Annotated in this window: 46 protein-coding genes, 1 tRNA gene and 5 pseudogenes (1 of these 52 cut by a window edge); 22 read left to right on the forward strand and 30 right to left on the reverse strand. The window is 47.3% G+C overall.

Annotation, left to right across the window (positions count from 1 at the left end; genetic code table 11):
• Window positions 1-201, forward strand: a 201-nt coding sequence (locus JJL52_RS21420) for a hypothetical protein (protein WP_236994278.1), incomplete at its 5' end; no start/stop codon positions are given.
• On the opposite strand, the gene JJL52_RS14770 is transcribed toward JJL52_RS21420, so the two are convergent.
• From JJL52_RS14770 to JJL52_RS14780, 3 genes are read right to left on the reverse strand one after another with little or no spacing between them, the layout of a single operon-like run.
• On the reverse strand, window positions 182-2,044 hold the full coding sequence (locus JJL52_RS14770) for an Hsp70 family protein (RefSeq protein WP_202053261.1): 1,863 nt from the start codon (window positions 2,042-2,044) through the stop codon (window positions 182-184). The genes JJL52_RS21420 and JJL52_RS14770 overlap by 20 nt on opposite strands.
• A complete protein-coding gene (locus JJL52_RS14775) occupies window positions 2,041-2,706 on the reverse strand; it encodes a DUF2760 domain-containing protein (RefSeq protein ID WP_202053262.1) in 666 nt (221 codons plus the stop codon). The genes JJL52_RS14770 and JJL52_RS14775 overlap by 4 nt, the downstream gene beginning before the upstream one ends.
• 9 nt (window positions 2,707-2,715) lie before the next feature.
• The gene (locus JJL52_RS14780; protein WP_202053263.1) at window positions 2,716-3,099 is read right to left on the reverse strand and encodes a hypothetical protein; all 384 of its coding nucleotides are present in this window, start codon (window positions 3,097-3,099) and stop codon (window positions 2,716-2,718) included.
• A 185-nt stretch (window positions 3,100-3,284) separates the two neighbouring features.
• Here JJL52_RS14780 and JJL52_RS14785 point away from each other — a divergent pair, with 185 nt between their 5' ends.
• From JJL52_RS14785 to JJL52_RS14800, 4 genes are all read left to right on the forward strand, one after another.
• On the forward strand, window positions 3,285-4,109 hold the full coding sequence (locus JJL52_RS14785) for a spermine/spermidine synthase domain-containing protein (RefSeq protein WP_202053264.1): 825 nt from the start codon (window positions 3,285-3,287) through the stop codon (window positions 4,107-4,109).
• Window positions 4,106-6,274: a YgiQ family radical SAM protein gene (locus JJL52_RS14790; RefSeq protein ID WP_202053265.1), complete on the forward strand. Its 2,169-nt coding sequence runs from the start codon at window positions 4,106-4,108 to the stop codon at window positions 6,272-6,274. The genes JJL52_RS14785 and JJL52_RS14790 overlap by 4 nt, the downstream gene beginning before the upstream one ends.
• A 133-nt stretch (window positions 6,275-6,407) precedes the next feature.
• Window positions 6,408-6,483 (forward strand) — tRNA-Thr (locus tag JJL52_RS14795).
• 399 nt (window positions 6,484-6,882) lie between these two features.
• On the forward strand, window positions 6,883-7,131 hold the full coding sequence (locus tag JJL52_RS14800) for a hypothetical protein (protein ID WP_202053266.1): 249 nt from the start codon (window positions 6,883-6,885) through the stop codon (window positions 7,129-7,131).
• Window positions 7,132-7,613: 482 nt separating this feature from the next.
• On the opposite strand, the gene JJL52_RS14805 is transcribed toward JJL52_RS14800, so the two are convergent.
• Complete coding sequence (locus tag JJL52_RS14805) at window positions 7,614-7,994, reverse strand: hypothetical protein (protein ID WP_202053267.1); 381 nt, start codon at window positions 7,992-7,994, stop codon at window positions 7,614-7,616.
• A gap of 145 nt (window positions 7,995-8,139) precedes the next feature.
• On the opposite strand from JJL52_RS14805, the gene JJL52_RS14810 reads away from it, so the two are divergent.
• Window positions 8,140-8,334, forward strand: coding sequence for a hypothetical protein (locus tag JJL52_RS14810; RefSeq protein WP_202053268.1), 195 nt, complete (start codon window positions 8,140-8,142; stop codon window positions 8,332-8,334).
• Window positions 8,335-9,213: 879 nt separating this feature from the next.
• Here JJL52_RS14810 and JJL52_RS14815 read toward each other — a convergent pair.
• The 6 genes from JJL52_RS14815 to JJL52_RS14840 all read right to left on the reverse strand — a co-directional run bounded on the left by JJL52_RS14815 (window position 9,214) and on the right by JJL52_RS14840 (window position 15,672).
• Complete coding sequence (locus JJL52_RS14815) at window positions 9,214-11,193, reverse strand: AAA family ATPase (RefSeq protein ID WP_202053269.1); 1,980 nt, start codon at window positions 11,191-11,193, stop codon at window positions 9,214-9,216.
• A 12-nt stretch (window positions 11,194-11,205) separates the two neighbouring features.
• Complete coding sequence (locus JJL52_RS14820) at window positions 11,206-11,427, reverse strand: helix-turn-helix domain-containing protein (protein ID WP_202053270.1); 222 nt, start codon at window positions 11,425-11,427, stop codon at window positions 11,206-11,208.
• A 628-nt stretch (window positions 11,428-12,055) separates the two neighbouring features.
• Complete coding sequence (locus JJL52_RS14825) at window positions 12,056-12,970, reverse strand: zeta toxin family protein (protein WP_202053271.1); 915 nt, start codon at window positions 12,968-12,970, stop codon at window positions 12,056-12,058.
• Window positions 12,971-13,251: 281 nt separating this feature from the next.
• A complete protein-coding gene (locus JJL52_RS14830) occupies window positions 13,252-13,977 on the reverse strand; it encodes a hypothetical protein (protein WP_202053272.1) in 726 nt (241 codons plus the stop codon).
• Window positions 13,978-14,103: 126 nt separating this feature from the next.
• Window positions 14,104-15,315, reverse strand: a complete 1,212-nt coding sequence (locus JJL52_RS14835) for a tyrosine-type recombinase/integrase (RefSeq protein ID WP_202053273.1) — start codon at window positions 15,313-15,315, stop codon at window positions 14,104-14,106.
• A gap of 174 nt (window positions 15,316-15,489) precedes the next feature.
• Window positions 15,490-15,672, reverse strand: coding sequence for a hypothetical protein (locus JJL52_RS14840; RefSeq protein WP_202053274.1), 183 nt, complete (start codon window positions 15,670-15,672; stop codon window positions 15,490-15,492).
• On the opposite strand from JJL52_RS14840, the gene JJL52_RS21425 reads away from it, so the two are divergent.
• From JJL52_RS21425 to JJL52_RS14855, 3 genes are all read left to right on the forward strand, one after another.
• The gene (locus JJL52_RS21425) at window positions 15,643-15,795 is read left to right on the forward strand and encodes a hypothetical protein (protein WP_336885080.1); all 153 of its coding nucleotides are present in this window, start codon (window positions 15,643-15,645) and stop codon (window positions 15,793-15,795) included. The two genes, JJL52_RS14840 and JJL52_RS21425, sit on opposite strands and share 30 nt — an antisense overlap.
• A 109-nt stretch (window positions 15,796-15,904) precedes the next feature.
• Window positions 15,905-16,597 (forward strand): glycine-rich domain-containing protein, encoded by a 693-nt coding sequence (locus JJL52_RS14850; protein ID WP_202053275.1) that lies wholly within the window; start codon window positions 15,905-15,907, stop codon window positions 16,595-16,597.
• Between the two features lie 29 nt (window positions 16,598-16,626).
• Entirely contained in the window at window positions 16,627-17,349 is a 723-nt protein-coding gene (locus JJL52_RS14855) for a hypothetical protein (RefSeq protein ID WP_202053276.1), read from the forward strand.
• 141 nt (window positions 17,350-17,490) lie between these two features.
• Here the strand turns inward: JJL52_RS14855 and JJL52_RS14860 are convergent, their stop codons facing one another.
• From JJL52_RS14860 to JJL52_RS14870, 3 genes are all read right to left on the reverse strand, one after another.
• Complete coding sequence (locus tag JJL52_RS14860) at window positions 17,491-19,005, reverse strand: SpoVR family protein (RefSeq protein WP_202053277.1); 1,515 nt, start codon at window positions 19,003-19,005, stop codon at window positions 17,491-17,493.
• Window positions 19,002-20,267, reverse strand: a complete 1,266-nt coding sequence (locus tag JJL52_RS14865; protein ID WP_202053278.1) for a YeaH/YhbH family protein — start codon at window positions 20,265-20,267, stop codon at window positions 19,002-19,004. The genes JJL52_RS14860 and JJL52_RS14865 overlap by 4 nt, the downstream gene beginning before the upstream one ends.
• 141 nt (window positions 20,268-20,408) lie before the next feature.
• Window positions 20,409-22,328, reverse strand: a complete 1,920-nt coding sequence (locus JJL52_RS14870; protein ID WP_202053279.1) for a PrkA family serine protein kinase — start codon at window positions 22,326-22,328, stop codon at window positions 20,409-20,411.
• Window positions 22,329-22,556: 228 nt separating this feature from the next.
• On the opposite strand from JJL52_RS14870, the gene JJL52_RS14875 reads away from it, so the two are divergent.
• From JJL52_RS14875 to JJL52_RS14905, 9 genes and pseudogenes are all read left to right on the forward strand, one after another.
• Window positions 22,557-22,733, forward strand: coding sequence for a hypothetical protein (locus tag JJL52_RS14875; protein WP_202053280.1), 177 nt, complete (start codon window positions 22,557-22,559; stop codon window positions 22,731-22,733).
• A 689-nt stretch (window positions 22,734-23,422) separates the two neighbouring features.
• A pseudogene (locus JJL52_RS21810) lies at window positions 23,423-25,476 on the forward strand (diguanylate cyclase domain-containing protein).
• Window positions 25,382-26,500: pseudogene (locus tag JJL52_RS21815) on the forward strand (putative bifunctional diguanylate cyclase/phosphodiesterase); the annotation flags it as partial. The pseudogenes JJL52_RS21810 and JJL52_RS21815, both read left to right, overlap by 95 nt.
• Window positions 26,501-27,174: 674 nt before the next feature.
• Window positions 27,175-28,833 (forward strand): transglycosylase SLT domain-containing protein, encoded by a 1,659-nt coding sequence (locus tag JJL52_RS14885; RefSeq protein WP_202053282.1) that lies wholly within the window; start codon window positions 27,175-27,177, stop codon window positions 28,831-28,833.
• Between the two features lie 234 nt (window positions 28,834-29,067).
• Window positions 29,068-30,747 (forward strand): tetratricopeptide repeat protein, encoded by a 1,680-nt coding sequence (locus tag JJL52_RS14890; protein ID WP_202053283.1) that lies wholly within the window; start codon window positions 29,068-29,070, stop codon window positions 30,745-30,747.
• Window positions 30,748-30,876: 129 nt separating this feature from the next.
• Window positions 30,877-31,505 (forward strand): annotated as a pseudogene (locus tag JJL52_RS14895) (IS5 family transposase).
• Window positions 31,506-31,541: 36 nt separating this feature from the next.
• Entirely contained in the window at window positions 31,542-31,727 is a 186-nt protein-coding gene (locus JJL52_RS21820; RefSeq protein ID WP_436231526.1) for a hypothetical protein, read from the forward strand.
• A gap of 228 nt (window positions 31,728-31,955) precedes the next feature.
• Window positions 31,956-32,443, forward strand: a pseudogene (locus tag JJL52_RS21825) (transposase); the annotation flags it as partial.
• 422 nt (window positions 32,444-32,865) lie between these two features.
• Window positions 32,866-33,606 (forward strand): PEP-CTERM/exosortase system-associated acyltransferase, encoded by a 741-nt coding sequence (locus JJL52_RS14905; protein ID WP_202053284.1) that lies wholly within the window; start codon window positions 32,866-32,868, stop codon window positions 33,604-33,606.
• 520 nt (window positions 33,607-34,126) lie between these two features.
• Here the strand turns inward: JJL52_RS14905 and JJL52_RS21830 are convergent.
• Window positions 34,127-34,393 (reverse strand): annotated as a pseudogene (locus tag JJL52_RS21830) (transposase); the annotation flags it as partial.
• A 104-nt stretch (window positions 34,394-34,497) separates the two neighbouring features.
• Window positions 34,498-35,223 (reverse strand): PEP-CTERM/exosortase system-associated acyltransferase, encoded by a 726-nt coding sequence (locus JJL52_RS14915; protein ID WP_202053285.1) that lies wholly within the window; start codon window positions 35,221-35,223, stop codon window positions 34,498-34,500.
• Between the two features lie 265 nt (window positions 35,224-35,488).
• Between JJL52_RS14915 and JJL52_RS14920 the strand changes: the two genes are divergently transcribed.
• A complete protein-coding gene (locus tag JJL52_RS14920; protein ID WP_202053286.1) occupies window positions 35,489-36,352 on the forward strand; it encodes a ThiF family adenylyltransferase in 864 nt (287 codons plus the stop codon).
• 48 nt (window positions 36,353-36,400) lie between these two features.
• Window positions 36,401-37,474 (forward strand): nitroreductase family protein, encoded by a 1,074-nt coding sequence (locus JJL52_RS14925; RefSeq protein WP_202053287.1) that lies wholly within the window; start codon window positions 36,401-36,403, stop codon window positions 37,472-37,474.
• Between the two features lie 25 nt (window positions 37,475-37,499).
• Here the strand turns inward: JJL52_RS14925 and JJL52_RS14930 are convergent, their stop codons facing one another.
• The 3 genes from JJL52_RS14930 to JJL52_RS21600 form a co-directional block, all read right to left on the reverse strand.
• On the reverse strand, window positions 37,500-38,378 hold the full coding sequence (locus tag JJL52_RS14930) for a class I SAM-dependent methyltransferase (RefSeq protein ID WP_202053288.1): 879 nt from the start codon (window positions 38,376-38,378) through the stop codon (window positions 37,500-37,502).
• A 112-nt stretch (window positions 38,379-38,490) separates the two neighbouring features.
• On the reverse strand, window positions 38,491-39,405 hold the full coding sequence (locus tag JJL52_RS14935; RefSeq protein WP_202053289.1) for a PEP-CTERM sorting domain-containing protein: 915 nt from the start codon (window positions 39,403-39,405) through the stop codon (window positions 38,491-38,493).
• Window positions 39,406-40,000: 595 nt separating this feature from the next.
• Window positions 40,001-40,222, reverse strand: a complete 222-nt coding sequence (locus JJL52_RS21600) for a transposase (protein WP_202053290.1) — start codon at window positions 40,220-40,222, stop codon at window positions 40,001-40,003.
• A gap of 977 nt (window positions 40,223-41,199) precedes the next feature.
• Here JJL52_RS21600 and JJL52_RS14945 point away from each other — a divergent pair.
• Window positions 41,200-43,479, forward strand: a complete 2,280-nt coding sequence (locus tag JJL52_RS14945; RefSeq protein WP_202053291.1) for an efflux RND transporter permease subunit — start codon at window positions 41,200-41,202, stop codon at window positions 43,477-43,479.
• The gene (locus JJL52_RS14950; RefSeq protein WP_202053292.1) at window positions 43,476-44,258 is read left to right on the forward strand and encodes an outer membrane lipoprotein-sorting protein; all 783 of its coding nucleotides are present in this window, start codon (window positions 43,476-43,478) and stop codon (window positions 44,256-44,258) included. The genes JJL52_RS14945 and JJL52_RS14950 overlap by 4 nt, the downstream gene beginning before the upstream one ends.
• Before the next feature lie 328 nt (window positions 44,259-44,586).
• Here JJL52_RS14950 and JJL52_RS14955 read toward each other — a convergent pair whose 3' ends face one another.
• From JJL52_RS14955 to JJL52_RS15010, 12 genes are all read right to left on the reverse strand, one after another.
• Window positions 44,587-45,849: a hypothetical protein gene (locus JJL52_RS14955; protein WP_202053293.1), complete on the reverse strand. Its 1,263-nt coding sequence runs from the start codon at window positions 45,847-45,849 to the stop codon at window positions 44,587-44,589.
• Window positions 45,850-46,133: 284 nt separating this feature from the next.
• Complete coding sequence (locus JJL52_RS14960) at window positions 46,134-47,297, reverse strand: TIGR03088 family PEP-CTERM/XrtA system glycosyltransferase (protein ID WP_202053294.1); 1,164 nt, start codon at window positions 47,295-47,297, stop codon at window positions 46,134-46,136.
• Window positions 47,298-47,314: 17 nt separating this feature from the next.
• Window positions 47,315-48,520 carry a TIGR03087 family PEP-CTERM/XrtA system glycosyltransferase gene (locus JJL52_RS14965; protein ID WP_202053295.1) on the reverse strand — a complete coding sequence of 402 codons (1,206 nt, stop codon included), beginning with the start codon at window positions 48,518-48,520 and terminating at the stop codon, window positions 47,315-47,317.
• 51 nt (window positions 48,521-48,571) lie between these two features.
• Window positions 48,572-49,591: a FemAB family XrtA/PEP-CTERM system-associated protein gene (locus tag JJL52_RS14970; protein ID WP_202053296.1), complete on the reverse strand. Its 1,020-nt coding sequence runs from the start codon at window positions 49,589-49,591 to the stop codon at window positions 48,572-48,574.
• Window positions 49,588-50,418: an XrtA system polysaccharide deacetylase gene (locus tag JJL52_RS14975; RefSeq protein WP_236994279.1), complete on the reverse strand. Its 831-nt coding sequence runs from the start codon at window positions 50,416-50,418 to the stop codon at window positions 49,588-49,590. Before JJL52_RS14975 ends, JJL52_RS14970 begins: the two co-directional genes overlap by 4 nt.
• A gap of 48 nt (window positions 50,419-50,466) precedes the next feature.
• The gene (gene wecB / locus JJL52_RS14980) at window positions 50,467-51,588 is read right to left on the reverse strand and encodes a non-hydrolyzing UDP-N-acetylglucosamine 2-epimerase (protein ID WP_202053378.1); all 1,122 of its coding nucleotides are present in this window, start codon (window positions 51,586-51,588) and stop codon (window positions 50,467-50,469) included.
• A 21-nt stretch (window positions 51,589-51,609) separates the two neighbouring features.
• Window positions 51,610-52,626 (reverse strand): XrtA/PEP-CTERM system-associated ATPase, encoded by a 1,017-nt coding sequence (locus tag JJL52_RS14985; RefSeq protein WP_202053298.1) that lies wholly within the window; start codon window positions 52,624-52,626, stop codon window positions 51,610-51,612.
• A 2-nt stretch (window positions 52,627-52,628) separates the two neighbouring features.
• On the reverse strand, window positions 52,629-54,212 hold the full coding sequence (locus JJL52_RS14990) for a TIGR03016 family PEP-CTERM system-associated outer membrane protein (RefSeq protein ID WP_336885079.1): 1,584 nt from the start codon (window positions 54,210-54,212) through the stop codon (window positions 52,629-52,631).
• A gap of 11 nt (window positions 54,213-54,223) precedes the next feature.
• Window positions 54,224-55,147 (reverse strand): XrtA-associated tyrosine autokinase, encoded by a 924-nt coding sequence (locus tag JJL52_RS14995; protein WP_202053300.1) that lies wholly within the window; start codon window positions 55,145-55,147, stop codon window positions 54,224-54,226.
• A 24-nt stretch (window positions 55,148-55,171) separates the two neighbouring features.
• The gene (locus JJL52_RS15000) at window positions 55,172-56,743 is read right to left on the reverse strand and encodes an XrtA system polysaccharide chain length determinant (RefSeq protein WP_202053301.1); all 1,572 of its coding nucleotides are present in this window, start codon (window positions 56,741-56,743) and stop codon (window positions 55,172-55,174) included.
• A gap of 49 nt (window positions 56,744-56,792) precedes the next feature.
• Entirely contained in the window at window positions 56,793-57,548 is a 756-nt protein-coding gene (locus JJL52_RS15005) for a polysaccharide biosynthesis/export family protein (protein WP_202053302.1), read from the reverse strand.
• Between the two features lie 44 nt (window positions 57,549-57,592).
• Window positions 57,593-57,671 carry the final stretch of a nucleotide sugar dehydrogenase gene (locus JJL52_RS15010; protein WP_202053303.1) on the reverse strand. The gene runs 1,214 nt beyond the window's last position, so 79 of the gene's 1,293 nt are visible here — the last part of the coding sequence; its start codon lies off the right edge, out of view; it ends in the stop codon at window positions 57,593-57,595.

Consider the following 57,671-nt stretch of genomic DNA (forward strand, 5'->3'; position numbering starts at 1 on the left):
TTGCCGACGACTGCAGGGATGCAGGAGGTAGGGCAACGCAAGGAGCAGTTGCCGACGACTGCAGGGATGCAGGAGGTAGGGCAACGCAAGGAGCAGTTGCCGAGCGTACCGTTTTCAAAAAATTCGCTTGAATCGAATCCTTCAAAAAGGTACGCGCAGCGTACCCTACGCTTTGAATGGCTCAGCCTTCGCCGGCCCTGACGTCGAACTCGATTTTCCAGCGGCCGTTGTCTTTCTGCGAAACGGCGTGCAGTTCGAGCGTGCCGACCTCGGTGACCGCCGAGGCGAGATGCACCGGCACGACCTCCCCGGGACGCCGGTTTTCCGGCGGCAGCGTGACTTCGATCTCGTCCAGCTCGGTCAACTCCTCGTCGGTCCAATAGGTCAGACGGTCGCCGACCTGGTCGTCGCGGCGCGAGTTCGAGGCGAAGAAGCGGAAGCGCACCGGTTCGCCGATGACCAGCCCGAATTCGTCCTCAGGCAGCTCTTCCTGGGTGCCTTCTTCCATTCCGAACGGGGCGATGCACAAGGCCTGCAGTTCCGGCGGCAGGCCGGGCACGGCAGGCATTGCGCTTTCGACGCCGACATAATACGAGGCTGCGGTGCCGCCCTTGATCCGGACGCCTTTACCTTTGCGAACCACGCCGTAGTACGAGGCGCCGCGGGCGACGGCCAGATCCAGATCGGCGCCGGGCAACAGCACCGCGTCGGGCGCGCCTTCCGCCTGCAGCCACGAATTCAGTACCTCGACCAGGCGCTCGGCCAACGGCTCGGCCTTCAGCACGCCGCCGTTGAACAGCACTGCGGTCGGATGCAGAAAAGTCGCATGTTCGGGCAGATTGACGTCTTTCAGGTCGCTCGTCGCGCCCTGCTGTTTGGCGAGGAAAGCGGCCAGGTGGCGCGTAATCGCCGCATCCTGCGCATACGGCAGGCCGACGGTCCGAAGACCGGTGCGCGGACGCGCGATCGGCCGGTCGGAAGCGTTGACTTTCGGCATGAAGCCTTCGACCAGCACCTGGTTGACCTCGGCGCGCGTCAGTTCGGTACGCAGAGCGCCGCCGATCAAGGACGAGCCGCGGTTCGCGACCACGATCGGCAGTTCCTCTAACGACGGATCGTTGAAGATTTTTTCCTTCGCCTCGCGGCAGCTGTGCGTCAGCGACTGGATTTGCCAGGGTTCGAGCCGGCGCCCGTCTTTTTCGAGTTTGGCCTTGACCGTGTAGGCGAGCGCCAAGTCCATGTTGTCGCCGCCGAGCAGGATATGATCGCCGACCGCGACGCGGGTCAGCTCGAGGTTGCCTTCGTTGTCGGTCACCGCGATCAGCGACAGGTCGGTGGTGCCGCCGCCGATGTCGACGACCAGGATGATGTCGCCCGCTTTCGCATGATTGCGCCAGTCGCCGCGGCTTTGTTCGATCCAGCTGTACAGTGCCGCCTGCGGTTCTTCGAGCAGGATCGCCTGACCGAGTCCGACCGCCCGGGCCGCCTCGACGGTCAGTTCGCGCGCGGCCGGATCGAACGAGGCCGGCACCGTAATCACCAGATCCTGCCGTTCGAGCGGCGCATCGGGATGGAGGTTGCGCCAGGCGTCGTGCAGGTGCCGCAGGTAGGCGGTGGTCGCATCGAACGGCGACACGCGCTCGACTTCCTCGGGGGAGTCGCTCGGCAGAATCGGTGATTTGCAGTCGACGCCCGCGTGGCAGAGCCAGCTCTTTGCGCTCGCGACCAGACGGATCGGGGTCTTGCTGCCGAGGGTCCGGGCGATCTCGCCGACCAGGTAGTCCGGTTTTGCCGACCAGGGCAGGGCGGTCGAGCCTTCGGCCAGTTCCGCTTCATGCGCCTGGTACAGAAACGAAGGGAGCTGCGGCTTGTCTTCGACCGCGCCGGGCGAAACCAGTTGGGGAATGTCGAGGACCTCCGGCGAAAAGTCGTCTTCTTCGGCTCTGTTCAAATCGGCATAGGACAGCACGCAATGGGTCGTGCCGAGGTCGATGCCGACGGAGAAACGGGAGCCTGCTTCAACGGACGGATTGGCTTCGCTCATAATTCCACCTCCGCCGGGGCGATGATCGCGGCATTATAGCCTTGCGTCAGTTTCGGCAGCCGGATCTGGGTGACCTGCCAGCCTTTGTGCACCAGCGTGCCGGTGAACGGCGCCTCGCCCGTCACCTTGCCGGTCAGCCGCACGCCGGCCGCGTCGAAGCCTTTCGGCAGGGTGACCTTGCCGCCTTCCTGTTCGCTGCGCACCGGCGCCAGCGAGAAGTGCTCGTTGATCACCTTGTTGCAGCCTTCGTGTACGACGCGGGCTGCGACGCCGATGTCCGCATCGTTGAAGGCGGACAGGTCTTCCCTGATGAAGTCGATGAAGCGCGCCTGCTGTTGCAAAAGGCCCAGCAGCTGCAGCGCCGCGTCGGGCGTCGCTTCCTTCAGGATTACCGGTTCCGGAGCGGGGCCGGGCACGATTTTTTCGACTTCGACGATTTTCTCGACGACCTTTACGACCGGTTCCGGCGCAGGTGCAGGCGCGGCTGGCACTACAGCAGCGGCCGCATGCTTCTTCCGGCAGCGGGACATGCCGATCACCATCGACAGCAGCACAAAGATCAGAATCAGCGCCAGCACGAGCACCGCACTGGCCAGGCACACATGCCAGAAGTCGAACGTGGTCGGTCTAAGCGATAAATCGATCGCATATTGCATATTCATGAATACTCCTTATTTCTTTTGGCCGGCTTCGCGGGCGGCCGCCGCAAACATCAGATTTTGAATGACTGTTCGAGTCGTTTGCAACCGCAGTTGTTTCATGTGGCGGTCGATGATTGCATCGGGCACTTTCTCTTCCGCATAGACGGTGCGCATCTTGCCCAGGACCGGTTCGCACTGCTTGACGACCTGTTCGGCGCCGGTGCGCACATCGGCGGACCGGTACTCGGGCTTCTGTATTTCGCTATCCACGCATTTTTTGTATTCGAAGCGGGATTCCTGGATTTTCTTGATCGTGGCGTCCGACAAGGTGGTGTTGTGCCATTCGTTTTTCGGATCGTTGGCAAAGACGGTAAATGAGGATGACAATAAAACGAGAAGAAGGAGCGGTTTCATGATCGACTCTCGGGTAGTTAAAAGAAAAAATAATCGCTTGTTGACGCGCGGCGCAATCGGCTCGTTCCAGGCCGATATTAGGGCAGTGCGCGTATTTTCAAGCGGGGGCGCGGCGGTAGTTTTGCCGGCGAGAACAATAAATTCAATAGGTTAAAAAGCATCTTAAGGTATAATGAGCCCCACTTATGTTGGAAACTTGCAGCAAAGACATCTACAGGGTCAAAGGCCGGCTGATTTATCAAAGCCACGATGATGACGGCGTCATCGAAGTGGTCGAACACAACGGCGTCAGGTCGCTGCACTTCGGTTCCTCTGCGACACAAAGCAGCCTGCGCATCGACGATCCGGAAAAACTGGAACTGGCCTATCTGCGCGCGATGAATAGCTGGATGCTGTTTAAAGATGCGCCGGAGCAGGGTTTACTTTTGGGCTTGGGGGGCGGCTCGCTCGCCCGGCATTTATTATATCATTTTCCCGATTGCCGGTTAGTCGCGGTCGAATACCGGAAAGACGTAGTCAGAGTCGCACGCAGCCATTTCGGGTTGCCGCTCGATTCGCGGCTGAAGGTGATTCTCGGTGACGGCGGCGATTATGTGCGCCGCCGAGCCGAAACTTTAAACGGCCATTTCGATCTTTTGTTCGTCGATATTTTCGATCACGACGGCATGTCGCCATCGCTGTCGAGCATCGCGTTTTTCGATGCCTGCCGGACCTTGTTGAAGGACGACGGCCTGCTGGTCGTGAACCTGTGGAATACCGACAAGGACCTGTTCGAGGCGTATTGCGACTGGCTGAACGAAGCGTTCGAGGCGCGCGTGCTGTTTCTGCCGGTCAACGCGCATGACAATATCATCGGTCTGGCTTTCAACAACGGTGCGCCCGCGTATTCCGTGAAGGCGCTGCGCAGCCGGGCCGAAGCGCTCGAACCGGTTTACCGTATCGAATTTTCGAACTTCCTAAGAACGCTCGTCAAATCCAACCCTCGCGTCATCAACCGAGTTATCAAATGATCCATTCCGTCTTACCCGCCGAGCCTTATCTGTTCGGTTACCGCAAATTTTGGGCGCACCGTTTCGGTCCGGCGCCGATGCTGCCGATGAGCCGCCAGGAAATGGAAGCGCTCGGCTGGGACAGCTGCGACATCATCCTGGTGACCGGCGACGCCTATATCGATCATCCGAGTTTCGGGATGGCGCTGATCGGGCGGGTGCTTGAAGCGCAGGGGTTCAGGGTCGGAATCATTTCGCAGCCCGACTGGACTTCGGTTGAAGACTTTCGGAAACTCGGCCGTCCGAACCTGTTTTTCGGCGTGACCGGCGGCAACATGGATTCGATGGTGAACCGTTACACTTCCGACAAAAAAATCCGTTCGAACGACGCCTACACGCCGGACGGCGCGGCAGACAAGCGGCCCGACCGCGCGGTCAGCGTCTATTCGCACCGCTGCCGCGAGGCCTTTAAGGAGGTGCCGATCATCATCGGCGGAATCGAAGCGAGCCTGCGCCGGATCGCGCATTACGATTACTGGTCCGATACGGTCAAGCGTTCGATCTTGCTCGACTCGAAAGCCGATTTGCTCGTCTACGGCAACGCCGAACGCCAGATCGTCGAAATCGCGCACCGGCTGGCGCGCGGCGAGCCCATCTCCGAAATCACCGGCATTCGCGGCACAGCGCATTTTGTGAAAGAGATTCCGGAAGGCTTCGCGGTGAAAGACTCGACTGAAGTCGACAAGCCGGGTGCAGTCATGCCGCCGCAGAACCCGTACCAGGAACAGCCGGCCTGCGAGGCGAAGCCGGCCGAAACCGTTCCCGGCGAGAACGTGGTTCAATTCGACAAGACCCTGCTCAGAAACCGGCGCGCGAACACCGTGATCCGGCTGCCCGCCTATGAAGATGTGAAGGACGATCCGGTGCTGTACGCGCATGCCTCGCGGGTCATGCACGGCGAGACGAATCCGGGCAATGCGCGCCCGTTGATCCAGCAGCATGGCCAGCGCCAGGTCTGGATTAATCCGCCGCCTATCCCTTTAACTACGAAGGAAATGGACGGCATCTTCGGCCTGCCGTATTCGCGTCTGCCGCATAAGGCTTACGGCAACGCGAACATTCCGGCGTTCGAAATGATTCAGCATTCGGTCAACATCATGCGCGGCTGCTTCGGCGGCTGCTCGTTCTGTTCGATCACCGAACACGAAGGCCGGATCATCCAGAGCCGCTCGGAAGACTCGATCATCCGTGAGATCGAAGCGATCCGCGACACCTCGCCCGCTTTCACCGGCCACATCTCGGACCTGGGCGGCCCGACCGCGAACATGTACCGGCTCGCCTGCAAGGATCCTAAGATCGAGGCGGCCTGCCGGAAACCGTCCTGCGTGTTCCCCGGCATCTGTCCGAATCTGAACACCGACCACACGCCGCTGATCAAACTTTACCGTAGAGCGCGTGCTTTGCCCGGCATCAAGAAGATCTTCATCGCCTCGGGCCTGCGCTACGACCTGGCGGTGACATCCCCCGAATACGTGAAGGAACTGGTTACCCACCATGTCGGCGGCTATCTGAAAATCGCGCCTGAACATACCGAGCAGGGGCCGTTGTCCAAAATGATGAAGCCCGGCATCGGCACTTACGACCGTTTCAAGGAGATGTTCGACAAATATTCGAAAGAAGCCGGCAAGGAGCAATACCTGATCCCGTATTTCATCGCCGCCCACCCCGGTACGACCGACCAGGACATGCTGAACCTGGCGCTGTGGCTAAAGCGCCATGGCTTCCGCGCCGACCAGGTGCAGGCCTTTCTGCCGTCGCCGATGGCGATCGCGACCGCGATGTACCATTCCGGCCTCGACACGCTGCACAAGGTTAGCCGCAGCGCGGATAAAATCTTCATCCCCAAAAGCGTCAAACAGCGCCGCCTGCACAAGGCCTTTCTGCGCTACCACGACCCCAACAACTGGCCGCTGCTCCGCGAAGCGTTAAAGGACATGGGCCGCAGCGACCTGATCGGCAATGGCAAACACCACCTGATCCCATCCTTTCAGCCCAAAGGCACCGGCATCGCGCCGGAAAAGGTGCAGCGCTTCAGAACCAAGCATACCGGACAGGAAGCGGGATTAGCTGCAAAAAAGCGGGAACGCGCAGTCGTCAATAAACGCGCCGCAAAAAGAACAAAATGATTATGCGGCGGTAAAACTCTGATTTTAAGTAATTAATCTCGACCAGTGACAACCGGATTCATCCGGCTTGTGCTAGAGCACTCAAAAAAGAGCTGGTCAAAATAAAATTATTCTGTATAATGCGCAATTCTTCGCTGGCGTAGCTCAGTTGGTAGAGCAGCTGATTTGTAATCAGCCGGTCGCGGGTTCGAGTCCCATCGCCAGCTCCAGATAAATCAAGGGTTTAGATGCAAATCTAAGCCCTTTTTTATTTCTGGGGTTACGCTGGGGTTACTTTGCTCGTAGTGCGGCTACCATTTTCCCATCTTTCTAGCATTAACGCCGGGCTCTAAATACGATAGCTTTGGCTTTTTTGAACTCAGTCGTCTTGCATTTTCGTAAGATACTTAGCTTGATCAGGCAAACTCACATGCCCGTTAAAATTAAGTAGGGCAATAACGGGCTCAGTTAAGGTCGGAAGCTGTCATTCGACAACGCCTTTGTTAGTCTTCTTGTTTAAGAGCTGCTCTTATCGTATCTAGCTTAAATCCTTTTAAAGTCAAGAGTGCGTCATGCAATAAGCCGCAATAATAATTAGCAGAAAACATAAAATGACAATATTTCGATGAATGAAATCCAGCATATTAATCTTCCTGGTTGTTTTCTCTTCCCTAGCTTCCGCTGGACAAGGCCAAGACCCTCAGCTTGAAAATTATCCTGTAAGTAAGGCATACATCGGCAAGCCAGCCAAAGTTGTACTTTCCATTGCGGATGAGAAGCTATTCGGCACACGTCTGCGTGAAGCATCGAAGCAACCTGCAAACTTTGCCGGTGAATATGTGCTTACCGAGTGGGGGTTTGCAGTGCTGGCTGCATAATGGGCTGTAGTCAGTCTTAAAACGGGGGGCGCGTTGTTTTTTTACTAAATTCTATTAACTGGTCCGAAAATAGCTCGGACTATGAGTTTCATATTAACAGCCGTTTACTTAGGTTTAGCAGCAGACCGGAAGACAAGGACGCAACTTATACCTATTTTTACGAGTTCACAAAGCATAAGTTCAAGCTTCTCAAAACTGTCCTTGTGGCAGAAAATCACCGCTAACATAATGATATCCACTAGCGGCCGTCATACGGCTATAGCCGATTTAAAAGTTTAAATAGCAACTATTTCAAAACAGAATTATACTCGAATCCGTGCTCTGATTTTACTTTGCGCTTATTAATCATATTCTTAAGAGTTGATTGTGAAGCGTTTTAGGTGAATGCAATATTCATCTATCCAACTGTTTTACAAAGATTTTTCATAAAGTGAACGCGGATTCAGGTTATATTAAAGTTCTTTAGATTAAGCGCCGCAAAATTATTTATAATTGTATTTCTTTTTAAGGATTTCCGTGCCTATGGTAATATTTAAGAGACAAGTCACCATTTTTGCCCTTGCTTCTCTATCTAAATTATTCATGCTGCCAAATTCTTTCATAAGAGGCTCGCCTTTTTCTATTTGAAATTTGACTAACTCTTGTACGCGATTATACAGCAATTCTTTTGTTGGATATTCCTTTAACATAGTTAAAGCTTGCTTTGTTGCAGCAGCAACAAATTCATTAGTAAAACCTTTAAATTGATTTAGATTTCTTAAGTACGCAAGCTTTTCATCATACCTAACATACCACTCTATATATTGCGATTCATTTTCTATTGATGGAGCTTCAGGTATTTTGTTGCCGAATAAACCAAACATTTTATCTCCTTGCTATTCATATTTAAAATTGCAATATTTTTAAGTGCTCTAATAACCTTTGGTGCTAGTTAAATTTAGTGGTCATGGAGAAGGTCTGAAGTGGTTAAGTATTTGACCAAAACGCTTTTGCCACGGAGACTTCCCCATGACCACCGAAGACTTTATCACCGATCTGTTCTGTCCGGTAGACGCCCGTATGAAAAATGCCCCCAATCATAGCCAGGCATCGCTTTGGCCGAGCGAACTCGTGACCATTGGTCTGTTGTTCGCCCTCAAAGGCGGCGGCAGTCGGTTAACAATTGTTCCTGGGGAAAACCTGTATTTTCCCTTCTCCGATTGAAGCGCGATTGCCGTTCTTTGCTGTTCTCGTTTTCTGCGCTGATAGGCGGCTTGATAGGTTCTTCGCTTCTCATGAACTGGGCTATTCGATCGTAAACTATGGTATATCTGCCCATACAGTCGTACGAACGATTCGCGAGTATTATGATCGGCGGGAAGATAGTAACCGACACGAAACACTTTAAATTGAACGATGTATTCTGGCTCGACAATGAGCCTGCATGCGTGATAACCCGCGCTATCAAGCCAATTTGCTACGAGCTTTAGCCTGTTGTAATCGGCATCGACGATAGAGACTGACCTGCCTTGTAACTGGCGTGTCGGCCTGCCAGGCGGATTGCCGGTGGGATGAAAAACGAGCCTCATAATTACCTCATCGGGTATATTCACATATGGGAGGGCATACGGATAAATTGACGAACCCTGTTATATCATCATTTCGCTTTAAAGCGAGTAAAAATTCAGGCTTATCTTGTACTCTTAAAATGCGAGTTGTGGGAATTGCATTCAATTACGCAACCCTTCTAACTGTAAGAGCCGGGTTTACTGCCAAAATATTTGCAGCCTAAGCCTCATCATGGCTAGCCCCTTTTCCTCCATCATGCCCCGGGGTTTTTCCCCTTACCACCCTTTTGAAGGGGGTGGCCTGTTTTTCGATGGAAAACTTGAAGCGATGCTCGCCTGCATTTTCTAAGAAGAATCCGCTTTCTCACGCCGGGCGTCGTTAGAGTTTTACGCTTTTGAAAGCATCCGCATCTCCCGCATCTCCGCACCCTATATAGGGTGGTGCGGATGCGTGCGGGAGGTATAAGATTTGCCTTGCTTCCGCATGAGTCCTCATGCGTACCTGATGCGGATGCGGGAACAGAATGCGCATGTTTTACGGGTTCAGAAGGATAAAATTATCCTGGACGGAAAAATAACCCTTCTCCGCGACACTGTTGACGGCGCGAGTGGCATATTCTTTACGTCGGTCTTTTTTTGCAGATTTACAATCAAACGGGACTTTTTCAATGGCAGTGTTGACGACATGCTCCACCGCTAGCTTGTGCTCTCCCTCGAATGCAACCGGCCTAAGTTCATCAGCTGTACCGATAATCCGCTTTTCCCACGCGCCTAATTTTACCTTCTCCCTAACCGAGCGAGACACAGGCTGAGAATCCAAATGTGCAAGGACGCAAGACGTTACCGCATCGCCATCTTCATCGAAACCCAACGGCACACTGACCAGCTTAAACGGATAATCCTGTCCTTCGCTGCCCTCTTTCTGTTTGCGAACTTTTGCTACCAAACAGCCATCTTTTTTTGTCACTTCGATGACAAAATCCATCGCCGCGTATTTCCCCGACCAGCCCCGCATGCCCTGACTGGCATCCTTACCCGAATGGTCTACCAATAAGACGGTAGCGCCTGTAGTATGATGCAGGTGTTTACAATGACTCAACAGCATACCCATGCCTTCCGAAGCGTTTTCGTTGGCGCCTGGGGTAACTGCTGACACCGTGTCGATCACGATCAAATCAAACTGACCTTTTGCATTAATGACATTCGCAATGGCTTGCGGATCGCTCTCGGTAAGAAAATTGGGAACCTCGGGGATCAATGAAAAAGGCAGATCGGCCAGATTAATGCGATGAAATTCGCTATAGGCCGCTAATCGGGTTCTCAGTCCGCCTGCGCCTTCGGCGGCAATATAGACGACACGGCCTTGCCGGACCTTTACTCCTCGCCAAGGAACCCCTTGTGCAATGCTCAGGGCAATGTCCAGGATGAAAAAGGTTTTGCCGACGCCTGAGGCGCCATAGACTGTCCCGATCTCGGTGTGCGGGATCAGCCCCTTGATGAACCAGTTGATGGATTTGGCGCTGGCATATTCATGCGCTGGTATCAGCGTGAATTTCTTTGCCTGCGCATCTTTATTAAATTTCCGAACGGCATCGTGGACTACGCGAGGAATGTCATTGAAGCGTTCGTGCCAGCGAGCCGATCGATCCTCTGTTGCCACCATTATGCCCTGAATCGTTTCGGTAATGTGTTGAGCCGCCATTCCCCGTTGTTGATAGCGGGCCGTTAATACGAGTAGAGGGTGATGATAACTTTCAGCAGTCATGATTTGCCGAATCAATTCGGCATCATTCTGGCGCTCTTCAAATTCAATAGGTACTACATCACCGGCTTTATCCCATTCTTTTTCGGGCTGCGGCCTTCCTATGGGCGAGATAAGATATTCGAGAAAATTATCGATATAGCTGCCTTCTACAATATGGCATTGATAGTTGGCTCCTTCGACCTGGCCGAAATAAAAAGCTTGAGACAGGGTCCAGGATTCACCGGCCAGAATGTCGCCAAGGGCAGCATTTAAGAGGGAAACGTAGTGCTCCCTTTTATCGGGCGGATAGGGCTTCGATAAGGGAGCCAGCACGCGCCAGCGGGGTTTGTCTATCTGGTGGCTAGGTGAGGTGTAAATAATCGCTTTGACGTTATGTCGCTGGAGCCTTTCGACAGCTTCTTCCGGCGTAACGCGTCCGCCGTCGTAGTCACCTTCAATGCCATAAATTTCAAGGACATTGGCATCGTGCCGTAAAGCTCCTTTCTCGGTAGGCGCTTGGCCGAATGCAGCGAGTTTCAGTAATGGGCAGCTCTCTTTACTCTTATATACCTGTGGATTAGCATGAAAATCGCAAAAGGCTTCCCAGGCCATTTCCTGAGGAACCACTGTTTTTCCGAAGCGATCCTGAAAAACTGAATATTTCATCTTAAAACCAGAGTGATGGCTTGAAGAGGAAGATGAGAATTCGTTGCTGTTATCGGGAAGGTCGGTGGAAAAATCATCAGAATAACTATCCGTCCGTAAGTTCATTCTGACTTCCTCTTAATCTTCGCCTATGGTCCGAGACTGATGAAAGGCATCCAATGACGATTTTCGATAACGAACCAGCCTGCCGACTTTCACGTACGGAATGCTGTAGCGTTTTGTGCAGCGCCAGACATCCAGGGTGCGCGGGGTGACGCCCAAATAAGCGGCGGCTTGCTCATTATTCAGCAACGGATCAGTCCACGCGGGGCTTTGAGAGGCTGGTGTAGTTTGACTCATAACATTAACCTTCGGTGAGTTTCAGTAATGTGAACATCTTGAACTCAACGGGAAATTAAAGCATGGTCACGAATGCGATTTCTTGTCCCTGTGTTCTGTGTTTAGGGAAAATGCTGTCGTGCTGCAATATCGAGTGATATTTGGGAGGGAAAGGTATTGCTAAGGTTTGATTAATGAAATTTAAATTGGTTGTCTTAGGCCGGTCAGTTTCTGTCAATCAAAATGTATTTTCGATCGTCCGCTTTGGATCATAAATTGACTATTTATAACGACTGTCATAACCGGGCGCAAAAAGTGAAGCTTTTTGTGATCCACGTTTATGTTGGGGTTGTTATATTTGATCTATGTCGATGTCCTTGTATTTATCCTCTAATTTAGACCGCGATTTGGTGCTTACCAAAATTGCCGACTCTGATTCATTACGATCATTTTGTACAATAAACCCAACATTAGAGCTATATATCAAAGTACTTTTTGCAAGCGTTTTTGCGCGCCTAATGCTGGACGCTGACGCTTGTAGACCAGAAACTTTGACAACGGCTCCCTTCTTACCACTAACATGAACAACAAGCTCTCCGGTTGATGAATCGCGTCGAACGTAATTGACTCTATCTTTCTTGCTCATCTTTTATGCCCCCCTTTTCTGCAGTCTTTCAACTGGACTATTTTGCGTTGAATACATTATTTCTGGACCTTTTTCTTTTAAAAAGAGGGTTGACAATTTTCCAACTGATGACCATTTCTCATCATCCCTCACTCTGTAGTAGGCCAATATTGGCTCATTGCCATACCCATCAAATATCAGACCCAATGGAACATATCGCTTAGTATTTATATACCTGTATAACGCTCTTTTACATGATTCTTGCCGATCTAGGCTTACCAGAACTAAATGAACCTTATACTCTTTTCCTATCAATGTATCCCTTATTTCTCTTAATGAAGAACAATTTCCTCCAATCTTGGGAATAATCATGTTGTAGCCTTTGGCTATGCAAAATTCATATATATTATACTCGTCCTCATAACCGGATAGACCAAAGGTAACTAACGAAGATTCCTCATGAACAATTGATGCGCCAAATTCGTGACCAAACTCAGGAATCTTTCGTTTAGCAAAGTCGCTATCTATGACATAAGCTCCGAAAAAATCTGCGAGTTTGCTAGCTATAGATGATTTACCCGAAGCCGGCAGCCCCGTAACTATTATTGCTTCTCTATCTGTCTGAAGCGGGGTATTTGGCTTAGCACCACCTTTTCCAAGCATAATTTTTTCGTCATCGTCTAACCTCTCATAATTTATTAATTCGTCAAATATTTGCCTTCTCAAATTAACTCTTTTTTCATTACTTTTGTATAAAGGACGACGATTTTCCATGCTTTCAAGAGTTGATTTTAGCTTCATTCCCTCAAGGAGTCGCTCAGCTTTCATGACATGTTGTGACAATTCGTCCGCCTCACTCTCTTGTAGATCAAGGACTTCTGTCAGGAAATTGAATGCCAAATCATTGTCATTCAGCGGTCTCGCATAATTGTTGCTCAATCCATTCTCCTTATTTGCGCATCAGATTGGCTTTGATGCATAAATAAAACCTAAATATTTAATTTGATTATGAAACGCCAAATTTTGACTTTAAAAAAATAACCATTTACAATCAATAGGTTACTGGTTTGTACAATAAAGCCGTTCCAAAGCCACATTTTGAATGACTGAAATATCGCTCTGAAAACGACATTTAAAAACATTATTTATAGACTCTTTAGGACCTTATTCAGTTTATCAAAGGCAGATACAAATTCAACTAATCTTCAAACTCGTCAATTTTAATCCGGTTCTTTCCGACGAGGTGTGACAGTCTCGCCCTCGATGTAGCAAGAGGTTCTGGATAGCGCTTGTTCTTTGGTTTTTCGCTGGATTGTTTTTTTGATGGCGTCATAAGAAAGGCCTGTCACTTCGGCAATGCTTCGATAGGCTTCTGCAGGCTTCATGCCCTTGCCCTGGAGACTCTGAAATTGTTGCCAAATATCTTGGTGAAACTGGCCCTGTGGCTGTTTCTGAAACGCATCAATGTTTAATTTGCTTCTTAGAAGTTCGCCCTGTCGATCACGAGTACTCATCATTCGGTGGGCAATGTGCCGAACGAGGAGGCTGATTTTCTTATCCAAATCTCGGTTTTCCGGTGCGGTTGCTACTAGGTGGACGAATTTGCCGATTAAGCTTTCGGAGTGGCTGTATAGTAATTTAATGGCATGGTCTTCGCTGATATCAAATTCTTCCGCTATAAGAACAGATGCTGAAGCAGGCGAATGGCGCCGGGACTCGCGAAGACGGATGCCCTGTTTTTTAAGGTCAGCAAACCGCTTTTTTATCAAAGGGATTTTGCCGTGTTTTGCTTGGTTTGGATAGAGTTTCGTCAGGACGAAGACGACATACTCTCGCAACGGCTGGGGCGGCGATTGATCGCGCTCCACCAAGTAGCAAAAATAATTCAATAGATTAAAGGCGGATGCGGCATCGCCGTTCTTTGCACAAGCAATGCGCGTATTCATTTGCCAGTGAAGCCGATGTAGAGAGGGCGGTAGTTCGTCTGGCTGAATGAGGTCAGTAGAGTCGGAAGGCATCATAATCAAGCCGTGTTGCACCTAACGGTTGATATTCAATCCCCGCTTAACGGGTTAGTTTTGTTTTTGTTTGAGTTTCAGAACTTCGGCGGAGGGTTTCACCCCGGCGGCGGTGAGAATCGCCCCCGTTGCGCGTTCTACGGATTCACGGACCGGGTCCATGTCCAGGCGGGCATAAATCGCTGTTGTGCTGGGGGATTTATGGTTCAAGGATTTGCCCACAATCGCGAGCGAAGCGCCGGTTTTCGCTTGCCAGCTACCCAGCGTCCGCCGTAGATCATGAATACGCAGATCGGCAATGCCTGCCCGCTCCAGGACACGTTTCCAGGCTTTTTTCGGCTCGACTAAATGTCCGGTCGCTCCAGTGCCGGGAAACACCCATACGGGGTCACACCCTTGCCGAGCGCGAAGGATTTCCACCGTTTCAGGCGTTAAGGTCACGATTTGCGGTTCGCCGTTCTTGGTGGTCGGGATGCGCCATTCGGCACGGTCGAAATGGATTTGTCGCCATTGCATTTCTTGCACATTCGAACGCCGTGCGCCGGTTAGGAGGGAGATCAGGAAGTAATCCCGCAACGTATCGTTGGGTTCATCCGCCAATGCCTTAAAAAATGCCGGTAGTTCATCCGACTGTAAAAAGCGGTCGCGCTTCGTTTCGGGAAATTTCTTGATACCTTGGGCCGGATTGTTGCCCTTGAATAGCTTGTGCTCGATGGCAAAGCTGAACAAGCTTGACGCCAAGGCGATCACCCGGTTAGCGGTAATCGGATGCTCCTTGCCGATGTCGGTGTGGAGCTTGCCAAAGTCGGTGTCTTTAAATTTCGAGAGCTGACGCTTGCCATGCTTTGCCAGATACAAATCAAAATCGTAGCGATAGCTGCGCTTGGTCTTTGCCGATAAGTAGGCGCCGCGCCGATTCCGGCGATGTTGGAGAAACTCGTCGAAGAGTTCTTGCAGCGTGGTTTCGGATTTCAAGGCTCGCGCATCGGTATTGGGATTGACGCCTTCGGCAATCAGCGCATTGATTCGCGCCGCTTCTTTACGGGCTTGCTCAATGCTCATGTCGGGGTAGCGTCCGAGAGTAACGCGCTCGGGGTCTCCATTCTTGACGCGCCGAAAGACGCTGAAAGTTTTCACGCCATTACCGGTAACACGAATTTGCAGACCGTGCGTCTTAGCGTCGTGATAAGTAGCACGTTGCCCGGCGGCAGGTAAAGGGAGGGCGTCCAGGGCCGCCTTGGTGAAGTTGAATTTTTTCTCAGCCATATAAACCTCCAGGATTGCCTCGTTGCCGGGGTTACTCTGGGGTTACGCATTAGAGAAAATTAGAGTGATTTTCGTGTAACCCCGTTAAGGTCATAATAGGCTGAATTTATTGATAAGTAAAGATTTATTAAGATACGTTAATCAGCAGTAAAGTATGGGCCTTCAAATTTGTAATCAGCCGGTCGCGGGTTCGAGTCCCATCGCCAGCTCCATGAATTTAAAGGCTTTTTCGGAAACGGAAAGGCCTTTTTTATTGCCTGTTGAATGCTGATGGGGCATCTGTCCACAACAACCCCCCAATAAATCGCTTCTTCTTTTCTCTTTTTCATCCAAGTCCAGAAGGTAAAGAAAACTCAACAATGCGAACTTGGAAAAGAGGCATCACAAGGCAACTTGAATTTAGGATTAATCCGAACATTCAAAATACCTCTTCCTCCCCTTACCGAACAACACGCATCGTCGCCAAGGTCGATGAACTGATGGCGCTGTGCGACCAACTGGAATTCCAACTCGCCGACACTGCCGTCGACAGCTGCCGTCTGCTGGAAGCCGTGCTGCACGAAGCGCTATTACCCGCTGGGCAAACAGTATGAATATCGCCGCGCTCGTCGTCATCGCCACGCTGTCGTTATTGCTGACGGTACTGTGGCGCCTCTGGCGGCGCAGCATACGCGCCGACTATATCCGCGCCTACACCTTTCCGCCGGCCTTGTACGCCAAGCTGCAAAAGCGCCGGCCGGAACTGTCGCTGAAAGACTGCCAATTGGTCGGGCGCGGGTTGCGCCAGTTCTTTCTCGCCTATTTGCAGGGCGGCTGCCGTTACGTGTCGATGCCGTCGCAAGTGGTCGACGATCTCTGGCACGAACTGATTCTGTACACCCGTCATTACGACGCCTTCTGCAAGAAGGCCTTCGGCGGCTTTCTGCACCACACGCCGGCCGTGGTGCTGAGCAAAAACAGGCAAAACAACACCGGCTTACGCCGCGTCTGGTGGCTGACCTGCCGTGAGGAAAACATCGATCCGCGCAAACCCAGCCGCTTGCCGCTGCTGTTTGCGATTGATAAAAAACTCAATATCGAAGACGGCTTCATCTACATGCCGGATTGCCGGGGCATTCGTCGTAGCAATGACAGCAGCACCCGCATCCCGTATTGTGGCGGGGATTTCTCCAGCAGCGATTTCGATGGCGGCACCGAAGGCTTCGGCGACTGGTCGGATGGCGGAAACGCTGACGGTGACGGCGGCGATGGTGGCTGTGGAGGCGGCTGCGGTGGCGATTGATGGCGGACGGAACGAGGAAGGGGACTAACATGCAGCAGTTTAAGCGTTATATCGGCATCGACTACTCCGGCGCCGAAACCGCCGAGTCCAGCCTGAAAGGCTTGCGGGTTTATCTGGCGCAAGCCGACGGCGAGCCTCAGGAAGTGCTGCCGCCACCCAGCCCGCGTAAATACTGGACTCGACGCAGCATTGCCGAATGGTTGCAGGCCGTATTAGCGCAAGACGTGCCGACGCTGGTCGGCATCGATCACGGCTTTTCGTTTCCGCTACGTTACTTCGAAGTGCATCAGCTGCTGCCTGATTGGTCGACATTTCTGGAAGATTTCCAGGAACACTGGCCCACCGACGAGCCGCATACTTATGTCGATTTCGTTCGCGATGGTGTGGTCGGCAAGGGTGAGGCGAGAATGGGCGATCCGCGCTGGCGGCGCATTTGCGAACAACGCTGCCGCGCCAAGTCGGTGTTTCATTTCGACGTGCAGGGTCAGGTCGCTAAATCCACTCATGCCGGCATTCCCTGGCTGCGTTTTCTGCGCCATCGGCTTGGTGAAGAAGTACATTTTTGGCCCTTCGACGGTTGGGATATTGTTTCAGGTCATTCGGCTATGGTCGAAGCCTATCCATCGCTTTATAAGCGCAGCTTTGCGTCCGGGGAACGAACGTCCGATCAGCAGGATGCATATGCCATCGCTGCGTGGTTTCAACAGGCCGATCTTGACGGCCGGATTGCCAAGTTCTTAAACCCAGCCTAATTCCCGGCGAACGTGCTGTGGCGGAGGTTGAAGGCTGGATTCTTGGGGTTGGTTAAAGTGAACGTATTGAAGCCGGACCGGCGAATCTGCCTTCCGACTGATCCTGGCTTAGCGGAGTTGCTGAAAAATAATTTCTTATCTTTAGATTAGGCATTCACTGATGAGTTCGGCGCGGCCGTTTTCGTCTACGCTTTCGATGCGCACGTCGTAGCCCCATAGCTGAGCCACGTGGCGTAACACCTCCGCAGTACTCTCCCCCAATGGCCGGCGCGCATGCATATAGTGGCGCAGGGTCAAAGAACGGTCGCCATGGATGTCCGCGTCCCACACCTGGATGTTTGGTTCACGGTTACCCAAATTATACTGATCGGCAAGGGCCTGACGGATATGCCGATAGCCGGCATCGTCATGGATCGCGGCAATCTCCAGCTTGTCTTGCCGGTCGTCGTCGACCACGTCGAACAATTTCATTTCCCTTATCAAATGAGGCGAGAGGTATTGGGAGATGAAACTTTCGTCCTTGAAGTTACGCATGGCATAGTCCAGGGTTTTCACCCAATCCGTACCCGCGATATCGGGGAACCAGCGGCGATCCTCCTCGGTGGGTTCCTCGCAAATGCGGCGGATGTCGCGGAACATGGAGAAACCAAGCGCATAAGGATTGATGCCTCGGTAATCGCGGCTGTAGAAAGGGGGTTGGTACACGACATTGGTGTGGGACTGCAGAAACTCCATCATGAAGCCGTCGGTGAGCTTGCCTTCGTCATACAGGTGATTAAGCAGCGTATAATGCCAAAACGTAGCCCAGCCTTCGTTCATCACCTGAGTCTGACGTTGAGGATAGAAATACTGGGCGATTTTTCTAACGATGCGCACGATTTCCCGTTGCCAGAGCTCCAGGCAGGGTGCATGCTTCTCGATGAAATAAAGCAGATTCTCTTGGGGCTCGGGAGGATACCGAGTTTCTTTCCGGATTTTCCCGGCCGCTTCCTTGGGCGGCAATGTGCGCCACAGGTCGTTCACCTGAGATTGTAAATAGGCCTCGCGCTCCTGCTGGCGGTTTTTTTCCTTCGCCATTGAAAGTTTAGCCGGGCGCCTGTAATTATCTACGCCGTGATTCATCAAGGCATGGCAGGAGTCCAGGGTCTCCTCCATCGCAACTTCGCCGTAGCGCTCTTCGCACTCCGCTATATAGCTGCGGGCAAAAACCAGATAATCCAGAATGCCCTCCGCGTCGGTCCAGGTGCGGAACAGGTAGTTACCCTTGAAGAAGGAGTTGTGGCCGTAGCAGGCATGGGCGATCACAAGCGCCTGCATGGTCATGGTGTTCTCTTCCATCAGGTAAGCGATGCAAGGATTCGAGTTGATCACGATTTCGTAGGCCAGCCCCATTTGGCCGCGCTTGTAGCTCTTCTGGGCGGTCATGAATTGCTTGCCGAAGGACCAGTGGTTGTAGCTGACCGGCATACCGACAGAGGAATAGGCGTCGATCATCTGTTCGGAGGTGATGACCTCGATTTGGCTGGGGTAGGTACCCAGCCCATAGTAGGCCGCGACCCGGCCGATCTCTTTGTCGTATAGGCGCAGCAAATCAAAGGTCCATTCGGAATCCTCGGAAAGCGGTTGCCGGGTCTTGTACTCTCGTTTATCGGTCATTTCGTTACCTTCTTCCGAAACAACTCCCGAAATACCGGATAAATGTCTTCCAGGCTCAAAATGCGTTGCAGTGTGAAGTGCGGGCTCACCGACCTCACATATTCATATTCCTTCCAGAGACTCTGCGGATTTTCCGCTTTGATTTCGACGTAGGCGTAATACTGCAGCAGTGGTAAAAGGCTGTTGATCAGCAGGTCGCGGCAGTAGGGGGAGTCATCGTTCCAGTTATCTCCGTCGGAGGCTTGGGCCGCATAAATATTCCAGCCCGCAATGGGGTAACGTTTGCGGATGATCTGATGCATCAACTCCAAGGCGCTCGATACCACCGTGCCGCCGGTTTCTCTTGAGTTGAAGAAATCGTGCTCGTCAACCTCTTTGGCCACCGTGTGATGACGGATGAAGACCAGGTCGATATGTTCGTAACTGCGGGTCAGAAACAGATAGAGCAGCATGAAGAAGCGTTTGGCGATGTTTTTGCGTTCTTCGTCCATCGAACCCGATACGTCCATCAAACAGAACATGACCGCCTGGCTCGCAGGCTGGGGTTTGTCTACGCGGTTCGAATACCGCAGATCCCAGGTGTCGAGGAAGGGCACGCTAGCGATACGAGCCTTAAGGGATTCGATCTCCTGCCTGAGCGAATCAGCCTCCGGGCTGTCATCCTGTCCTTTCGCTGCCAATTCGGCTAACCGCTCCTCGGCCTCTTGGAGTTCCTGACGCGGAGTGGATGACATGGCGAGACGCCGGCCGATCGACTGTTTCATTGAGCGCGCCACGTGCAAATTGGCAGGACTGCCGTCGCTGGTGAAACCGGCGCGCATTCGTTTGACCTCCGGCACGGCGGAGAGCTGCTTCTTCACCAGGTCCGGCAGGGCAAGATCTTCGAAGAAGTAGTTCATGAACTCTTCCTTGGACAGTTCGAAGACAAACTCGTCCATGTCTTCGCCGTCCGGCGAGCCCTCGCTTCCTCTCTGACCGGAACCGCTTTCGGGGCGGTCCACGCGATCTCCGGCAATGAATTCTTTGTTGCCGGGGTGAATGATGGAGCGTCGCCCGCCGGGCCCATATTGAAACACCGGCTCCTGCAGGTCCTTGGCGGGGATGGATATCTTCTCGCCACGCTCCAGATCCGTCACATTGCGGCCGGACACAACGTCCGCCACCGCCTTGCGGATCTGCCCTTTGAAGCGGCGGAGGAAGCGCTGCCGGTTGACGGCGCTGCGGTTTTTACCAGAGAGACGGCGATCAACGAACTGGCTCATAGCGTTTTTGCGTCAGAAAATGAGTACTCTCCTTCTTCACAGGAAGCGGTTAAGGTGGCTGTGAGGCATGGCTCAGCCACCATGGCCTCCCGCTCCCTATCCGCCCCCAGGAGAAGGGGCTTGATTGCGGACAGCTCTTGTTCACGACGCCTTCCGTGCCCGCAGATACCACTCGGCTAGCAGGCGTACCTGCTTTTCCGTATAACCTTTGGCTACCATGCGTTCCACGAACTCATGGTGTTTCTTCTGTTCCTCGCTGGAAGCCTTGGCGTTGAAGGAGATCACCGGCAATAGGTCCTCGGTGCTGGAAAACATGCGCTTCTCGATCACCAGGCGTAATTTTTCGTAGCTGGTCCAGGCCGGATTTTTGCCATGGTTTTGGGCCCGCGCCCGCAGCACGAAGTTCACCACCTCGTGGCGGAAATCTTTCGGGTTGGCAATGCCGGCGGACTTCTCGATCTTTTCCAGCTCGGCATTGATCTGGGCTCGATCAAGGATCTCGCCGGTGTCCGGATCGCGGAATTCCAAATCTTGAATCCACATGTCGGCGTAAATTACGTAACGATCGAAGATATTCTGGCCATATTCCGAATAAGACTCCAGGTAGGCAGTCTGCAGCTCCTTCTCGATGTACTCGGCGTAGCGCGGCGCCAGATACTCCTTCAGATAGCTCACATAGCGTTGCTCCACCTCGGGGGGAAACTGCTCCTGTTCGATTTGCTGTTCCAGCACGTAGAGCAGGTGCACCGGGTTGGCCGCTACCTCGGCATGATCGAAGTTGAATACCTTGGAGAGGATCTTGAAAGCAAAGCGGGTGGAAATGCCCGTCATGCCCTCATCGACCCCGGCAAAATCCCGGTATTCCTGGTAGCTCTTTGCCTTGGGATCGGTATCCTTCAGATTTTCTCCGTCGTAGATGCGCATTTTGGAATAGATGCTGGAGTTCTCCGGTTCCTTGAGGCGGGTGAGTACCGAGAACTGGGCCAGCATCTGCAGGGTGCCGGGAGCGCATGGCGCTTCGGACAGCGAACTGTTCTGCAACAACTTGTCGTAGATCTTCACCTCGTCGGTGACACGCAGGCAGTAGGGCACCTTGACGATGTAAATACGGTCCAGGAACGCCTCGTTATTCTTGTTATTGCGGAAGGTGGTCCATTCGCTCTCGTTACTGTGGGCAAGCACCACGCCGTCGAAGGGAATGGCGCCGAAGCCTTCGGTGCCCTTGTAGTTACCTTCCTGGGTCGCGGTGAGCAGAGGATGAAGCACCTTGATGGGCGCCTTGAACATCTCCACGAACTCCATCAGCCCCTGGTTGGCCAGGCACAAACCGCCCGAGTAACTGTAGGCATCCGGATCATCTTGGGAGTATTTTTCCAGCTTGCGGATATCGACCTTGCCCACCAGCGAGGAAATGTCCTGGTTGTTCTCGTCGCCCGGCTCGGTCTTGGAGATACCCACCTGGTTCAATACCGAAGGCCAGCGCTTAACCACCCGGAACTGGGTGATATCCCCATTATACTCATGCAGGCGTTTCACGGCCCACGGGGAAAGCACCTTGTTGAGGTAGCGCCGTGGAATGCCGTATTCCTGAGCCAATATCTCGCCATCCTCATCGGCCGAGAACAGGGCGAGGGGCGAGTCGTTCACCGGCGAATTCTTGATAGCGTAGAACGGGATACCTTCCATTAAATGCTTGAGCTTCTCGGCGAGGGAGGACTTACCTCCTCCTACCGGTCCAAGCAGGTATAGAATTTGTTTTTTCTCTTCCAAACCTTGGGCGGCATGGCGGAAATAAGAGACGATTTGCTCGATAGTATCTTCCATGCCGTAGAACTCCTTGAAGGCCGGATAGATCTTGATCACTTTATTGGAGAAGATGCGCGACAGGCGCGAATCTTTCCGGGTATCCACAAGCTCTGGGTCGCCGATGGCCGCCAGCATTCTCTCCGTCGCGCTGGCATAGACCATGCGGTCTTCTTTGCAGAGATTGAGGTATTCTTCGAGGCTGTATTCTTCCTCTTCCCGACGGTGTCGGGCAATGTACTGATTAAACAGAGTCATAATTTCATCTCCGGTTGAACAAGCCGGCGGACCACTTATTATAATAGTAGCAATTAATAATAGTAATAAGCAATGAATATACTCGTTAACCATTAGCCATCTTGCCAATTATGACAGTGGAATGCCGCATTGGTGCCACTTAAAGGTGGTCCCTAATAATTGAACAGCTGGTTAAGTGAAAGCCCTGGTACTGTAGAATGTTCAGAAGGACACCACAAGGAGTCGAAGATGTCAATCAAAACGAGACGAAGCCATTCATCGATTTTCAAAGCTAAAGCCGCCATGGCAGCGCTGGCGGGTGATAAACCTCTGGCGCAATTAGTGAAGGAATTCGAATTATCCGAACCGGATTACCGAATGTCCATAGACCCCCCTTGTGGTGGGAAACGGCTGGTGACGGAATGAGCGACGAGGTCTTTGACAAATCCACTGAATTGACGTAACCCGTTGGCGATTTGCTGGTGCTAACATGCCAAGATCGGTCTGCTCTGCTGACAGCATGATTTATGCGAAGGAGGGTGTAGAGTTGGTTATTTCATGTTAATAATGGCATCAAGGCACTGCGCGTTATTGCGAGGATTTTGCGTGTTTCGGTTGTGATTCGTGATGATTTGTAATCAGCCGGTCGCGGGTTCGAGGCCTATCGCCAGCTCCAGATAAATCAAGGGTTTAGACGAAAGTCTAAGCCCTTTTTATTGCCTCATAAAAATCATATAGACGCAGCCCGTGTTTGTGGTAACAAAACGCCGGAGCGAGCACTTCCGTTTTCCGCGCATGATTCCTATTCGGTAAACTCCGATTTTTCCGGCTTTCTCGGTAATGCTTTTTCATCGAAAAGTCTGGGTGAGGAAGGCAATCCACCGTACAGGAAAAGCCGTAATCGCTTTAATATTTTTTTGTTGTAAAATTGGGCGCGTGTCAACGTCGTTTCCCATTCAAGCCAAGTTTATCGTTTCGGCCGGAGCACGCCGTTATTTTATGTTTTCCGAAAAAATCGGATGATTTCAGTCATCTGTGATGGTATTGGTGGTGTTATGCGCTTCCAGTGCAGTTCTTTGAGTGGCTTTTGATTCCTTTTTACCCATTGTCGCCGGATGCCGCCTAGCTGCTTAAAAACGATCGATAAACTTCCGAAAATTACTTTCCATGCCTTGCTTCTCGTTCTGCTGAGTCCGCTCCTCGTATCCACTGTCCATGGTAACATCGGCCAGAGCGATGAAATATTGACTCCCGAAGAACGCCTCTGGCTTGCCAACAATCAACCTCGTATTGTTTTGGCAATCGAAACCGGTTACGCGCCGTTCGTGTTTCTGGGCGCCGACGGACAGCCCGTGGGACTCGCGTACGATTATATCCGGCTTATCGAATCGAAGATCGGCATCACTTTTAAGCGGCAGGAGTTTTCATCGCTCAACGATATTTTCGAGGCGGTGCGGACAGGTGAAGTTCAAATCGTCAACGCAGTGACTCCGACACCTGCCCGGTTACAGTTCATGCGCTTCACCGATCCCTATATTTCTATTCCCAATGTCATTCTCGTCAGGAAGAATCGCGCTGGCCGGATGAACGAAAAAGCTCTGGCGGGGTTAAAGGTTTCATTGGTCAAAAGTTATGCGGTGACGGAGAATCTCGCGGGTAAAAATCTGGGCTTTTCGCCGGACATCGTTTCGGATGATCTCTCGGCGTTGCTCAACGTTTCTTTCGGGCGCGCCGATGCAGCCGTCATCGATTTGGCAACGGCTTCGTACCTCATTTCTCAGAAAGGCATCAGCAATCTCCGCGTGGCCGGCGAAGTGGAACTCGCCGTTAGTCTGGCGATTGCCACTCCGCTTAGCGAACCCGTATTGCACGGCATTCTGCAAAAAGGATTGGCCGCGATTACAGAGGCGGAACGGGCAGAAATTCGTAAAAAGTGGTTCAATGCTTCCGGCCACAGTTTTCTTTCCGACTGGCGATTTTGGCTTGTCGTCGGTCTTGGGCTTCTTGCGGTTTTGGCGGCGATTGCCGCGGTGTTCATTTGGAATCGCATGCTCCAGCGGCAGGTGGCGATACGCACGGCGGAGTTGGAGGAAGAACGCTCCCATCTCGAACGGCGAGTGTCGGAGCGCACTGCCGAACTGGCGCGCAGCGAAGCCCAGTTGCGCGCTACCCTCGACAATACGCCCAATGTCGCCGTGCAGTGGTATGACGACGAGGGAAGGGTAACTTACTGGAATTCGGCTTCGGAGCGGCTTTTTGGTTGGAAGAGCGAAGAGGCGCTCGGCAAGAAACTTGACGACCTTATCTTCTCTCCGGAATTAGCGGTTCAATTTTTGCAGGTCCTTGCCCAACTCCGTGAAAGCGGCCGTTCCTATGGCCCCTTCGAGAGCGAAATTCATACCCGGGACGGCCAGCAGGGATGGATTATGTCCACGACTTTCGTTATTCCGACGGAAGACGATCGCATCAGCTTTGTCTGCATGGACGTGGATATCACCGAGCGCAAGAAGCTGGAAGAAAAGTTGACGGCAAGCGCACATTACGATGCGCTGACCCATATGCCCAACCGCGTGTTACTGGCCGACCGGCTGCAGCAAGCCATGGCGCAAGTACATCGACGAGACCTGCATTTGGCGGTGGTTTTTATCGACTTGGACGGCTTTAAAGCGATTAACGACGATTACGGACATGAAGTGGGCGATCAACTGCTGATGCATGTTGCCTCGCGCATGAAACTGACGTTGCGCGAAGGCGACACGCTGGCGCGTTTGGGCGGCGACGAATTCGTCGGGGTGCTGATCGACTTGACCGACATCGACACCTTGGAGCCCATGCTCGTCCGTCTGCTGGTCGCCGTTGCGGAGCCTGTGTGCATCGAAGGTTTATCGCTGCAAGTCTCGGCGCTACTGTTTACCCGCAGAAGGAGGCCATCGATGCCGACCAGTTGTTGCGTCAGGCCGATCAGGCCATGTATCAGGCCAAGTTGGCCGGTAAAAACCGTTATTTTCTCTTCGATCCGGTGCTCGACAATAGCATTCGCTGTCGCCATGAGAGCCTGGAGAGAATTCGCCGAGCGGGAATTCGTCTTGTATTACCAGCCCAAAGTGAACATGCGCACCGGGGCGGTCATCGGCGCCGAAGCGTTGCTTCGCTGGCAACATCCGGATGAAGGCTTGTTGCCGCCGGCAAGGTTTTTGCCCGTCATCGAGGATCATCCCTTGGCTGTAGAACTCGGCGAGTGGGTGATCGATACAGCGTTGAGCCAGATTGCGCTCTGGCGCCGCCAAGGGCTGGATATCCCGGTGAGCGTCAACGTCAGCGCCCGCCATTTGCAGCAAGCCGATTTTGTCGGTCGTCTGCGCGAACTGTTGGCGGCCCATCCGGAAATCGATCCGTCCTGGCTTGAAATGGAAGTGCTGGAGACCAGCGCGTTGGAAGATATCGTCAAAGTATCCCAAATCATCAGGTCCTGTAAAGAGATTGGCGTCATGTTTGCGTTGGATGATTTTGGCACCGGTTATTCCTCGCTGACTTATCTGAAACAATTGCCGGTAACTTTACTTAAAATCGATCGGAGCTTCATCCGGGATATGCTTTGCAATCCGGATGACCTGGCCATTCTGGAGGGCGTGATGGGGCTAGCGGAAGCCTTTGGGCGCGAGGTGATCGCCGAAGGCGTAGAGACGGCCGAACAGGGTGAAATGCTGCTTCAGTTGGGATGCGAATTGGGTCAAGGATTCGGTATCGCTTTCCCTATGCCGGCAAGCGATTTTGCCGGTTGGGCCTCCGTCTGGCGAACTTATCCAGCCTGGGAGCACGTGCCGTTAGTCAGCCGCGACGATTTGCCGTTGCTCTTTGCCGGCGTCGAGCTTTGCGTCTGGATGAAAGCCATGGAAAATTTTATCCGGAGGCAATGCAATGAGCCTCCGAGACTGGATGACCGACAAAGCCGTTTTAGTACATGGCTGAAAACCAAAGGAGCCGTTCGTTATGGATCGCTGGGCTGTTTTCGGACTGTAGAGTCGCTGTACCGGCAGTTACAGGAGCTGGCAGTGGAATTGAGCGAGTTATATGCCCGCGGCCAAACCGCGAAAGCGGAAGTGAAGTTAGCGGAGCTTCAAATCCTTCAGGAGGCACTGCTGAGCCGGCTAAAGGAGTTGCTGGGGTACAATTTCGCGGAACGGAAAGAATAGAGGTTCGGGCTAGACGATTTCCTCGGGAGACTCTGGCATGCCTAAAAGCCGAATTCTGGCTTCCACCATTGGCCGACGATAGCTCATCCTTGGCGTCGTGCTCTCCTGCATAAACGCCATGGATGGAGTGGGTGTAGAGATTGCACGACTGATAGGGATGCATGAGTTAGAGTAATGCAGAAGCTGAATGCATGCAGCGGGTTATCGCTGAAACGGAGCGTCGAGGTTTGATAAATCAAAATATCTCTATCGATTAATATACCTCCTGCTGATAACAGGATCAGTTTGAACAGCTTTTTGCTGGTACAATTGAGCAACGAATGGCTCGGTTACAGGTTGTGCTATTCGGACGGGCTAAAACGAGTCGTCAGTGAAATCCGTAAGAGTTCGGCGATTACACTGGGCGACTTTTTGTTAAGCCATTAAGGAAACTCTGAATAAATCGAATAATCTCCTTCTCCATTCGGGAGAAGGTCAATGCCGTTAAATTAAGGTCTTACGTAGGCCGGATAAACGTAGCGCACTTGTGCCCTCTTCTAGGAGGATCCGGCAATTGCGCAGTGGAACTACGCTTATCCCCCCTACAGCCCCTTAACTTAACGGCATTGCGAGAGAGGAAACTTATTCAGAGATAAATACTTAATTTATTCGGCTTCGCTTGCGAGGGTGAGATAATGCGGACTTTGGTGCTGGTTTTGAATTGTGCGGCAGGTATATTTTTTTCAACCAAAATCGACGCCGCTTCGACCGCTCTGGAAATTCATCGAGATCAAAGGAATAATCAGTACGGTATTGGGATGGAGCGAAATCCTACGACAGAAGAATATTCCACTGATACCGAACCAAATGCGTCAAATTCCGCGGAGCTGGAAAGTGGGCGGGCGGCGCTCCTGAAAAGTACAAAATTAGAACAAGCCGCGGCAAAATACATCGTTCGCCCCCACTCTCTTCCCTTGCCTGTCAACAACTACACCGCATTAGGTATGCGCCTTAGATTCGGTGCAGACGCTCCGCCTGCGGATGATGTATCGGATAATGCCATGGCCCGTAAAGGACAAAGCCTTTCTGGCAGTGCGAATGAAGAAAAGGCATTGCATGATCCCGACGATGTTTGGGAGCGCCTTCGTTTGGGATTGAAAATTTTTTGGCCTGGTTTCATCTCAACACAACCAAAGAATGCGCTGAAGCAAGAAAAACTAGCCGATGCTTCACGCTCGCTTGATCTGCACGACATAAACTCCGAATCTATGGGGAGTCCCAAAACTGCAGCTAGGGAAAACGCCGAGCGGAAACAATTAGCGAAGGCAAAGTATATCATTCAGCCGCACACCGCTGGTGCTCCGTTACATCGCTATACGGCTTTAGGTTGCCGCCTGAGGTTCGGCGCCGGCAATCCCTCGGGAGATAATGCCGACTGTATTCTCCCCCCTACTGCGCAATATCGGCAAGGTTCAACAGAAGATTCCAATGACGACTGCCTAGATAAGGTCGAAGCGACCTCTGCATCTAATTACCGTCATCAACAGCTCAAACACGGCAACTCGAGCTTGTCAATTAGTGGAAATTCACATAATGCTCCGGAAATGATTGGTGCTTTGGCTCAAGACAAGAATCATTCTTCAGCTTGCTCTAATCGCCAACCTTTATCTCTGGCGGATTCGAACATGCCCGCTAACCAAAGCAAAGCTTTAGAGAACGGAGACACCAAAAAAATGCTGATTGATGAGCGAATCAATAGGCAGATTCGCTTTTATAGCCAGAATCCGCGCTATCTCTATCGCGTGGCAGAGCGTGCGAGACCTTATCTTTACTATATCGTGGAGCAACTCAATCAGCATCAACTGCCTTTGGAGCTGGCTCTGTTGCCCATCGTGGAAAGCGCTTATCAGCCGACGGCGATGTCGCCTAAAGGTGCTGCAGGACTTTGGCAATTCATTTCCGGTACCGGCAACGACTATGATCTGGATCAAAATGACCAATACGATGAAAGGCTTGACGCGCTGGCCTCTACCCGGGCGGCGATTCGCTATTTATCCGACCTGAATGTTCATTTTAAAGGGGACTGGTTGTTGGCATTGGCCGCATATAATTGCGGACAAGGGGCTGTTGACAATGCCATTAACCGCAATCTTGCCGAAGGATTGCAAGCCGATTATTGGTCTTTGCGCTTGCCCGAAGAGACACAAAATTATGTTCCTCGTTTTTTAGCCTTGACATATATTTTTGCCAATCCGGAAAATTATGGACTGAAATTTGCCCCCATCAAGAACGAGCCTTATTTTATAAGAATAACGACAAGTCAGCGTTCCGGTATAAAATATCCTGACTCTTAGCAGACTGTCATATCTTTTTGCAGTGCGATTTAATTTGAGTTAACTGTATGGGGGGGAACCTAAATCTGGGTAATTGCAGTTCATTTTTACTTTTCAAATAGAGTTACTTTTTTTAAGGTCATCCCGTGAACTTTTAATTTGTCTATAAAAGGTTACCTTAAGGAAAACTTTTCTCACAGCTATGGAAAAAGGTAAACCTAATTTAAAAATATTTCTTCAAACGAAGGCGAGATCATGGAAAATAAGCTATCTAGTATTAAATCCGCACTTATAATGGCTATCGGTTTCTTAGCTTTAAATCCGCTCTGTGAAGCAGCAATTTATGAATTGGAAGATAATCAAAAGAGCATACTAGAACCTTTAAATAACGAATCGGAACGATTGCCATCTTTTCTTGAATCTATAAATCAAGCAGAAAAAAATAAAACAAAGTTAAATTTTGAGGAGGTTATCAGTCTTGTAAAACAAAACAAAATTGTAGAAGCTCAAAACAAGGTGTCTGATCTATTGCGACAATACCCGAATGAGTCTCAATATTACAATTTGCAGGCGCTTCTATATACTCTGAAGAAAGATTTGGCTAAAGCCGATCAAAACTTTGAAAAAGCTATTCAGCTGGATTCAAGAAATGTTCTGGCATACATTGGAGCAGCTAAATTTGCGTTAGATAATGGGCAATTCGATAAAGCCAAAGGCTACGCCAATAAAGCCCTAGGTGTTAATGACAGAGTCATTGGTGCCTATCTTGTATTAGCTGATATAGCTTTAAAACAAAAGAATATTAATGAAGTAGAAAAAGTTTTATTAACAGCGCAGGAAAAAGTAAAAGGAGATATCACTGCTGAAATCAAAGTAATTCAAAGTTTAGCAAAGTTTTATGCGATACAGAAACAGCCAGAAAAGATGTTGACAGTTGGTAATGAATTGGTTAAGCGCTATCCAGATGATAATAAAGCGCTTTCAGTACTTGTAGGGGCTCAAATAATCAATAAAAATTTACCGGCGGCTGAGGCAACGTTACATCAAATTATCGGCCAGGATAAGCAAGATATAGCTAATCGTTTGTTGTTAGCTAGATTATTAAGCACGCAATCGGGTAAAGAGAAGGAGGTGCTTAAATTGCTGGACGAAGCTGACCAAATTTCTCCTGACAAACCGGAAGCCCAGGTTTTTAAAACCGCCTATCTAATCAAATTGAAGCACTATCAAGAAGCTCTGGATTTAGCAGTTAGAGTAGACAAGCAATCTCCGAAGCTTGTGCTTGGAAAGTTGCTGAAAGGAGATGTTTACCTGGCAGAGAAAAAGCTTGACAAGGCCATCGAGATGTACCGGCAAGCTTATAAACTCCAGCCGAGCAACAAAGTGTTGTTTACTTTAGCCGACATTATGACCATTCAAAAGAAGCAGTCTGACGTAATCAATCTTTTAAACAACGCATTGGAAAAAGATGGCAAAAACGGCGCAATTCATTTCAAACTGGCTACGGTTTATCAACAGCAGAATGACAACAAACAGGCCGAAGCCCATTACAAAGCGATTCTGGAAGGGCAGCCAGATCATGTGCTTGCCTTAAATAATTTAGCCTATCTCTATTTTCAACAAAGCAATCCGAAAGCTTTGGAATTAGCAAAAAAAGCATACGAAAAAGCGCCTGAATCGGCTGCAATTTTAGATACTTATGGATATATTCTGGTCAAGCAGGGTCAACCAAAAGAAGGTCTGCTCCTTTTAGAAAAAGCAGCCTCATTAGCGTCTAAATCCAGTGATATTCAATTTCATCTTGCCGAAGCCTATTCAGTTAACGGTGACGATCAAAAAGCGGTTGAAATCCTTAAACCTCTCGTGAATGCAGAACAATCCTTTTTGGAAAAAAATGCAGCGGTTAGCTTATTCAATAAACTGCAATCTCATTAATTTTCATGGGTTTTATTTTTTAGTTTATGATGTTGATATGGCTTTGTTGCATAAATCCGCCTTGCCTCAAATCAGGGCGGATGAAGAAAGCGAAAGCCTGCTACAAAGTGAAGAATTGGCGAGCGTACAATGATTCCCTGGTTAATCGGGGCCTTGACGCTCTGGTTTGAAGACTCCCAGATTGAACGCTGGCATCAGCCTGAAAGGTCCGGTTACCGCGGCAGGGCGATGACTTATTCCGATGTGGCGATTCAGTGTGGACTGATGATTCGAGAGCTTTTCCAGTTGCCGTTGCGAGCAACTGAGGGATTCTGAGATCTCTGGTTAATCTGTTGGATGGGCCGCTACAAGTGCCGGATTACAGCACTTTATGCCGGCGGCAACAAACCCTGTCGGTGGCGCTGCCCCGGCCTGTTGCCCAGACCCCTCGGCATCTGGTCGTGGATTCGACCGGACTAAAAGTCTATGGCGAAGGCGAATGGAAAGTCCGGCAACAAGGCATCAGTAAACGCCGGATCTGGCATAAACTGCATATTGCCGTGGATGCGCAAACCCAGGAAGTCGTGGCGGTTGAACTGACCGCAAATTTTGTGGACGATGCCGAAGTCTTGCCGGACCTGTTGGAACAACTAGACACCGAGGAAGCGCTGGCGTCAGTGGCCGCGGATGGTGCCTATGACATGACCCTTTGCCGCCAAGCCATCCGGCAGCGGCATGCCCAGGCCTTGGTACCGCCGCGGGCCGGCGCCTTAGCCTAGCCTGATAATGAAGAGAGGACACCACATCCGCGGACGGTGATCCTGCGCACTTGTCAGGAACAAGGCGAAGCGGAGTGGAAATGGCAGAGCGGCTATCATCGCCGCAGTTTGGCCGAAACCGCGATGTTTCGGGTCAAGACGCTGTTTAGCCAGAAGTTGAAAAATAGAAGCTTCGCGGCGCAGCAAGCGGAAGCTTACTTGCGTGTCGGGGTGGGGTATTAAACAAAATGACGGGCTTGGGTATGCCGGATAGTTATCCGGTCAGTTAACCAGAATAGAGAAAGGGAGAAACTTTGTCTTCACCAGGATTTATACAACAGAGCCTATTGATATTACAATAAAATAAATACCATGAAGTCAGGGTAAGAATTCCAAAGTGAGAGCCACCTTTTTTTAAGGTTCTGTTTTGGCAAATAAATCTGAAGAGACTAAGGGGGGGGCAGGGGCTATTTGATTGAATTTTTTTGTTTGATTGACGATTTTGCCAGTGTTCGAGCCGGCTTGGAAACCTCATCGGTTGGTAAGCCGGGCGAAATGGCTCCCTCGATCAACTTTATTGAGCCGTTCTGTGGGTTCGTTCATAGATATTCTCCTATAAGGGGGTGAAACGGAGCCAACAGCCCAGCGCCTTGAGTCCTATCGGAGTTGATGACGCTAGCCATTCTGTTCCATCAGCTGCGCTTCCGCCAGTTCAAATCCTTTTATCTGGGCACTGTCTACCGTCATCTGCGTGCCGAATTTCCAAGGCTCCCCAGAGTTACCACCGCTGCGTCGAACTCCTGCCCCGTTGCGCGGTGCCGCTGGCCGCTTTGTTCTCGTTGCTCAAAAAAGGAGAGTGCGACGGCATTTCCATCGCCGACGCCACCGCGCTGGCTGTCTGTGACAACCGGCGCATTCCGCGCCACCAGGTCTTCCAAAGCATCGCCCGCCGCGCGCGGCATGACCTCGACAAGGTGGGCTTCCGATAGGGCTTATCCTAAACTCAGGTTAATAACTTGATGCGTTTGACCTTAGTCTTTGATTCATGTCCCCTAAGCGATCAAATATTTTGCGTAAGTCCTGCTTATATAAGCAGATTTTCTGTTAAGCGCTTACACAATTAAGTTTTCTATAATATTTATGAGCTAGGATTAAAGTTTCAGATTCTGGGAAAGTTAATTTTAAAAATCGAGCCATTATGTCAATTTTTTAATGATAATTTAATAATTGAGCGGAAAGCATTTAAGAAAAATTTAATTTTATGAATTTGAATGGTATAGATTTTTTATATTTTGATCTTAACAAAATATATATTAATGAATGCGCTGCATGTTAGATCTCATTGTTGATGAGTTATTTTTATAAATGATACGGAGTTATTATGTTTGATGATTATTTTCAGGTTTTTTTGGCAGATACTTGTGAAAGTAAAAAGATAAATTATTCGATACGTTATCAAGTCTACTGTGAAGAAATGGGGTTTGAAAATAAGGACAATTTTCCGATGGGTCAAGAAATCGACGAATATGATGATAAATCCGTCCATTTTATTGTACAGCATAAGAAAACAGGGCAGTGGATTGGAGCAATGAGGCTGATTTTCAAGAATAATAATTTATTGCCTATTGAGCAGTATTGCCCTATTGAAGAGCCTATTATACCCAAGGCAAAGAATCAAACTGTCGAGTTGTCTAGGCTATGTATCATCAGGGAAATAAGAAGGCGAGTTTCAGATATTGATTCACCTTATGGTATTACGGACGATGATAAAGAAATAAAGGTAACCGATAAGGTTAAACTATTACATGATCATCAGAGAATTAATGGGAGTATCATATGGGGGATATTAAATGCTGCTTCGGAATATTGTTATGTTAATAATATTCCGAATTGGTATTTTATGACTACCGGTGCCTTAACGAAAGTGCTTAATAAAGGAGGATTCAATATGCTGCAATTAGGAGAGGCTTTTTATCATAAAGGGGTGCGCTATCCTTTTAAAAAAGATGTTTTTGAAACCTATCATAATGAAATTTGGAGGAAAGAGTTTGTGAATGGCTATGGTTACCGTATGTTTTCCGATTTAAAAATTATTCAAAAACCTGCGGAAAAGGCAGCTTAGTTAAAAAACTATTTCAAATTTTCTGCATTTCTAATTTATAATTCTGCTTGGCTTTGTTGCATAAATCGCGAAGCAAGTAAACTTCTCTTTACCCCTCTCCGCAGGGCGGATTTAGAGTATGGCAGCGGTAATCGGCGTACCCAATGGGGTAAGCCGCTTTAATAGCGCCGCACGAATTTGCAATTCGGCGACTTGGCTACTGAAAAGACCTGTCTTGACGTGTTCAACCAAGCGTTTGAAACAACGCATTTTCGTTTCTATCCGGCTGCGGCGATGAGAGCCAGCCGTTTTCTTAAGGTTCGATCCCCAACAGCTGGGTAGCGCGTCTTGTCTCATTTCGGGCGTTGGCAGCTGCCGTATTTTCTTTCTAGGATTTGCCATGCTTGTGCACGGGAATGACGGCATCAGCCCTCCGCTCAGTAATGGCCTTGTGGCTGCCCTGAGTAACGTAGGCGGCTTCTCCACTGACGGCTGCAACCATTTTCATCGACGGGTATCTGAACGAGTAAATAGTCCAAGTTGGCCAATCGAGGCCAGACAACTTCAATAAACTGGTGGCCATGCCGCTGGCATGCCGTAACGCCAGTCCGAAGAGGTTCTTGATCATTAGACAAAACGGAATGGCCGCGTCGGAAAACGTTTCCGTTCGCCTTCGCTTACTGCTAGCTGGCACTAACCAATCTCTCTTTTTAGCAATCCATAACAGCATTGGCCTGCGCGGTTGCAAGGATTGATTACCGCCTTGCCAACTGGGGCTTCGGTATTTCTGCGCCAGCGACTTGGACATTCCTATTCGGGATCAATGGATTCCCTTACACAATGGGGTTGATAGCCGATTTATGCAGCAAAGCCCAAAATAATATGAAGTGGTTCAATAGTTAAAATGAAGTCTTATTTAAATTGACCTTTATTGGTCATGAATTCCCACATCTCGATATTCTTTTGAGCGACTCCATTAAGCAAATCGCTGACTTTGATTATACACGGCTGACGTTTGCCATGATACTCGGTTAGGGGGCCAATGGCGGTAAAATAAATGCCTAAGGTAGCAAAAAAACGTATAAGCGCTGGTTCCATAACGGCATACCAATAATAAATTTTGTGTTCATAACTCATTTTGATCAAGCAAGCAAATAAGGCTATACTTAAGTGAGGCAGAATTCGTCGTTCGTCTTCATAATTATTTTCAGGCATATTGCTTATACCAGCGAGGGTTCCTGCTTCGTTTTTTCTGCGTTTAAAATCTTTTGATACACAAAATCGAGATGCTTCGGCAAGATGCGTATCTCTGGGTATTCTCTGCAACAGTTCAAATTTATCAAATTTAGTATATTTTTCGATAGGAAACAATTTTTCTGGATTTTTTACGTCAGGAAAAATAAGACGTGTGGTTGCCGCAAATGAGCGGGACTTGCGGTGACGAATCAAATAATGCACGGAGTGATTGTCATATTCGTCAGATTCTAAACCTTGAAGATGATTTGCTGGATCTTCGAATCCGGTTTCAATACAATACACTTGATAGCGTAATTTGTAGACTTCATCTTTGAGTTCATCCGAAAGAGCTGGTATCATCTCGAAATACTCATTAAATAATTCCAAGAGGTTAGTAGACATAGAATCACCTTTTTATAGAGTTGAAAAAAATCATTTATTATTTCATAAAACTAGATGAGATTAAAAAATAAATCCAAGTGTTAATTCTCAGTATGATATATAATCTAAGAAGAGGTGAAAAGTATAAAATTTGCCATTAGTTTTTTAGCTTAATATCTGTATTTAGTGTTTGAGGTATCTTTTTTTTCAAGATATTGTATCTTGCTTCGAAGATGAATTTTAGTATTTTACATCATATGTCATTTCCAAACGATGGTGGCTTTAGATGAGTAAATTTAATTACGAAGAAGCATTTAGTCGTAACATCGGCTGGGTAACAGAAAAGGAACAGAAGATTCTCCGAGGTAAGAAAGTTGCTATAGCAGGCGTAGGAGGGGTAGGAGGTGTGCATTTGTTAACATTGACTCGCCTTGGAGTTGGGAGATATAGTTTGGCTGATCCCGATACTTTCGAGCTCGCTAATATGAACCGGCAAGTGGGTGCCATGATGAGTACAATGGGCTTGGCTAAAGTGGATGTACTTGCCAATATCGCGCTGGATATCAATCCTGAATTACAAATAAAGAAGTTTAGGGATGGTGTGAATCAAGAAAACGTGGATGCTTTTCTTGAGGGTGCCGATATTTTCATCGATGGGCTGGATTTTTATGTGCTGGATGTTAGGAGAAAAATATTTGCTCGCTGCGCCGAATTGAATATTCCGGCCATTACGGCTGCCCCCTTTGGGATGGGCTCGGGATATCTCATTTTTATGCCGGGAAAGATGACTTTTGAAGAGTATTTTTGCATGGAAGGCCTAGGGATCATTGATCAACAGATTAATTTTGCTGTTGGGCTTGTACCCAAGGGTTTGCATAAAAGCTATTTAATTGATCCGGCTCGCTTTGACTTTGCTAATCATAAGGCTCCCTCAACATTTATGGGCTGTGAGTTTTGTGCCGCAGTTGCTGGTGTCGAAGCTCTAAAAATTTTATTATCCAGAGGTAAAACTTACGCGGTTCCTTATTATCATCAATTTGACTGCTATACAGGAAGATGGAAACGCGGGTGGTTGCCAGGAGGCAATAGAAACCCTTTGCAGTGGATAAAAAAAATTTCTCTACGGCGGCAGCTGATTAAAAGTCAATAATTTTTCCCTTATTCCATTATAAAAAACAACTTTTTTCTAATAACCATTATGCCTAATGCTATTATCGAAAATATCCTTGATCATGCTCGCTGGGCACCTAGTGGAGATAACACTCAACCTTGGCGTTTCGAAATAATAGATGCTAACCACTTTGTTGTCCATGGCCATGATACAAGGGATTATTGTGTTTACGATCTTGAAGGGCATGCCAGTCAGCTTTCTATCGGTATTTTATTGGAAAGTATAGCGATAGCCGCCAGCGCTTATAATTATAGAGCTGAGTTTCAAATACTCGAAAATAGGCCTGAGAGTCACCCGGCGATTGCGGTTGCATTAACCGAAGACTCAACTATTATCCCTGATCCTTTGTTTCCTTTCTTGCCTGTGCGAAGCGTTCAACGACGGAGGCTAAAAACAATCCCGCTGACGGTTGAAGAAAAAGACGCACTTGAGAAAGCAGTCGGGGATTATTATGCAGTCCATTGGATAGAAAGCTGGCAAGGGCGATGGCAGGCTGCTCAATTAATGTTCAAAAATGGAAGGTTGCGTTTAACTTTACCCGAGGCTTTTAGAACCCACAGTTCTATTATCGAGTGGCATGTCCGTTTCAGTCATGACAAAATTCCTGATCAAGCGATAGGGCTAGACCCTATTGCAGTAAAAATTATGCAATGGGCTATGAAAAGTTGGGAGCGGGTAACATTTCTTAATACCTATCTGGCGGGAACCATCCTACCCCGTTTGGAAATGGATTTATTGCCAGGGATTTTCTGTGCAGCTCATTTTTCCTTAATTGCTGCTAAAAAGCCAGAAAATCTCCAAGATTATCTAAAGGCTGGTCGAGCTCTTCAGCGTTTTTGGTTAACTGCAACCCGACTTGGGCTGCAATTACAACCCGAAATGACGCCGTTAATTTTTGCGGGATATGTGAGGGAAAAACTGGCTTTTACCCAGGTAAGTAAATTGACAATTTATGCCGAACAACTCTCTAAGGTATTTGAAAATTTATTGGGAGGGAAAAAGCCTGAATGTGCGGTATTTTTTGGAAGAATTGGGCAAGGGGAGGTTGCGACTACGCGTTCTTTGCGGCTGTCTGTAGAACAATTAATAAAGAGCAACTAATAACGCATTTATTTAAATAAAATGCCTATTGTAACAAGTCTGTTTTTAGACCGCCTAAGCGAAAGGTTTCTTTTAAATCCTTGATATCTACCTTATGATGTCCAGGTAATTGGTTTTCGATATTTCTTAAGGTATTCATTAAGGAATCGGGAATACATTGGCGTCGCGGATTACTTTTAAAGGCTACCATAAAAGGCAGCAGAAACAACTTATAGAAATTCACATGCGTAGGAAGCTGCTTCTTTGCCTCATTAAAATCCCTGAGTGAAAAAGCGGCATTTAAAGAATAATAGTAATCTAAAGTGAATAATTCGGGTTGGCGGTCGGCATATTGGTAGGCAAAATAATTGATTGATTTGGCTGATTTTAATCTTGCAAAATCCGCTAAGTAGACGCCTCCACCGGGTTTAAGAATTCGCTTAATGGCGGAAAATGTTTCTTTTAAGGCGCTTTGATCGGGCAGGTGATGCAGAGCCATCGTAGAAAATACAGCATCGACGCTGTTATCTTCAAATTTTGCTAGCTCTGCGATATTATCCTTTACCGTTTTCACATTTAACAATTTTTGTTCGTTGATGTAGGCATCCGCCTTATCCAGCATGGGTTGTGACAAGTCAACCCCAATAAAATTGATTTCTGGGTTAAGTCTGGCGATTAAGCCTAGCTGAGTCGCTGGTCCGCAAGCAAGATCAACTACGGTTTCGCCGGGGTTTATTAAGTCGCAGACGTGGGCAGCATGAAATAAATAAACAGGGGCCATAACGCCGTCTTCACGGCCAGCCCTCGTATAAGCCAAAACTTTTTCGGGGTCGTCCATAACCAAATCAGGCTCGGTAATGCGCTCCACTCTTCCGGAAGAGAAAATTTCTCTTAAAATGACTTTCAAGAAAGGGACGCTCAGCATAGTTTTCTCTTTAAAAAGTTACAAAATAACAGATCTATTAAACTGGAGTCAAAAAAAACCGCCCTAGTAAGAGCGGTTTTAATAGAGTCGAAATTTGTATCACTAATTACGATCAGCTATACGCAACTCTTTTACGAAATCCGAATAAGCCTAAACCTAATCCTAGTAGCGCTAAGCTTCCTGGTTCAGGTGCGGCAGCGGTACCAACTCGAAGTTGACCTGACTCAGTACCGCAAAAATCTGTGAGATTTAACCCGCATTGGAAAGCAGCTGGGTTGTAGCTAAACGGCGGATTGCCTGCAACATTCGATTGAAAGTCGGTATTGCTGAAGGCAAGGGTTGTGCCGAGAGCTAGAGCATTACCAAGAGAGTCCTTGAAAGCGCCAAATGGATTAGCGGCCAACGAGAAAAGAGCCCTGTCTCCTCCATTGCCAAGAAATGCATTAAATACACCTCCATAATTGTTGTCACCAACATCACTTGCTACGTTGAACGATGCAACCAGAGTACCGTCGGTTACATTAGGGCTGGCGGCACCATTTGCAGCTTGACCTGTCCCATCAGCGATATTATCTAAATAGAAATTTAAGACGCCTGATGTGTGATCAAAGTTTGTATTTCCAGCAGCATCGACATTAGTGGTAAATACACCGTTGATATTGAAAGTAAATGTTAGTTCCCATCCATTTGCCGTAAAGAATGAAGTGGGGGAATTAAATAATATTGGCGATATGACAGTGTCAGCGGCATTGTTGAAACTCTGGACAGTTCCATTGGCCTGTACATTAAAAGTGTCTCCGGCATCCAGTGCGCCCGTAGTACCTCCGGTTGTATCAATAGTCGTATGAAAAACGTTGTTAATAACCAAATGATCAACATTGGTTACAACACCGTTTACAGCGGTAATTCCCTCAGCAGCAACAGTGGTCGCATCAAATTGCCAGTCGTTAAGTACAACAACTCCCGCGTTGGCGGTTGTCACCATTCCAGTGCTTAGCGCTAGGATTGCAAAAAACTTAGGTTTCATAGTTATATCTCCTAAAATATAAATACAGTTTTGTAAAGTCAGATAGCACAATCTTTTATAGCAATTATTAGGCCGAATTTTAATTAATCAAAAGAATCATTAGGTTATCCCTCGATGATCAAAGTCGTACAGTTCTGTTCCATTAAACTGTAAAATATTATGACAGGAGGTATAGTAAGGTCTGAAGTTCGTAAGGCCGTTGCGCCGTTAGTTCTACTTTGCGGTTTTTTCAAGATCGTTGCGGATGTCTTTTGATCAGCGCTCAGCGAGCGCGGATTTGCTTGAGTTGATCCTCGAAGTCGTTCTTGTAAATGAGACCCTCCCTCGTCAGATCGCGTCCCAATTCACACACGCCCTATATGCCAATAGTGTTCAGCTCACTTTTTGCCCGAATCAGGAGATGGCCGCATTCGTTCCAAATAGGCGAGCAATTCCGCTTCGGTTGCTCAGCCGTTCAGGTAATGGCAAACTATTTCATAGGTGGCCTTATTCGGCGCGCGGCCGATCCAAAGGTTGAGCAGCAGGCTGGCGATGAGGGCGCTATAGATCTGAAAGGTCACGTCACTGGCATTCTGGCAGAGCAGATGTCGACAGCCTAGTATACACACTTCAACCAGCGGAAGAACAATTCCACAGCCCAACGGTAACGGTAGGCCACGGCAATCAACTCGGCCGCCAAATCCAGGCGGTTGGTGACCAGCATCAGCCTCGCTTCGGTATCGTCGGTGCGGCGTTTTCCGGTCGCGACCTCAACGAGGCGGAACGGATGTGACAACAAGCGGAAACGGTGCAGCGTTCCCAGGCGGCGCAATTCCACATCCCGTACATGTCCGCCGCCCGGTCGGTCGCCATCAGCGGGTGCTCCCGAAAGGCTTCATACGCCACATTGTCTGAACCGAAGGTATCCTGAATTTTGTGTAAACGGCGGCGGTTCCCCGCTCATTAAATTTGCAGTTATATCTTCCGATCTGACGATCCATCTAATCACAGAGCCCCTTTTTTTGTTGTAAAATTTTCTGACTCTCAACTGTTTGCCCCACAATTTTTGGCGGAGAAATAGCTAAATGAGTAGTGGTCTTGAGTTTGTGTATTGCAAAGCGTGTACTAGGAATGCCGTCAAGCGAACCGCCAATCAATAAATCTCATCCGGCGGAACCGCTGGCGCGTTCCGCCTTACGGGTTTGCCGCTGGCTACGGCTGAAAAATTATTGCTTGATTTTTCACAAGTTACTTCCTAATCTTCCGGTTTAAAATGAATTTCAAAGAGTAAGTGCAATCATTGGTTTTGACTGTAATCCGATTGCTGAGTATAGATGTGCCGTTGGCCGGTTTGAATTGCGATTATTTAATATTGATCTCAACGCTATCGCCGGGTTTTCGGGTTTTATGGCATTCGCAAAATTAAACTGGTAGTTACTGAAGCGAAGTTGATAAGCGTCGATTAATTGACTTTCTTTATTGTTGTGATGGTAGTGCTTTATTTCAGCTTCAATCAGCGATTCCAGTTGAAAGTCCAAGACAATCGGGCCGGCAAAAAGAATTGTTTTCGATGAGCGGCTATTTCACTGGTTCGTGGAACAAATTGAAATCCTCGGTTGCATTGCGGGTAATATCGATATGAATCTGGTTAAATACAAAAAAATGCTGCCGGTCTTCATATCGCTTAATCTCCCGAATCCAAAGTTTGCTAATCTATTCTGTCGACTGTCTTAATGCTCTAAAATAATATTTCAAAGAAAATACCAGATGAAAGCTAATTAAGATTGACTCATGCTAAACAAATCCTCTGTTTTTATGTTAGCTAGCTTTGTCAGCCGCCGCCGGTGGTGGATAATCTCGTTAACGCTGTTCATTATTTTTTCTTCATCTGCAGGAATTAAAAATCTTAATTTCAATAATGATTATCGCGCTTACTTTAGTCAGGAAAACCCGCAATTGCAGGCTTTCGAGGCGATACAAAAAACTTATAATAAAAGCGATAACATTCTTTTTATTCTAAAACCCGCTGGAGGAAATGTTTTCGATCCGATGGTCTTGCAGGCCATTTACCAATTGACCACAAAAGCCTGGCAACTTCCTTTTTCAAGCCGGGTCGATTCGCTTACCAATTTCCAGCATACCGTTGCCGATGGGGATGAGTTGCTGGTTGCCGATCTGGTTCATGATCCTGCTTCTTTGACCCAAGAGCAAATACGATCCATTAAACAGGTCGCATTAAATGAGCCGATGTTGGTGGACCGGGTGATTTCAAAATCCGGCCACGTCTCGGGCGTTAATGTCACGGTGCAATTGCCTGAAAAGAACCTCAAGGAAACCGTTGAAGTGGTCAATCAAGCCCGGCAATTGGCGTGGGATATTGAGGGGGCTTATCCCGAAATAAAAGTTTATCTTTCGGGCGTCGTGATGATGAGTAACGCTTTCGTCGAGTCTGCCTTGAACGATAGCAAAACTTTGATTCCGGTCATGTATGCTATTGTTCTTGCAGTGGCCTTGCTTAGTTTGCGTTCATTTTCCGCCGTTTTTGGCGTCGTTCTATTGATTCTCTTTTCGATTACGGCGGCGTTAGGAGTATTCAGCTGGTTTGGCGGGGTACTGACCGGTACGTCTGCCGTGTCGCCCACTATCATTTTGACCATTGCCGTTGCCGATAGCATCCACTTATTGGCAAATATGCTGCATTACATGCGAATCGGCTATAGAAAAAGGAAGGCGATCCGTAGGAGTTTAAGAGCGAATTTTCAACCCATTTTGTTGACCAATTTGACCACCATGGTGGGTTTTATCACCATGAATTTCAGCGATGCGCCGCCGCTTCGGGATTTGGGAAATATTTCCGCGCTGGGGGTTGCCTTTGCCTGCATGTTGACTATTTTTTTTTTACCGGCCCTCATGAGTGTTTTGCCGGTCAAAGTCAAAGTCAAACTCAAATCGAAAGACGAGCAGAACCTCTCGAATCTGAACCGTTTGTCTTTATTCGTCATTCGCCATCGCAAGGTTTTGCTGACGGCAAACGCACTGATAGCGATTTTTGTAACCAGCTTTGCCTCCATGAATGAACTGAACGACGATTTCGTGAAATATTTTGATGAAACGGTTGACTTTAGAAGAGCGACGGACTTTCTCAATGAAAATATGGGAGGGATCGACTCGATTGAATTTTCGATACATGCCGGAGAAGAGGGCGGTATTAATGAGCCGGATTTTTTGCAAAAACTTGAACGTTTTTCGCTCTGGCTAAAACAGCAGCCGGAAGTGAAAAATGTAAATATCATTACCGATATTTTCAAACGGCTGAACAAGAACATGCATGGTGACGATCCGGCCTGGTACAAATTACCGGATCAGCGGGACCTGGCGGCGCAATACTTATTGACGTATGAGATGTCTTTGCCTTATGGGTTGGATCTGAACAATCAGATTAATGTGGATAAATCGGCTACCCGGGTGATTGTGACTCTGGGAAAACTCAATTCCAATCAGATATTGGCGGTTGAATCGCGGTTCAATGAGTGGCTGCGGCAAAATATGCCGGAGGCAAAAACCGAAGCGGCCAGTACGAGTTTGATGTTTGCCCATATCGGAAAACGAAACAGCGAAAATATGATTTTGGGGTCTTCGTTTGAATTGGGAGTCATATCTTTTATACTGATCGTAGCCTTTCGTTCATTGAGGCTGGGGCTGATTAGCTTGATTCCTAATCTGGTGCCGATGGGTGTCGCTTTTGGAATTTGGGGACTCATAGATGGCCAGATCAGCTTGGGCATATCAGTAGTGGCGAGCATTACTTTCGGCATCGTTGTTGACGATACTGTCCATTTTATTAGCAAATATCGCCGTGCCCGAGTGGAATTGAGGAAGCCCAGTCCGGTTGCCGTTTACTATGCCTCTTCCTCTGCGGGGGAAGCGCTGTGGATCACGACGATGATATTGGTCAGCGGCTTTATCGTGCTGAGTTTTTCGCATTTTACGGTGAACTCTGGCATGGGATTGTTGAGTGCCATTACGATTTCAATCGGGCTGTTCATGGACATGTTATTTTTGCCGCCCTTGTTAATGCTGTTGGATAAAAAATGAAAACTTTATTATTGACTTTAATCATTAGCTTCTGGGCGTATCCCTGCTTTGCCGGCACCGATGAAGAGAAGGGGTTGCAGATTATGCAGGAGGTGGATCGCCGTGATGCAGGTTTTGGCAATAGCAGGGCGGATGTCAAAATGATCCTGAAAAGCAGCAGCAGCGGAGAAGAAACATTGCGCTTGCTGAGAATGGACACGCTTGAGGTTGCGGGTGACGGTAATAAAGGCCTCAGTATTTTCGATAGCCCGCGCGATGTAAAAGGTACAGCTTTTTTAAGTTTCACCCATGCACTCGAGCCCGATGAACAATGGCTTTATCTGCCGGCTTTGAAACGAGTGAAGCGGATCTCGTCGAGCAACAAGTCGGGGCCTTTCGTGGGCAGCGAATTTGCATTCGAAGATTTGACCTCGTTTGAGGTGCCTAAGTACAAATACAAGTATCTGCGCGACGAAAAAGTGAATGATCAGGATTGTTTTGTAATTGAGCTGTACCCCCAGTATGAGGAATCCGGTTATACGCGGCAGATTTCGTGGATCGATAAGGAGCGCTATATTCCGCTAAAGGTAGAATATTACGATCGGAAAGATGCACTGTTAAAAACGCTGGAATTCAAAGGCTACCGGCAATATCTGAATCAATATTGGCGGGCCGACGAAATGTTGATGACGAATCATCAAACCGGCAAAAGCACTACGCTGCTTTCGGAAAACTTTAAATTCCGCACCGGATTGACGGTCCGCGATTTCGATCAGAATACCCTGCAGCGGGCAAGGTGATTCTTGAGTTTTCCAATATAAGCTTTCCGTAAGGGGAGCGTTATTATCCGGCCATAGGCTGAGGTTAACCGGTTTATTCAATACTGCGGGATGTATTCCTTGTTGGCTCTAAGAAGTTTATACGCGCGGAAATTAGCGTGGTTCGTGCAGAATGCTTGATTGCTGAAAATATTGATCGGGATTGCCGTTTTGGTTGATGTTACATAATCCGGCATTTATCAAATTAGTCGGTCTTGCCGTGAAGTAATGATGAGGTTTAGCTCTGGTCGTCATGCATGATCTGCCGGTGGCGATAAGTGTTTGGCGTAGCGACTGATGGATATGCCGGTTAAAAGTAGTAGCTCAATTCGGTCCTGATGGAGTCGTCCTTTTGTAAAAAATAAGCCGGATTATTGAAGTAGGCGTTATTATACAAGCGCACTTCCAGTTCTATTTTAAAGTTCTCGCCTAGGCGCCGGCTGGCTTCCAGGTTGTAGATTTTCTCTCCAGTTGTTCTGTCAAAGGTAATGCCTGCCAAAATTTCCGTGCTTTGCTCGTCATTAAATCCGAGACGAACGGCGGCGAGAAAGTCATCCTGTAGAATGACTAATTGATTGGGTTGATTCAGGGTGTGAATGGTGCGTTGACCACGGCTGTCATACATGTATTCGGCAATCAGGCCGACATCCACGGATGTTTCCAAAATTCCGTAAAATGTGTATTCCACGCCGCCGGTTCCGGCATAATAGGTTTTCCCTTGGCCTGAACGCACAATCGATTCGAGCTTCCAGAGCCAACTTCCTTTTGTGACCTGCACATCCAGGCCGGTCTGGAAAATCGATTCATAGTAGGGCGTCAAGTGCAATTTTCCGGATTGATCTAATGTGGGCAGAAACGAAGGATCGCGGTTGGTGCCGTAAAACTGCGATAATCCCCAGTCCCAGTCGCCGATCGCTTTGGACCAGCGGACGGCATAAGCCATTTGCCTCTCAGCTCCTTTTTTTTCGTACAGGGAATCATGCACATCCAGGGCCGGATTGAAACGGAAGCGCCCTTGCGGTCCGGAGAACGTTCTTTCCCTGAAACCCGGTAATACAAAGAGATCCAGCGTTCCCCAATCCCGAATCAGCGCCAGATTGACCATTGGCTGTCCCAGCTTGTCTTCCCCGTCTATGTTTTCGACTAAATCCGACTGATTTACAATGTCGACCAAGTGCTGGGATTCGGTAACACCCCAGAATACCTTACGGAATCCTACGCGCAATTCCCAAGTATCCGCGGCTTTGAGCCAGGTAAGTTCGCGAATGTCGAAGTGGGTTCGTCGGTTGTCATACTGCGATAGACGGTAAAACGGTACGAAAGCGAAGCTTTGCCGGCCGTTGTCCCATTCATGCACTAACTGCGGTTGGACAACACCGGAGAGATAGTGATTATGTTGCTGGTTATCGATTCCTTCGTGAAAGAAACCGAGGCTTTCCATACCAGCATAACCGGATAGTTCCCAGGCAGGCACTTCATGACTTTGCAATAAAAAAATGACGCCGAGAATAATTTCGGCATTCATGACTTTATTAAACGAAAGTTTTAATAAACGAAATGCAATGCTCAACATTGAATAATGGCAAAATTTTATAGGTCAAAAATTATCCCGCCCTGGATTTGATTTAGTATATTAAATTAGTTTAGTATAGCATTAATTTTTCTAAAAAAATTTGTAAGTCCAGAGGGATTTCGGCATTTTAATGCTGAGCCTTTTGGAACCTCGTCGTTATCCATAAATTGGTAATGTCTGCTAAAAATGGTCCCTCTGGATGGGGTCACGGCTGCATAGAAAAGAGAGGCAGAGAGGTTAAGCGTTAACCGTAACCCGATGCTTTTTGGCGTGAACGTGTTGGGTTACGTTGCGCTTTTAGGCATTATAAGCGAATCATAAACGGCCTTATATTGGCCGACCATCCTGCTCAACGAAAATTGATTCAGTACTAGATGGTAACCATTTTGGCCATGCAGTCGTCTCATATCCGGCTTGTAGACATAATCCAACACTTTTTGCGCCATCGATTCAGCGTCGCCTGCCGCAATCAGGCTGCCGGTCTCTCCGGCAATGACCAGTTCGGGATTGCCGCCGACCTGCGTTGCAACGACCGGCAGGGCGGTTGCCATGGCCTCCAGAATAGTGTTCGAGATACCTTCTGCTTGCGATGGCAGAATAAAAATGTCCAATCGGCGCATAATTTCTGCGATATCGCTTCGTTCTCCCGGCAGCCAGGCGATATCGGTCAATCCGTTTTCTGTCAATAATTGGACAGCTTGGGCTTTTAGCGGACCGTCCCCTATAATCAGCAATCTAAGTTTATTTTTAAGTTTTGGGTCGTTCCGGCAAATCCAAATAAACGCTTTTACCAGCGTCAACTGATCTTTGACACCATGTAAACGGCCTACGGTGCCGAGGACGATTTCATCCTGGCTAAATGAGAATGGACAGCCGGCTAGCGGAGCTTTATTTCCCGTTAGAGGATAAAAAATGCGCGTATCGACACCGTTGCATATCCGGGTTATTTTTTGGGAGGGGACGAGGATTTTCTCGGTTAAATAGCATTCCAAATGTTTTGATAAAGGAATGAAATGCTGGATAAGAGGTTTTAAGAGCCGCCGAACCCCCTGATATTTGATATTGTTGCCATCCGGATCAAAGACGTCCCAGCCATGTTCGCCATGCACCCGATGCCGCACCCCTGCCAGCCATGCGGGGACCTGATATTCTATGGTCGCCAGATTGCGTGTATGCACGAGAGCGGGGTTGAGCTGTTTTAACAGTTTATAAAATCTTATAAATGATCCCCAGTCTTGCCCTTCCTTTTTATTCAGATGATAAATATCGATATCGCTGCGGGTCAAGCGCTGCTTGAAGCTCGTGCTGTCTTTTAAACATATGACTGAGTGCCGGTATGCATCGGGTGGCAATTGGTTAATAAGATTAACCAGCCCGTTTTCCAAGCCTCCTATGCCAAGACGATAAATAACATGAACAATTAGAGGGGGTGGTGTTCGGGTATTCATCTGTCACTCTGAAAAAGTTATATCAAAGCCGAAAGCCGGTTTAAATTTTGCTCCCAGCCGAACTTCATCTTAACGAAATCGCGATTGATCATTGAGGTCAGGGGAGGGGTATTATTTTGCAAAAAATCATTAAGCTGTTTGACCATAGCATCCGCTTCATCAGCAACCGATAGCGCAAGGCTTTCATCATAAGGAATTCCTTCCATGGCTGCAGGCGTCGCCAGAACATGTTTACCCATTGCCATGGCTTCCAAAACTTTATTTTGAATGCCTCGGGCAATTCTCAAAGGGGCAATGGCTAATTTAGCATGGGCGATATAAGGCCTTACATCCTCTACTGCGCCTGTCACTACGATATTTTTGTTCTTGGCCAACGTTTGGACTTCCTTGGAAGGTCTAGAACCTACTATGTAAAACTTTGTGTTAGGGTATTGGTTTAATATGTGGGGAAAAACTTCCATAGAAAACCATGTGACCGCATCTACGTTGGGCCAATAGTCCATCGCACCGGTAAAAACCAAGGCTTCATCGCCCTGGGGATAAGGCGATGTAAAAGTTTGTTCAGGCGAAAAATAGTCCGTATCGACGCCGTTATTGATATAGCCTATTTTTTCACTTAATGAAGGGGCAAGTGTTCTAAACAACGCCGCTTCTTGTTCGGAAACAAATAGCCCGGCTTTAGCGAGCGCGGCTATTTTAAGCTCATAATTAAAAAGGTATTGGGATTCGCGCTGATAAACCCATTTTTCCGCTCCCCGCTTTTTAAGCGCGTATTGACGCCATTTGTCGGAATCTACATCGACAAAATCAATGATGACATCAAGATTATCCTCTTTTCCGCATTGAAGAAAGGGCGTAATGAATTGCGCCATTACCGATGAAAATATCAGGACTTTATTAATCGAATGAGTATTAATGGTGTGATTTATCCATTCCTGCAGGGTTTTACTTTTATAATAGGGCAAACTTAAAGCCTCGCCGGTTAAAAAGCCTTGAAGGCTTTTAATTTTGGCCTGAAACGGATTAAGACTCTGATAATGGGTTGTTGTGCAGAGGGCATCTAATTTATTAATGTATTGCCAATCTTTATCATCGTCAATAAACGCGCCCAAGTGGACTTGATATTTAGAAGTTAAATATTTTAATAAATGGTAGGAGCGTATTTTATCCCCTTTGTTGGGAGGATAAGGTATTCTGTGCGCCAGAAAAAGCAGATTTTCCATAACGATTAAATATTATTGCGAAATTTATATACAGGATTCTCTGCAGGAAGCTTATCCCAGATATTTTGATAACCAAGGGCCGATTATTTGGCTTACAGGTAACGGCAGGTGTTTCCAGGCAGCGATGAATAATCGATATTTTGGATTTAAAGGATTAATATCCGGCACCGAGTCGGCCCCAGTCAAATAAAATTCATAATATAACGGCTCAGGCGTAAAGCCCCAATTCTTTTTAAAGTGGTAAGAGCCGGTACCCACTTTGCTGCGCCCGTAATCGAATATCTTTATGTTTTTTTCTACCGCCCGGCGCATAACCTCCCAATACATAAAATCATTGCCTTTCACGTGGCGCGCCAGTTCAGTGCCGCCACCATAATAAGGGAGCACTTCATCCTTGAAATAAAAACTCATTACGCCAGCGACCAGCCGGCCGTTAAGATCAACAATTAACACTTCGCATTGATCTTTGAATACCTCTTTCAGAATCCGAAAATATTTTTTCGAAAATACTGGTGTTCCTAAATTTCTGACGCTCTCGGAATAAGCCCGGTACAGTTTTTCGATATCGGAATCAATCGAGCTGGATAGACCCGCGTCTATCCCTTTCCGCACCATGGCGCGCTGCTTTCTGGGAATCGAAAGCATGTTATTTTCTAAAACCGGATCCAACTCTTTTCTAAAGGTTACATAAAGATCTTTATAGGGCCTCTGCGGAGTTTTTTGAACTCTATTTCTGATTTCGAGGCAGTCCACGCCAAGCTCTTCAGCTAATCGGCAAGCTTCTTTATCCAGTATTAAAGCGGAAGAATCATCCTTTGCTACTACCCCGCCGTAAACGCAAAAAGCGGTTGAAACCAGTATATTGCCGAAAAGTAAGCTGTTAACATGAACCAAGGGTAAAATAGCCGTAATCTCTCCGTTGTTTTCAACGTAAAGAAAATAGGTTTTATGGCCAAATGCCCTTTCAATAACCTCTTGCCAACCGGCTTGATGAAAAAAAGTGGCTTCCGAAGCGGTTTGAACAAAACTATCCCAACGCGCATGGTTTGATTTGTCCAATAATTTAATCATGTTTCATACGGTTTATTTATAAAGACATTTTCCATAGTGTCCCAGTTAAAATCCTTTATGAGCCATTTTATTCTTTTTTCCATATGAGAAAGGTTCAAATAATGGCGAGTTCGTGTTCTTAAATCCAGACCTTTTTGCCGAGGCTGATCCGGATCTATTTCCCAAGGATGAAAATAAAATACGCCTGCCTGTTTTTCTTTTTGATTGATGTGGTTAAAGGCCCATTTTGAAATAATATAAGGATACAATCTGAAAAATCCCCCGCCGCCGCAGGGAAAGTTTTTTTTGCCAAACGTTATTGTAGTAATAGGTATTTCTTTAAAATTGTGATCGACTAGCGGTTCAAAGATAAATCTTGGCGCATCCGGAATGCCGTATAAATCATGCTTCACCGGATAAATGCTTGAGCTGTATTTGAATCCTTCTTCATTTAATATATCCAGAGCCCATAGATTCTTTGCGCAGATTGAGTAGCTTGCAGCCCGATATCCTTTAACTTCTTTTCCGCTCAGAGATTCAAGTATTTTTTTTGCTTTGGAAATATCCTCCCGAAATTGGGCAGGAGTCTGTTCCGTGACTCTGATATGCTCATAACCGTGGCAAGCGAGTTCGTGACCATCCTTTATAATACGCTGAATTAAAGTGGGGTAATGTTCTGCTATCCACCCCAAGGTAAAAAAAGTGGCTTTTATGTTGCCGGCGTCAAAAATATCCAATATTCGATGGGTATTTATTTCCACTCTATGGGGAAGGTCATACCATTGCCGTTTTGTGACATAAGGCTCGAATGCAGAAACCTGAAAATAATCTTCTACATCGACCGTCATGGCATTAATTGGGCCTGAGTTTGATTTTGACATCATTTTTTTAGGGGATTACAAATAATGCTTTTTTATGTCCGCAACGATTCGAGATGCGGCTCTTCCATCCCAATATTCAGGAGTTCGGCCCGATTTTCCTCCCGTTGTCAGGATATCGTCGACACAGGCTTTAATTTTATCCGGATCGGTTCCTACGATTGTATTTGTCCCTTGGTCAACAGTAATAGGCCTTTCCGTGTTTTCACGCAAAGTGACGCAGGGAATGCCCAATGAAGTAGTTTCTTCCTGCAATCCGCCTGAGTCGGTCAAAACCATTTTTGCGGATTTCATCAACCCCAACATTTGCAAATACCCGACTGGCGGTAAGCAAATCAAATTGCCCGCGTCAATAAGTTCTTTCATGCCTTCCTGCTCGATTTTTGTACGAGTTCGGGGATGAATCGGAAAAATCACGGGCAATTTCTGGCTAACGGCTACAACGCTCATTAATAATTTACGTAAGGTAAGGGGGTTATCCACATTGGCAGGCCTGTGCATTGTGAGCAGGGCATATTTTCCCGCCAGAATATTATTGAAAGGTTTTTGATACTCTTTTAACGTCTCTGCAAAAGGAGGCGCCTGCTCCAGATTAGCTTTCAACGAATCTATCATGACATTGCCGACGAAACAAATACGGCTAGAGTCTATGCCTTCATAACGCAGGTTTATTTCGGCATCCTTTTCCGTCGTATAAAGTCTATCGGAAATCTGATCTGTCAAAATCCGATTTATTTCTTCAGGCATTTCCCTGTCCCGGCTCCTTAAGCCCGCCTCGACATGAAGAACGGGTATCTGCTTTTTTACCGCTACCAGGCTGCATGCAATTGTCGAATTTACATCCCCCACGACCAGAACGGCATAGGGTTTAACTGTATTCAGCACCGGTTCAAACCGCAACATGATATTGGCCGTTTGCTCGCTGTGCGAACCGGATCCCACGCCTAAATCAACATCAGGCTCAGGGATTCCTAACTGCTGAAAAAAAGAAGCTTTCATGTCGTGGTCGTAGTGCTGGCCGGTATGCACCAAGTAGGGAGTGACTTGCTCTTTTAAAGTTGTAAACTCTTTTAAGATAGGGGCCATTTTCATAAAATTCGGCCTTGCGCCAACGACGCAAACGATGGTTTTTTTGTTAATGACATCCTCCTTAGGTTCTTCCTAATTTTCGTTATAAATGTTTTTCATATCCAACTGGATTAAAATGGCCTTCCTTAATAAAGCCCTTTCTCTGTCCAGAGTATTTTGCAGATTTAAGACGTTTTTTTCTAAAGCAATGACACGTTGCTCCAATGACTCCTCTGCAGCGACAGATGGCATTGTCATGGGTAGGGGCAGACTATCCTGAAATTCATCCGCTATAATGGTAGATTCCTCTTCAATTTCGGAAATCACCTTGGCTATTGTAGTTGAATCAATTATTTTCAGTTCTTCAAGATAGCCGAATAATAATGTTCTGTCGCATAATGTATTTATTCTTCTTGGAATGCCTTTTGTGTAATTGCATATAACGCCGAATATGTCTTCTTCAAATTGCGGCATTTGTTTCCAGCCGGCCTTTTCTAACCGGAAGAGGATATAGTTCTTAGTCTCTTCTTCGTTTAGCGGTTTTAATAAATACGATGCCACTATCCGCTGCCTTAACTGTTCCATTTCCGGCAAAATTAGGTTTTCCCTGAGCTCCGGCTGACCCACTAAAAAAATCTGGAAAAGCGGTTTTCCCGACAGTTCAAAATTTGTTAGCATCCGTAGCTCTTCCAATGAATCTTTAGGCAGATTTTGAGCCTCATCGACAATCATTAGCGTTCTTTTTCCCTCTCTGGCCTGCTGCATAAAAAACCGATGGATCCGGGTTAATAATGCCGATTTATCTTCATTATCGTAAGGGAGGCCAAAACTTGCCGATATAATTTTTAGAAGATCATCCGCACTTACTTGCGACGAGACCATGATTCCGATAGTAAGTTTCTCGGTGTTCAGGCTTTTAAGCAGTTCTTTAAAAAGAATGGTTTTGCCTGTGCCGGGTTTGCCTATGATGACTACGAAACCTTCTCCCTGTTTTAAACCGTAACGCATATAAGCCAAGGCTCTGCGATGCACATCGCTATTAAAAAAGAAATCGGTATCAGCGTTCAGCTGAAAAGGTTTTTTGCTTAAATTGTAAAATCCTTCGTACATAATTAATATGTCATAAATAAGCTGGCTGTTGCCCGGTTTTCCTGATAATCATTTGCATCGTTGTCTGATTGGTTATTTACATGCCGATATTCGAGTTTCCCATTTAGTCGGCGAGTAATGAATTGATTCAGACCTATTGCAAAATCATAACGATCACTTTTTATGTTAGAGGCCGTTAATGAAGTGGCTACAGTGTCTACCTGCTGCCATCCTGAGTGTAAATAAGCCGTGGTTTTACGCCCAAATTGCCAATTCCATCCAGCGTTGAATCCACTCACTTTCTCGGTATTGCCGCTGACCTGGAATACACGATTTTCATCATAGGCATTGGCATATAGGGTTGTTTTAGCCGTACTGAACGAAACGGAAAAATTCCATCTTTTTCTAACCACGACTTCATTTGTTAATGTCGGAATATTAATGGAAAATTGTACAGGCTGATTGGTGACGGGATTGATTACGGGATTTCCATCTAAATCAACAACAGTAAAAACTTGTTGTTGCAATAGAATATCCTGTACCGTGGTCGTATCATTCTCATGCGTCAACGACCATCTGGATCGCTTTGTCCAGTAATTCAATGAGGTTTCCCATGTCTTTCCTGAGTTCAGTCCGACAGAATTATCCCGAAAAGTTGTTATCCAGTTAATTCGCTGTATTGGAGAAATATACACAGAGATATATCTATTATTACCACCTCCAATTTCAATACTGTAATGCCGGCTGGGAGTCCATTTTCCACCAACCGTATAATAAAAACCATTATTATTTGTGTTTGTTGTAGCCTGAAAGTTGTTGTTGCTATAGCCTCCCAATGCGAAGACACTAAAATATCTATTTACATAAGTCCTTAATGTCGCGCTAGTGTTTTGGAATTTAGTATTGTCATCATTATCTCTAAAGTTTTCAGTATTATTATGTGACAGATTCCACTGGAACCTTTTAAATTCGCTTCCACTATGTATTTGAATTATTTCTCCGAGGCTTTTAGAATCGGAAATAGCACTTAGCGTGGATTGAGAGTCATTATTAGAAAAAGAGCTGCCACTTGTTGACACAGTATTAAAGTTTAGCCTGAAGATGCCACTGGCATAGTTTCCGAAACGCGGAGTCCAAAAAGGTGATATGCCGAAGGTTGTAACTGTGGTATTATTTTCCGAGCCTGATATATTATCGTTGGCTATTCGATTAATATTGGTATTTTGTTGGCTGATTGAACTATTTGAATCTAAAAATAATCTATTCGAAATAAGCGTATTTCTGGAATTATACTGAAGCTGGTTGTTCGTAGTCAGGCCGTTATCTCCATTGGCATTGTACAGGTTCTGCATCCTATAATTCAAATTCAGCATAGTGCGCGCGGATTGTCCCCTTACAGATATACCTGGACTAATTTCCGTAACAAGTGCATTCGTTTCAGTCCCTGGCTGTGATAAACGGATGTTATCGGAATAAACTTCTTGTACAGATATTGAAGGCCTTACCGACCAATTAACACCATAAGCACCATAAGAGTGGAAAAGTAAATAAATAAATGCCAGATATATAATCGGCAATTGCAGTGTATTAGATTTCCGTTGTATCACAAAAAACACCATCAATTTCCATATGTTCCATATCCATCGTATCCATAATAACCTGTTTCCATGTAAACTTGAGTTTTGTTAAGAAGTAACAGAACTACATCGCAAAATTCCAATTTATTAACTGACGACATTACCATAGCCTGAGGAGTATTTTCGGCTTCAACGACCAACACGACTTGTCCGACCAAGCCAGCCAGCGCAGCTCCTTGAGTTGCTGCGAGTAACGGTGGGGAGTCAAAGATAACGATTCTATCCGGATATCTAGTGCTTAATTCCTGCGCTAGCCGAACCATTTTGTTACTTGTCAATAATTCAGTCGAGTGCCGGTGCTGTTTTCCTGCCGGAACAACGCTTAATCCAGGCATATTGGTTTTTAAAATGATATCGGAAAACTCAATATCATTTTTTTCCAGATATTCGATTAATCCTGGCGACGATTTAATGCCTAATGTTTTTGATATTGAAGGACGGGCAACATCTGCATCTATCAGTAATACTTTTGTATCCCGCTCATTAGCAATACTCAGTGCAAGATTTATTGCACTGAATGTTTTGCCTTCCCCCGGGACGCTACTTGTTACCAGAATTAGATTTGACCGCTGAATGCCTTCGCTGCCTGAACCTAATGCGTTATTTATCAGCGGCCTTTTAATGTTTCTATATTCCTCAATCGATTTTTGATCTGTATTGATGCTGGGTGTTACAAACCCCATTCCTGCCAGCTTGTCCCAATCTATGTTTTCAATTCTTTCTTTATTCAATAAATTTCCATTTTCGGTAGCATCTATCCTATTTTTTGTAGACATAGGGGTAGATAATAATTCTTCCTTTCCCTTGTCTAATTGAGACTTAATATCTTCAGGCAGAGCCGTAGGATTAGCCGCTATTTGGTTTTCATTTTCGGCTTTATGCAAAGCCCTTTCAATAGTATTCACCCGTAACTCCCCCTAATTCTATTCTTATGAGCCCAAAATATTGCTTAAACTTTTCCCCATCATTTCGAAAGTCATGAGTGCTGAATAAATAAGTAAAAGCCCTAATAAACTGCCATAAAATCTAATGAACTGTTTCTTATTTAATTTAGTTTGAGCACTATTGGATTTCAATGAAACACTACCCAAGATTGGAAGGCCGGTAAGTTGTTTGAGTTGAGAAGTGGATACAAGAGAAGGTCTTAAAAAATACATCAAAATCGCTAAACCAGTTCCTAGCAAAGGCCCCGCCAGAAAAACTATCGAATATAAAAGCCCTCTTTTGGGAGAAGACGGAGTTAAAGGCACATTGGGAGCATCTGCAATTTTAAATTTTAAAGCTTCCGCCTGATCGTCAACTTTTTCCGACATGACAGCTTGCTCCCTGCTTTCAATTAGCAAATTGTATTTGCTTTTAATTGCCTCATAATCCCTGTTAAGGTTTTGCAAATCAGTCTCTACTCTCAGTCTATTCTGAAGTTCATTTTCAATTTTTAATAGCCGCGCTTGTAGCTCATCAACGCGCGCTTGGGATGATGCAACTTGTGCATTCGCTTCATTCTGGGCAATTTTTATGGATTGGATATAGGGATTAGCAATTACGTTAGGCTTATTAAAAATATCTTCTTCCGTATTTACATTCTCCTTTTCCGTAGTCTCTTTAGTTTTTTTCAAATGTTTAATGACTTTATTAATTGATATGATTTCAGGATGGTTTTCGGTAAATCGAATTAAGAGTTCTTTTTTCCTTGAGGCCAAGTCTTCGATTCTGGCGTCTTCTTCCGTAGGGTTTTCACTTACATCCGAAATAGCCCATTCATCTTCACCTCCCGATGCCTGCAAATCGGCAAGTTGTTCAGTCGTTGCCTGATAACGTGATTTTGCCTCGATTAATTGCAACTTTGCTTCTTCTAGAAGAGCTTTTTCTTTTTGTACATCGGCAATTTGCCCACCGCCTTCTCCGGGCAGTAAACCTAAATTTGCTCTTTTAAAGTTTTCTTTGGCTTTCTCGGCATTCCTTAATCGGATTTCATATTCATGTATTTGATCGTTTATGAATCTTTTGGCGCTATCCGTTCCCGAAAGTGTGGATTTATGAGTTTGATCGGAAAAAACAGTCAAAACGGCTTGTACTACGTTTTTGGCTAAGGTGCCGGATGTGGCCTCATATGTGATTGTAAAAATATCATCGCGGCCTCCTTCAATTTTGATATCCTTTTTCAATTTGTCAATGAGTTCCAATCGATTGGCTTTGCCAGAATATTTATCCAGCTCAGATAATTTTATTATTTCTTCGAGATTATTTTGAGTAAACATCAATTTCTGCATAATTCGCAGTAAAGCGGCAGTATCGGTCTGAATAGTCATTCCCCGTAATAAAGGCAATAGCATTGTTCTGGTTTCGACATGCACTTTCGCTTCGGAGCTGAATTTATTGGGCATGGCGGAGATAAACATCCAGCCACCGCTACATATTATCCAGGCGGTAATCAATCCTACCCATTTATATTTAACCGCTCCTCTGGCATAGTAAAAAAGCTCTGTTATTTGTTCTTGCATTCTATTCTTTATACCAAACTGGAAATTTATTTACTCTGTAATTAATAATTTAGAAGTATGCTTCAGGTATAATTACAATATCTCCGGGCAGAATTTTTACATTTGCCTTTAGATTGAAGTTGTTAATTAAATCATCAATTCGAATTCCGAATTGATGATTTTCTCCATCGATTTTACGAACAATGCTCGCCCGATTTCCATCGGCATAAACACCTAAACCGCCGATTTGTATCATTAAATCAAGCAAAGTCATGCCTGTCTTATAAGGAAAGGATTTTGCAGAATACCCTCCGCCGCCAAAGCCGCCACCGCCAAAGCCGCCACCGCCAAAGCCTCCGCCGCCAAAGCCTCCGCCGCCCAAGCCTCCGCCGCCAGAGCCTCTACCACCCAAGCCTCCACCTGAACCGCCGCTCAATTGTCCTATTACTCTAACTTGTTGAGCGTAAATCCCGTTAAACCCATTTACCATAATAACAACTTGTGGGTCTCTAACGTATTTCCCTAGTTGTTTTTCCATTGCTCTTGCTAATTGTGATGGTGTCTTGCCGCTTGCCGTAAGATCTTCGGCCAGCGGGATTGTAATTTTTCCATCAGGACGTACTACGGCGCTCTTCGAGATATCAGGATTGCCCCATACAAAAACATCTACCGTATCGCCGGGGCCGATTTTATAAGTATAGTCCGAAGGTGCATCTATGTCTTCTTCCTCAAGAGGAGGATAAGCGCATCCGGCCGTTATAAATATTAAAAACGGTAAAAAAAATTTTATTTTTTCAAAAAAATTTACCATACCCACCTTAACCATTTTAATTCTAGATTAATTCAATATTATTTATATACTGTCAAAAGTTAAAGCCTCCAGAGACGAATACCTTGAGGAGTCGTGCTTCTGTCCAGTTTGGCTTTAATATCGAATACTATGCCATCA

Source organism: Candidatus Methylomicrobium oryzae (genome assembly GCF_016745425.1).
GTDB lineage: Bacteria > Pseudomonadota > Gammaproteobacteria > Methylococcales > Methylomonadaceae > Methylomicrobium > Methylomicrobium oryzae.

Excerpts from the sequence above, each read along its gene's own strand:
- JJL52_RS14780 (WP_202053263.1), bottom strand. The coding sequence starts at position 3,099 with ATGAAACCGCTCCTTCTTCTCGTTTTATTGTCATCCTCATTTACCGTC.
- JJL52_RS14820 (WP_202053270.1), bottom strand. The coding sequence starts at position 11,427 with ATGAGTCAAACTACACCAGCCTCTCAAAGCCCCGCGTGGACTGATCCG.
- JJL52_RS14915 (WP_202053285.1), bottom strand. The coding sequence starts at position 35,223 with ATGTCTACTAACCTCTTGGAATTATTTAATGAGTATTTCGAGATGATA.
- JJL52_RS14775 (WP_202053262.1), bottom strand. The coding sequence starts at position 2,706 with ATGAATATGCAATATGCGATCGATTTATCGCTTAGACCGACCACGTTC.
- JJL52_RS14930 (WP_202053288.1), bottom strand. The coding sequence starts at position 38,378 with ATGCTGAGCGTCCCTTTCTTGAAAGTCATTTTAAGAGAAATTTTCTCT.
- JJL52_RS14835 (WP_202053273.1), bottom strand. The coding sequence starts at position 15,315 with ATGGCTGAGAAAAAATTCAACTTCACCAAGGCGGCCCTGGACGCCCTC.
- JJL52_RS14770 (WP_202053261.1), bottom strand. The coding sequence starts at position 2,044 with ATGAGCGAAGCCAATCCGTCCGTTGAAGCAGGCTCCCGTTTCTCCGTC.
- JJL52_RS14955 (WP_202053293.1), bottom strand. The coding sequence starts at position 45,849 with ATGTTGAGCATTGCATTTCGTTTATTAAAACTTTCGTTTAATAAAGTC.
- JJL52_RS14800 (WP_202053266.1), top strand. The coding sequence starts at position 6,883 with ATGAAATCCAGCATATTAATCTTCCTGGTTGTTTTCTCTTCCCTAGCT.
- JJL52_RS15005 (WP_202053302.1), bottom strand. The coding sequence starts at position 57,548 with ATGGTTAAGGTGGGTATGGTAAATTTTTTTGAAAAAATAAAATTTTTT.
- JJL52_RS14920 (WP_202053286.1), top strand. The coding sequence starts at position 35,489 with ATGAGTAAATTTAATTACGAAGAAGCATTTAGTCGTAACATCGGCTGG.
- JJL52_RS14830 (WP_202053272.1), bottom strand. The coding sequence starts at position 13,977 with ATGAATACGCGCATTGCTTGTGCAAAGAACGGCGATGCCGCATCCGCC.
- JJL52_RS14925 (WP_202053287.1), top strand. The coding sequence starts at position 36,401 with ATGCCTAATGCTATTATCGAAAATATCCTTGATCATGCTCGCTGGGCA.
- JJL52_RS14960 (WP_202053294.1), bottom strand. The coding sequence starts at position 47,297 with ATGAATACCCGAACACCACCCCCTCTAATTGTTCATGTTATTTATCGT.
- JJL52_RS15000 (WP_202053301.1), bottom strand. The coding sequence starts at position 56,743 with ATGCAAGAACAAATAACAGAGCTTTTTTACTATGCCAGAGGAGCGGTT.
- JJL52_RS14985 (WP_202053298.1), bottom strand. The coding sequence starts at position 52,626 with ATGTACGAAGGATTTTACAATTTAAGCAAAAAACCTTTTCAGCTGAAC.
- JJL52_RS14805 (WP_202053267.1), bottom strand. The coding sequence starts at position 7,994 with ATGTTTGGTTTATTCGGCAACAAAATACCTGAAGCTCCATCAATAGAA.
- JJL52_RS14815 (WP_202053269.1), bottom strand. The coding sequence starts at position 11,193 with ATGAACTTACGGACGGATAGTTATTCTGATGATTTTTCCACCGACCTT.
- JJL52_RS14865 (WP_202053278.1), bottom strand. The coding sequence starts at position 20,267 with ATGAGCCAGTTCGTTGATCGCCGTCTCTCTGGTAAAAACCGCAGCGCC.
- JJL52_RS14875 (WP_202053280.1), top strand. The coding sequence starts at position 22,557 with ATGTCAATCAAAACGAGACGAAGCCATTCATCGATTTTCAAAGCTAAA.
- JJL52_RS14890 (WP_202053283.1), top strand. The coding sequence starts at position 29,068 with ATGGAAAATAAGCTATCTAGTATTAAATCCGCACTTATAATGGCTATC.
- JJL52_RS14860 (WP_202053277.1), bottom strand. The coding sequence starts at position 19,005 with ATGACCGATAAACGAGAGTACAAGACCCGGCAACCGCTTTCCGAGGAT.
- JJL52_RS14945 (WP_202053291.1), top strand. The coding sequence starts at position 41,200 with ATGTTAGCTAGCTTTGTCAGCCGCCGCCGGTGGTGGATAATCTCGTTA.
- JJL52_RS14790 (WP_202053265.1), top strand. The coding sequence starts at position 4,106 with ATGATCCATTCCGTCTTACCCGCCGAGCCTTATCTGTTCGGTTACCGC.
- JJL52_RS14885 (WP_202053282.1), top strand. The coding sequence starts at position 27,175 with ATGCGGACTTTGGTGCTGGTTTTGAATTGTGCGGCAGGTATATTTTTT.
- JJL52_RS14870 (WP_202053279.1), bottom strand. The coding sequence starts at position 22,328 with ATGACTCTGTTTAATCAGTACATTGCCCGACACCGTCGGGAAGAGGAA.
- JJL52_RS14975 (WP_236994279.1), bottom strand. The coding sequence starts at position 50,418 with ATGACGGTCGATGTAGAAGATTATTTTCAGGTTTCTGCATTCGAGCCT.
- JJL52_RS14785 (WP_202053264.1), top strand. The coding sequence starts at position 3,285 with ATGTTGGAAACTTGCAGCAAAGACATCTACAGGGTCAAAGGCCGGCTG.
- JJL52_RS14965 (WP_202053295.1), bottom strand. The coding sequence starts at position 48,520 with ATGGAAAATCTGCTTTTTCTGGCGCACAGAATACCTTATCCTCCCAAC.
- JJL52_RS14855 (WP_202053276.1), top strand. The coding sequence starts at position 16,627 with ATGCAGCAGTTTAAGCGTTATATCGGCATCGACTACTCCGGCGCCGAA.
- JJL52_RS14810 (WP_202053268.1), top strand. The coding sequence starts at position 8,140 with ATGACCACCGAAGACTTTATCACCGATCTGTTCTGTCCGGTAGACGCC.
- JJL52_RS14950 (WP_202053292.1), top strand. The coding sequence starts at position 43,476 with ATGAAAACTTTATTATTGACTTTAATCATTAGCTTCTGGGCGTATCCC.
- JJL52_RS14850 (WP_202053275.1), top strand. The coding sequence starts at position 15,905 with ATGAATATCGCCGCGCTCGTCGTCATCGCCACGCTGTCGTTATTGCTG.
- JJL52_RS14935 (WP_202053289.1), bottom strand. The coding sequence starts at position 39,405 with ATGAAACCTAAGTTTTTTGCAATCCTAGCGCTAAGCACTGGAATGGTG.
- JJL52_RS14970 (WP_202053296.1), bottom strand. The coding sequence starts at position 49,591 with ATGATTAAATTATTGGACAAATCAAACCATGCGCGTTGGGATAGTTTT.
- JJL52_RS14905 (WP_202053284.1), top strand. The coding sequence starts at position 32,866 with ATGTTTGATGATTATTTTCAGGTTTTTTTGGCAGATACTTGTGAAAGT.